We start from the raw sequence: 57,671 nt of genomic DNA, 5'->3' as shown, positions 1-57,671 counted from the left end.
AGTTTTTTTTCAATAATCTGATTATACAATTTAGCAAAAAATATTAATACAAAATCAGACTTATCATCATATTCCCAAGGGTTTATATCTATAATTATGTTTTTTTTATTAATACTTATTTTTTTGCTTAATAAATTCATGAACGTTGACTTTCCACTTCCCCACTTTCCATGAATTCCAAATACTATCGGTGGCACTATTATCCTATTATCGCTTTCTATTATATAATTAAATGCTTCTATATATGCTTCATATCCTAAATAATCTAAATCAGAATTATTATCATTTAAAATTCCTTCCATTAACTTCCCCACTTACATATAATACATTTCATATATTTCTGTTTATTCTACTTTTTACCATATTATACTATATAATAACCCATTTTTCCACAATATAGTATAAAAAAAGTTCTAAGTTCTATCAGATCTATACAGTAACTAATATCCAAAATATGAATTAAAACAAATCTATTAACTATCAATAGATTTGTTTTATGCTCTAAATTATATAAAAATAATGTCATACTCCTCTTTTATGTTTCATTTACCAATTCCCAAAAAGCCCTATCCTTCATAAACAAAGCTCTATCACTATCCCCCATCTTAACCAAGCTGTAATGTTTACTAAGACTCTTTATCTTACTATAAATATTCTCTTCTTCTCCCTTACTTTGAGTATTAAAAATATACTTAACATCCTTATTATTTAAATCAGCCACGTTGTGAACTACCCAAGTTAAAATATAATTAGCATACTCATTTTCACCTGTAGAAAAATGGCTTAACAATTGAGTTGAAAGAATTGTTCCAACACCAAATTCTCTTCCTTCTTTAAGTATTTTCTTTAATGAAGAGAAATTTTTACTCAAGAAGTTATCCGCTTCATCAACTAATACAATCTTATTTAATTGTCTTAAGTTGCCATCAATTTTACTGTGGCCATGCGCTTGCATTTGTGAATAAAATAAATCTAAAGTTATTGCTACAACAAGATTTTGAGTCCCAGGATCATAACTTGACAAATCAATAACAGTAACTCCATCTATTAATTCAAATAAAGCAATTGTTTTTAATGGATCAGCTTCAAATATTTTATATCTTATCAATTTCCTAAATGCAGCATATAAGCTATCATCTTTTTTTATATCTTCTCTTTCTTCATAAACACTATAAACATCTTGTAAAGTTGGAGCTGGCTTGTACCATGTCTCTGGGTCTTCAATCAAGATTCCTCGTCTTTCATATGCTTCTAAAATCAAATCTCCTAATAAAGCCTCTTGTTTCTTTCCGAGTCCAAAAGCTTGTATTATTGTTTCAGCAAATGTACTTGCTACATGCAATGGCAGCATTGGTAATGGATCATCTGCTAAACTTATTGAAAATGGATTAAATGGTAGATTATATAATTTATAGACTTTAGCATCAGTTGCATCTATAAAATCTTGTTTTGACTTATTATAATCCCCTTTATAATCAAATATTAATATTCCAACTTTATTTCCATCAACATTGTACTTTGATTCCTTATAAATTTGCGTAACCATAGATTTTGTAAATTGAGTTTTTCCTGTTCCCATTGTTCCAATGATTCCTGTATTAGTATGCATTAATTTATTTGTATCATTGGGACACCAATATATTTCTTTATTATTCTTTTGATTAACTCCAAATAAAATTTCCATGTTTCTATCATCTTTACTTTCGTATAACGATGGCGGATCTGCTACTGCTTCTGGTTGTCCACCTTCTGTTATAGGCTCATCATTAATAATTTCTGATGATGTTAACTCTATATTCTCTTCGGGCTGAGTTATGCTAACCTCTTTATCTTCTTTTGTTTCATCATTTATTCCAACATTAGAAACATTACCTGATGACTTATGATCATTAACACTCTCTTCATTACAAATATCTATTGTTCCAACTTTTTCTCTTATCTCCCCAACAGTCTTAGTAATAAATTCAAAGCCGTCATTTTCGGACATATCTATAACCATAACATTATCTTCAAGTCTTATATTTTCAAAATGATTTTCTTTCTTAAATGATATAACTGCTGCTTCACCTATAACTTCTTCAAAGGAATTAATTATTATATATTCTTCATTTAATAAAATTCTCCTTAAATCAGAGTCAATAACAGTATTCCAATTTTCTTCATCACAAACATTATAAAGATTGAGTTTTTCAGCACTTGTTATTACTAACTGCATCAAGAAGTTTCTATATACCTTTTGAGTACTTGTCAACTCTTTATCTTCTTTAGGTAATAATATCTCATTAAATATCTTTTTAGTTGATTTTGCTTGTTCTATGCCTTTTTGAACATACCAGTTAGGATTGTCCCCTATCTTCACTTCAATAGGATAATAATGAACAAAAGTTTTATCATTAATTTTTTCAATTCCAACTAAAAGAATATCATCACTTGTAGCTCCATTATTTTCAAAGCCTAGCTTCTTTGCAGATAAAAAGCCTTCGCTTTGTTTAAGTCCTGCTCCTCCTGAAACTCTTAATACTTCTTCCAGTGATATTGGAACCCAAATTACATTATCAATTTTAAATTTAGCCAATGCTAATTTTATTGCTGATAATATACTTATTTTCTCCTTAGGAAAATGTGATTTACTAGATAATAATCTAAGCAACCAATCTCCATTTATTGCATTAAACATATTAATTATACTTGGGGAATATTTATCAGCATTTTCTATTCCCTTTTTATATAAAAATTCTTCAATTACCTTTTGATATGGTCCGCTTTTTCTTGTTACAGTAATTGCATCATATCCACCAGCTGTAGTATATTGGTCACTATAATGAATTATTAATAAATCTTTAGCTTCTGGATCATTTTTAAAGAAATTCAAATCTACTTTAGGATCTATAAATGTAACCCAATGACTACTATTATATATATCATCTAAAGTCATTCTATTTTCATTAGAAACTGAAATTGCTACACATCTATTACTATCATAAGGCTCACCAAAACTTGCTACATTTATTGCATTTAACTTACTTGCAACAACCATTAAATCTGTTTTATTATTTGCATACTTTATCCCAAAACCAGTTCTATAATAATCCCCAGAAAATACTGATGGCACTCCTGATATTAGTCCATTTAATATTATTCCAGATGGAATATCATCCATTTTAGATATTATAGTTTGAGCCTCATTACTCATTTCAACAAAAGTTATATGTGCATATTCAATTCCATTTTCAACTTTCTTAGAATAAAAATGTACCTTTTCTCTATACAAATCTAATATATCTTCTTCTGACATATTGTTCAAATTTAAATCTAACCCATAAGCTTCTTTTAAATCTTTAATATTATCGTTAAACGCAACTTCCTCAAATGCATTTGTAATACCTTTATTTGAATATATAAATAAGTCAATTGGTAATACTTCTTTGTTATTCGATTTTAGCTGTCTTATATAATACTTAAATATTCCTTGTAATATTTCTTTACTGTCACCTGTGTTTATTAAATTAATTCTTAGCGGAGCATTATTTCCCATGCTAAATAAATATTTAAAGTGATCTATGAACTCTTCTATTTTTTCATTAACTAACTTAGATACAAAGTCTCTTGAACTCTTATATCTAGGAAGCTTATCATCAACATAATATTTCCACTCTGGTGAATGATTTTGTTCCATAGGAATATACAATGATTTATCTGACTGCTTTACATATGGCATTAAGTATGTTGAATTAATCTTTTTAATTATTTCATCTTCAATTTCTTCATTTTTCAATTGTTCATTTATATGAAGCTGATATGCAATATTCAATGGATGGAGTGGTGTAAGCATTAGCTCCATATCACCTATATTTCTTTTAAGGGTTCCTAATTTAAATAAGTCTTTTTGCTCTTTTGATAAATAATCAGCTTCTGGTAAATTATTAAGTTCTTTAATATAAACATCTATAAATGACTTATAAAGACTCTTAAGATCATCATTTAAATAAGAAAGACTTGGTAATTTATTATTTGATTTGAAGTAATTTAATATCTTTATAAAGTTATTCTTAACTTCAAAATTTAATTCTAAATCTACACATTCCAACCCTTCACTGTTTTCCTCAAAACACAAACCTTCCATTTCAATTATTTGCTTTTCTAATTGAAGTGTTTTTCTAAATTCATCTCTTGCAAAATTTTCTTTAGTACCAAATTGAAGTTTATTTTCACCTATAAGCTTAAAATCACTCTTTTTCTCTCGTTTTGATTTCCAAACTCTTAAACCTTCTATTGGTCCTATCTTATCGCTTGTTCCCATTATTCCAAAAGGTATTATGCTATTACATATATTTAATTTTAACTTAATTAAATCACTATCTTCTTCATAAACAAAATTTTCACCAATCTTTATTATAAGCTTTTCATTTTCTACAACAGGAACAGTCTCATAATTATCAGCTAGCTCATAAGTTTTTGAGTTTATTGAATATTCATTAAACACTATAGAAGAATCATTTGTATTTAATAAAATATAATTAGTTTTATTTTTCATAATTACAGAATAGTTTGTTTTTATACTTTCAAAATAGCTTTCGCTAAAACAAACAACTACAATTCTAAATTCAAATTTTACATTTTTATCATTATAAATAATTTTATAAAAATTATTATTTTCATCACAATAAGAAATTGTAGCTTTTATTCTTTTTCCGGAATTAACAGCTTCAACATCACCAACTACTGATAAAAAGCTTTTTGAAAGTGCTGCATCAAAAGAAAATTCCAGTTCAAGCTTTTCTTTTCTTTCTTCATTAAATATAATTATATTTCTTATTCTAGATTTTGCTTTTGATGCTCCTTCTTCCCTATCCCAGTCTACATTGCTTCCTAAATACCCCAGTATCGGTGTATTAATTCTGCCTTCTATATATTTTTCAACATCCTTAAAATCAGATTCTTTCCATTCTTCACCTTTTAATTCAGTTACACCTTTTGTATCATAATATCTTTCAAGCTGGACTTCTGGATTACCATATTTATGAATTTCATCAACCCTATTAAAGTTGTTAGCATTTTCATCAATTCTTTTCTTAATATCATTTTTATTGGTTTTATCTGATAATTTACTATCATAAAACAATCCAAAGTTTTTATACTGATTTCTTTCTATACATGTACCATTTATAATAGCTAGTAATTCTTTATACTCAAAAATTGAAATACTATCTCCAATTAGATCCTTGCTTTTTCTTTCTAAATCTAATTCAATTATTGCTTTATCAACTTCTGAAAAACTAGAATTTAAAAGTTCCTTCCGAATATCTTTTTCTATTGAATTAACATGAAATGGCATTCCCTCTTTAGAAAAAGATTCAGTTCCTCCAATAATACTATCTAGATTTGTATCATGTATAAATAGTATTGCTTTATCTATATACCCCTCTTCGACACCAACCATATTTCTAAGTCTTGTTAAAAAGTCAGGTTTTACAGTATCACTTGTTGCAGATACAATTAACTTTATATTAGGAAAGTTAAGCATATAAGCTGTATATATTACTTCGCCTTTAGAATCCTTATATTTAAATTCCTTGTATAATGTATTATTTTTAAGTTCTTCATATAATCCATTAACCTGTTCTAATTTTTCAAATTGAATATTGTATTTAGCACCGCTGCTTAAAGGATTAATATTAAAAAATTCTATTATTCTTTTTGATAAATAACTATAAAACTGATCTGACATATTGTGCATCCCCACTATCTGATTTCTTTTCTAATAAATTTAGTTTTTCAAATAATCCAATTATTTTAATTCTTGAATCCCTATCAAAGGAAATTCCTCGTTTTTCAAACTCGTTAAATAATACACTTAATTTTAATCTTCCTTGCTTTTTAATACATATCTTTGTTAATAAAATAATATCTTCTTCATTTAAGTTTAAACAATATCCAAGTGAACCTCTTCTTTTTCCAAAATTAGCTTCAACAAATTTTTTAAACCAATTATTATATGCATCATTAGCCCTTGTTCTTGTTGATGTCTTTCCTTGAAACTGATATCTTACTGCTTCAAATAATTTATATACCTTATCAAAGGCTTTATTCTCACTATTGCCTTTTTTTATTTCAAAGCCATCCCAATCAATTCCATCTTGCCTTCTTGCAATATATGATTCACACAGTTCTTCTAATTGTGATTCAATTTTTTCTTGATTTTCGTTGTTGAATATATTAAATAACTCAACATATCCTAGCTGTTCATCTATATTACTATGATTTAAAAACTCTAATGTTATAGCATGTGAAAATAAGTCATCTACATAACCTTTAAGAATTTCCCATCCAAACTGATATGCTGTTCGATTTTTAGATGTACTTTCAAAGCTTAAGGTATAATAAACACTATCAGCCTTGGTTAAATCTGCTCCATTAAATTTACTTAATTTTATTGCAAGTTGAGAAATATAGAACATATTATAATATTCTATAAAACGCTTTATTGAATTTTTATATAATTCTTCATTAGATAAAAGAAATATTAAATCTTCTTTAAAAAGTTCCTTAATAAAAGGTAAATAACATTTATATTCCTCTCCATCATGTACCTTCTCTTTTAAATCTGGTAAAGCCTTTAGTACTATTTTATATAAAATATTACTAACATCTTTATCATAATGATCTTTAACTAACTCTTTTAAATCTTCATCTATAAAAATTGAATTTAAGAATTTTGCTATTTTTTCATCAGCACTAGTTGATATTCTGTAATTTAATGTTTTTATATTGAAGTCCACTAAGTTATCTTTTTCTAAAAACATAGTTTCAATAATATTTCTAAATGCTTCTTCACTAGCATTTCCATCAAAATCTGCTATACTCTCTACTACATTATTAATAAACATTTCACTTTTAAAGTTATTTTCTATTTGCTTATCACATAAATTTCTTGAAAATGCACCTATAACTCCATCAAAATTTGAAACTAAAGTTTTTTCATTAGCTGCATATGGTAGAAGTTTAAATTCCTTGCACTGACTATGAGTCAAGCTATTTTCAGTAAACTTAAAATTATTTTCTATTTTTTCTAAATCTAATTCATAAATTTTTTGCTCTTCCATATTCTATATCTCCATAAATCTATAAGTTTCAAATTCTTCATCATAGGCGAGTTTATATTTTTTATTATTTTCTCTATTCTTTTCAGTAAATACTACTTCTTCATTTTTAGATCCTGTATCTTGAAGCTTGTTCATAAATTCAATAAACTTTATAAAATGATTTTTATCTTTTTTATTAGGTCTATATCCATTATTAACTTGTCTTAATAATTTGTATAAATTATAATCAATATCTAGTTCATAAGGATCTTTAGCATTATTACCTTTAAATTTTAGTTTTAAATTGCCAATAAATTTATTTATATCTGTTCTATCATTTATAGATAAATTTGTTGTATCTGCTTTCAATTCAATTTTTTCACTGATTTTATATTTAATTTGATTTTTTCCCATGAAAATATTTATATACTTTTCATCAGCTTCACCATTCCAATTCATAATTCCATCTTTAACATTATTATAAACATTTATTAACTTTAATTTATCGCCTTTATTCCAGTAATATAATGCATTCATATAATCATCAAAGACTTTATCTCTTAATGAAAATAATGAATCTGAACCACAAATATAATAACTTCTAATAAACAATTTTAATAAATCAAATCTTATTTTTTTATTCTCTATTTCATTTAAACCAATATTATTTAGCTTATCCAAATACCCTGCAGAATAATTAATATATTTATTGAAATAATCTACTGCATTTGATGTATTATTAAAATCTATAATAAAATCATCAACTTTTTCATTTCTCACATTCAATGGATCAATACTATTTAAAGCTTCAAAAATAAACGATAACTCTTTATGATCAAATATAATATTAGGCATTAGTGATTTTATATAATCTTGGTTATTAAGTTTTGAAATACTATTTTTAAAGGTTGGTGAATTAACATCAATATATGATCTTGGTATTATCAACTCATACATAAAGTTAAGTAAAGCTCTTGTAGAAATAATAATTTTATTTTTCACAATACATTGAACTAACAAATCTATAATAGACTTTTGTACATTCTCTTGTGATAATAACTCGTAATTAGATTTAATAGGGCAACAATCTTTATTTTCACATTGGTTGCAATGTTTCTTATAGGAGCCATAAAATATATTGTTTTCCACTGAATCTATTTCATAAGATTCTGTTATCTTCTTCATAATTGATTTAACATACTTTGAATATGCCATACCATCCATTAAGTTGAATATATGATAATCACTAAAGTTAACAAATTGAAAAGAACTATTTTCATCAAAACTACTATCTTCAATTGCATTTTCAAGTATTTTTTTATCAAATACAAATTGTTTTAATTTCGTAAATCTTTCACCATATTCAGAATCAATAAAATTATTTAAAGTCCCTAAATTAATTGCCAATATAAATTTTTGAGTACTATTCTCAATTTTTTCATCACTAAATTCGTCTAATACTTCATTTAATGTGTCCATTGAAGTTTTACTTGGCTCCAAACTTTCTGTAGCATCATTATGAATAGTAAAATTCTGCATAATTTCATTATTTTTATTATTAAAATATGAAATAATATGAGATTTACCATCACCAACACTACCACATACTAATATTAATTGAGCTTGATTAGATTCATTAGCCTTCTTTATCAACTTTTCTAAATCATCTTGTGCATCTCTTTCTATATGCATATATCTTTTAAATGGTGTAAATGTTCCAAGTCCTTCTACTGCCTCTTTTGAAGATTCTTTTAATTTTGCTAATTCTTGAACCAAGCATTTTTTATCTGGTTCCTCATTATTAAATATGTTTTCTAATAATAAGTCTGTATGTGCTTGCTCTATATCTTTATTATGTTCCTCTAATGTAGCAGAACTTTCATTTTGAGAAGTAATTTCTTCATTATTTTGTAAGATAGACTTATTTTGCATTAACATATCTTCCATTGTTTTTTGAATAACTTGTTTAATGGTTTCTGCATCAATAGTTGATGGTGTATCTAAACGTGGCATAGGATTTTTATAAGGGATCTCTTCATAATTAGGATCAATATACAGTTCAACAAACCAACATGTGATCTTATAAATATTTTTATGCATATTTAAAGCCGCTTCTAATTCACCCTCAATCGTATCATGAGCGGCTTTATTGCCTAATCTTCTTACATAATGAAAAAGCTTATCTATTTCCTCTGTAAAAATACCATCTTGTTCTAATACCTGTAATCTATCCATTTGCGATAAACTACTTAATAATCCATGATTCTCGATCTTAGCAATTTCTTGAGTCAAATTTTCCACAAAAGTTCGCCCTTTAATTATTGCTGTATGTGGCGCTGTGAATAAATATTCATTTATTTCATTAATGTACTTATTTAAATATCTGTACTCTTTATCTAGATAGCTGAAAACATCATTTTCCAATGGATTTTCTTCCTTCCTTTTTTAATTAAATATTTATATCAAATTCTTTTATTAGTTTCATTGATTATATGTAAATTTTATTTTTAACATATTTTGCCCATAAGTATGCATTCACGTTCTTCTACTTTACTCATCGCAAAAATTTTTAACTCTTCTGATGCAAATCTTTCTTTTGCAATTTTTCTATTATATTTAACTGACTCATTTTCAATAAGTTCAATTTCTTGATCTTCATATTTTTTCTTTCTATAATATGGATCAAATACATATACATTTTTTTCATCTATATTAGTTACTAATATATAATGGTATAGACTGTCCCCGTAATATACTCTAACTGCTACAACACCATTGTCTTCTATACAGTTACTAATGGTATCTAATTTAACTTCATCTTTTAGTAATAATTCACACTTTAACTGAAAATCAGATATTTGATTTAAAGAATTACTTATTAATTGTATTGAGTAAAGCGAGGTTCCTTTACCACCAACTTTTCCATTTTTATCTTTTGTATCTAAACTATATAAATTTATTATTTTTACTACTTCTGGATGTATCTCATTTCTATTAAATAAATATCTTATTCCATTGGTTATTGTAGTTGGAACACAATCAAGTTCTGTACATTGATACCCTAATGGTGTTTTCATACTTTTCTCCTCATTTTTCAATTTCTAACATTATATATGAATATTTTACCACATAAGCCATATTACTTCCATTCAAATTATGCGATTGAATACTTTTATTAACGTAAATAAGCACACTGATTGTAACTCTACAAATAGTATGCTTATAAAAAAATCAATCTCATCTTATTTTTTAATTACCTAACAGTCTTAATGACAATCCCATCCTTAAAGCCCCCACGTTCTTTAAGCTTTTTAGCTCTAGCTTTTAAAAGTTCTTCTTCACTATACCCTAAGCTTTCCGCAAGTCCAAACAATACTTCCATTACATCAGCTAATTCTTCTAAATTCTTATCTTCTAAAAATTCATTAACTTCTTCAACTAATTTAGCTTCTAAAAGCTTATACTTTTCATCTCCAGCTGCTATTAAAATATCGCATTGTCTCCCATCTGCTTTTATTATTTCTGGGATTTTATCTCTTACTAATTTATTATAGGTTTTTTCATTATTTTCATTTATTTTATTATGTTCATTTAATTTTCCATAAACCATCTGCATTTTCATTCCTCTTTTATCTTCCATAGGCAACTCAGATATTGTTTCAGATCCACTTTCTAATCCAATACCTCCTGTAATTGCTAAACATAATGCATCTATAACATCATGTATTTCACGGATTTTGCCACATATTACATAAGATAATGGACTTAGGCTTGCTCCTAAATTTGCTTTATTTTCTTCAATAGCTTTTGTGTGGTTTTCAGCATACACAGCTTGTCTGCATGGAGTATTAAATATACTTGAAGTTTTTCCTTCTGTCAAAAGCTAAATGCCAAAACAACCTCCTCATCTTTTCCTATTACCGGCTCCCCGTTAGTAATCTTCATCAGATCATTATTTTCTACTTCATCAACAACACTAATTTCATTAATCTTCTCTTTTTTCTTAGGCTTACTTTTATTTTTTACCTTTTTCTTCTCTAAGGTAGTTACTATCTCATTAGGTAAATGCTCTTTGCTTTTGTATTTTTCCATATTTAATTTCTGAGTGGCTTCATTATCTACTTCCGTTACATTTTTATTACAGCTGTTTAAATGTACACTTGTACTTGTTTCCATACAGCTTTTATTATCAGCAGTAGTGACATTTTTATTTGCAATATTATCTTTTATATCAATGACTTTATTATCCTTATGTTTATTCTCACTCTCCACATTAATATTCTCTATACAGCTGGTGCTTAGCTGTTTCTTCTCGTTAATTTCTACTTCTTCTGCCTTATGTTTATTTTGAACTTTTTCTTTTGTTTTAATATTTTGATGCTTTACAAAGTTTTTTACTTTATATATTTTATCTTGAGTGAGTTCAACCATTTCTAAGTCTATAAAAGTTTTTATAGCTAATTCTATTTCAGATACTTCTCTATTGAACTCTATAGCCAAAGTCTCTAGAGTATATGGTATATTTCTAGATAAAAATAATTCTCCTTCTAAATTGACCTTGCCTGCAAGAACCACAAGCCTAGTCCAAACATAATTTATAAGATCTCTTTTTTCCATTCTATCTATTATTTTGAACTTTGTATCCTCATACATATTCACATTAAATTTAACACATTTTCTTTCTCTCATTTTTAACACGCTCCTATATAAATAATTTATCTATATAGGATATATGCTTAAAAATGAAAGTTACTAATATAAATTAAAAATTATTTTATTCTTCCTGTAATTTAGCTTCTAAAAGCTTGTATTTTTCATTTTGACCTCTGAAATGAATTTTAAAATTATCAATTACTTTAATTATTCCAACCTTTGCAAACATCAATCCATTCATCATAACCAGAATACTTTTCTAATTCTTCTATGGTTACCCATTCACATCTTTTAATAATTCGAATCACTTCCTCTTCAACAAAATCGCAAACATTGCTGTATTTTTCACCGTCTTTTACATAAATCTAATCTTTATAAACACGTAAAAGTGTTAATTAATCTATATTATAAGTATATTTCACCATAAAATTAGAGCTTATTTCCATAAGCTCTAAAATGATACTTCTTTATTCTCCATAGACTTTCCTTGCGCCTCGTCTTCAAACTCACAAAACATATATTCATAATGATCATATATGTTAATCATCAATTTTTCTTTTCTCAATAAGTTTCTTCTGCGCCTCAATGCTTTGCTTAAGTTGCTGCACATATTCCTCATCTATTATGATACTCTCTTTACAGGAATCCACAATTCACAAAATAAACCAGGCTCCCCTTCATCGAGATAAATTTCATAGTCAGTGTCTTCTGTCTGTTCATAGTCAGACTGTGGTAAGAATTCTTTAAAAAATCTACGCCACATTTCACTGATACAATCACCGTTATTACCATAGCATTTAAAAACTACATAGGTTGCCGAATCAACTTCCCATATACGGTAACCTTTTTTGAGCATTGCTTCTTCATTATCTATATAAGTATCTTCATCAATAAGTACTCCAATTCCATAATCAAAAGTTGTTTCATTCTTTTTGGTAGGGCTGCATAGACCATATAAATCTTTTTTACCATCTGGCCTCATATTCCTAATTTCTTCTACTAAATGTTCTTTATGACATTCACCCCAAAAGTCAGGAATATCATGATTGCCAGCCTCATTCATAATTTCATTACTAAATGCTCGTACCTTTGCAATAAATTTTTGTTTGCCTGTTTCTTCAATCCTATAATTCATAGTGTTTCCGCCTTCCAATATAATTTTAATGGCCAAAGGGTTAAAGAGACAGAGTTGAGTTCCTTTTCTTTTAGCTAACTTTGGTGATACACCATGAAACCGAGAAAAAGCCTTTGCAAAGCTTTCTGGTGTTTCATAACCATACTTAAAGGCAACATCAATAATTTTACTGTCAGTTAGCTGTAATTCTTGTCCTGCTAGTGACAACTTTCTGTTACGAATGTACTCATTTGCTGTTATTCCAGCCATTAAGCTGAATATTCTATGAAAATTGTAACATGACATATGCACTTCTTTTGCTACATTTTCGTAATTGATCTTCTCTAGGAGGTGACTCTCCATATAATCAATTGCGCTTTGTAATGACTTTCCAAAACTCATCTATCCTCTCCCCTTTCACTATGTATTATAAAACTCCTTGTAAAAATATTCCTGTCCTAGTTTGCAGTATTTTGTCCTGTATGCTTTTTAATTACTCGTACCTACATTGATTAATATTTTAGTTAGTATCTACAGCTAATTTATAGAAAACTTTCATAACGTATGAATTTCCCTCTTTTTGCTTTGGATAAAAAATAAAAGTTTCCCAAAAATCTAAATTAATAATAAACTGATAAGCTCCAACTGATAAATCCTGCAAATATTCATCTTGCATAGCCATATTCATATCAATGGAACCTTCTACAACTTTGTTTCCATATAAAAGTCGTAATGCTTCCATCAATTTATTTATATCACCATGATTTGCGTTGTACTTTACAAGGGAAATCGTATCACTTCCTACAGCTTTATGTACTTCCCAGCCATTATTAGATTTTTTGCTTACTTTGTACACGCTTCTCACCTTACCTACAAATTACTATTTATAATCTTATTTTAAAACCAATATTTTTTAAACATATTATTCATCAATAGCTTTCAGTTTCTCTGCTGATATCTAATCATGAAAAATAGGCTAACATCTAATTTGATTCTATTATTTCAATTATTTAGTTATCATAAATACCATCAATCATAGAGTTTCATCCTCTTCAATCTTATAATTTAGTAAATCCACATATTCACATCTATAAAAATCCTCTTCATTTGCAATATTTTTCTGTATTTTATATGGAATTTCCTCATAATGACTAATATCTATTGATAAAGCATGTTTAAAGAGATTTTTTAAAGCTACCGAAGCACTACCAATAGTTTCTCTCAAAGGAATGTAGACTGTAATTTCTCCATTACTGCCACCATCTTCAATTTTTCCGCTGCTATTATGAATAAGTCTTATTATATCTTCTTTGTTATCCTTTGATTCAAACACTAATTTCAATATAGGTTCTAAAAATGTAAGTTCTATATCTTTTATGGCTTCTCTAATGGCTATATACCCTGCAATCTTAAAAGCCATTTGCCTTGAATATGTTTTATGATATGAACCATCATACAGTGTAACTTTTATATCAGTTAAAGAATAACCACAACACATTCCTAAGCTTATTGACTCTTGAATGCCTGAATTAATGCATTCAATAAATTCTTTAGGAATAACTTCATCATCATAAATTTTATTTATAAATTCATATCCTTTTCCTCGATCCTTAGGTTCAATTTCAATAAAACAATGCCCATAGCTCTCGACACCACTCTGTTTTATGTATCTACCTTCTGATTTTATAGTATTCTTAATAGTCTGCTTATATATAATTTGTGTATCGCCAGCCTTAAACTCAATATTAAATTCTTTTCGCAAAGCTTCAATAACAATTTGAAGTGTTTCCTCTTCTACTCCAGCAATAATAACATACTTAGTTTTGTCTTTAGTATAAATTTTGAAGCTAGGCTCTTTCTCATAAATTGACCTTAAAGCTTTAAAGATGTTAATATAATTTGCTTTTGTATTTGGTTCAATTACAATAAATATAACTGGCTCTTTTATTTTATTTTCGCTCATTACAATTTCCTCTCTATTCATGTAAACTCCATGAGATTACTACTGATCTATTTTATCAATCCCTATCCTGATTATCATTTGATTTTTTTAATATCTTAGTACCTAAATATGCCACTCCGATATTTATTATGTTACATATAACTACTAAAAACGAAAATGCATTCCAAAACAATCCAATTCTTTTTAATGGAGCTTCTGATAATGTTTTATATAGATATGCAGAACTAATTATTGATATAAAACAATAGATTATTGCAAAAATTGTGCTTATTTCAAGCACCCAAATATTTAGGTACTTTTTAGGCTTAAATTCTAAATTATGAATTATAACTAATATAGCTGATAATATTATTGATAAAAATGTCATTATTGCTTCGCTGCTAAATTCTTTATTGAAGTTTAATGAAACAACAACAAAAGCTATTGCTAGCGTTGAATCCCCTGCCTTAGTTAGTACGATATTTCTAAACAAAAAATCCCCCCAATATTCTCTTAAAATTTTATAATTATGAAACTTTTGGATTTCTTTTATCAATTACTTTCTTATCGATATCAACAGTAAAGAAACTACTTTTTACACTTTTAAGTTTTTCAAGCACTTCCCCAACAGATTGTGAATTAGCTTAACCATTCTTCTACTTCCTGATCTGTCAAACACTCTAAAATTTCAATTCGAGGAGATAACGCTTGATGACATTTAAATATAAAATAACTGTCCCAGCTTCTTCGTCCCTTAAGAGGATCTTCTTTGATAATAATAACAGGAAATCCTTTATACTTTGGAATATATTCTGGCGGCATTTCTCCAAATATCATATGTCTTATAGCCGAGTTATTTTCTTTGTCATTTATAGCTTGATAATTTTGATAAGAAGCATGTCCTACTATGTCATATGATCTCTTTGGATAATATGCACCTATAGCAGTATCATAAATTTCTTGACTAAAAGTATAATCTTTAATTTCATAATCAGTAAGCCATCCTTTTTTATACAGTTCTATTTCTAATAAAGTCATAAGATAAAAACAGTTATGAACATCAAAGACCTTCATCCAAAAGCCTTTTTTAGTATTAGGATTTAATACTAGTACTTTAAAATCATAACAAGCGTCATGGACAATTGGTACATATACCATAGATTTTATATACGGCTTCAGTAATTCTAATTTTTCATATAGTTTCTTTTTTCTTAGATAATAACGGCTTCCATGGCTTCTTGTTATAACCGCCATAACTGCAATCGTCAGCATTTCAGCACCATGGTAAGCCTTTACTTCATCTGGATAACTTTTTAATAAATCAGCCCAATCAACATTCTCTATATTTTCAAACCTATTTAAACACTCAGTACTTAAGTTAACAACTTTTTCAAATAAGTCTACCAAATTATCACCTATATCAAGTATGTTACTATGTTCAATCAACATACCGCAGTAATGAGCTGTAGCACAAGCTTTTGATATATCCATTTCATTTAAGGATATTCCTAATCCCTTTAATGTGCGTAATACATTATCATTATTTGAATTTTCTTTAACATATACATATAGTTCTTGAAATTCATCATTTCCAAATATCTTTAAAATATCTAGTGATTCATCTTCTCTGCAAGGCTCCTTTGACCACTTAATATATTCTTTTAGTATATTATTTAATTTATTATACTTAGCCTCTTCCTTCTTCTCATTTGTCACAATATCATCTCTATGTAACTGTGCTGAATCTATACCTAATTCATCTTGACATTTTAAATCTGGTTTATTACCAAATAACTTATTAAAAAACTTCATATATTTTTACTCCTGTTATTTTAAAATTAAATTTGTGAATTAGTATTTATGCTGGACAAGTAGGCTACTTCGCATATTTCTTTTGGTAATATTATAGTTTCTTGTGTCATATATGCTTTATCCATTCAATCTCACCCATTTTAATACAATCTATCTATATTCTAACATAAAAATAAGAGTTTACTCTACATAAACTCTCATTTAAATCCAATTATTTACTTAATAGTTTCAAGTCCAGTCGATTTCCTAAATCTCCTGCGTTCCTGTATCTTCTTGTCTCTATCCTTCAAAAGATCCTCTTCACTTTAACCTAAACTATATACAATCCTAAACAATACTTCCATAACATTAGCTAATTCTTCTAAATTAATTTTGTATAGCAAAAGCATTCATTTGTATGATCGTTAACCATTCCTACTGCTTGCATAAAGGAATAACAAATTGTACTTCCAACAAATTTAAAACCATCTTTTTTTAGTTGTTTGCTCATTTTATCACTTAATTCATTTGAAGCTGGAACTTCCTCTATGCTTTGCCATGAATTGATAATAGGCTTATTATCTACAAACTTCCATATATAATTAGAAAACGAGCCGCACTCTTCTCTAATCTTCAGAAATGCTTTTGCATTAGTCACAACACTTTCGATTTTTCTTCTATTACGAACAATGCCTTTATCTTGCATTAATTGTTCTAATTTTTCTTCGGTATATTTTACAATCTTTTCAGCCTCAAAATTATCAAAAGCTTCTTTATAGTTTTCTCTTTTTTTAAGAATAGTCCACCAGCTTAAGCCTGCTTGAGCTCCTTCTAAGCACAACATTTCAAATAGTTTTCTATCATCATATACTGGCACTCCCCATTCCTTATCATGATATTCAATATATAATTCTTCTTTTGTCACCCATTCACATCTTTTAATAATTTGAATCACTTCCTCATTAAACAAAATTCCAAACCTTGCTGTATTTTTCACTGTCTTTTGCATAAATCTAATATTTATAAACATGTAACAGTGTTAATTAATCTATATTATAAGTATATTTTACCATAAAATAAGAGCTTACATTACGTAAACTCTTATCATATATATCTTTATATTTTGCTGAACTCAAATCTTGGAAATAAAAATATTGGAATTGTAAAAGTCTTATTTGCAATTCCACCTTGCGTTACCCCTTTTAGATAAACTGCAAAATTAATTTTTCCATTAGCTAGTGATTTTGTTATGGTTTTACCTGGATTCTTACCAGCCTTAACTTCTATTCCGTAAACATACCCATTATTCCTATCTCTGTAGACAAAATCAAGCTCTCCATCCCCATAGATTGCAAACATAGGAACTGTGGATATCTTATCCAAAAGACAGTGGTAAACAAACGTTTCATTTAATAACCCGCTAGATTCCGATGCTAATAGGTTTGCCTTTTTCATTACATAATTTGCCATACCAACATCCGACAAAAAATATCTTTGTCTCTTTTTTATATTGGTAAATTCAAAATCTATAAGCTTATCACAGTCTTTAACAAATTTTGACGTGTAAAACCATTGAAGTACTCTATTACAATTTTCCTTGGTGATATTACTTGAATATTGTTTGGTTATTATTTGCTGTAATTCTTCCGTATAACTGCTTTCCTTAATGCCTTTTTTTCCTCTAGCTAGAATTTCAATTATTGCGCTTATGCAATCTTCAAACACTCTTGTAGTCAATATATCTCCATCAAAATATCTTGAAGATTCTTCACAAAATACTCTTAATAATTTTTCAAACAAATCATTAATATTTTCCTTGTGATTTCTTAAGTATTCACATACTATCTCTGGATAGCCGCCAACTTCTAAGTAATCTTTATACTTATCATAAAATAAATCATAATCCTTTTTATCGCCATCTCCATACAAATCTAATGACTCATAAGCTTGTGTTAAATTAAGCGCATTAACAAATTCAGTAAATGATAATGGCTTTATTTCAAGAAAATCTACATCACCCATTGGAGACCAAAACTCTTTCTGCATAACAACTCTTCCTAAATAACTTCCAGTCATAATAAAATGTGCATCAAATTCTCTTGCAAATTGCCTTATCATATTATAAATCTTATAAGATTCTTGTATTTCATCTATTATAATTATGCATTCTTCATTGTCTTCAAAATTGTTAGAGAATCTCTTAAACATCTCTTTTAATGTATTTGTTTTTTCCCTGTCTAGTTTTCCTGATAGACGTTCTTCTTTTATTATATTATAAATTGTAAGTAAGTCCTCTCCTGTTTCTTCTAACAGATTTATATATATTAAATGCTTATAATTTTCTCTTGCAAACTTTTTCACTAAATAAGTTTTTCCTACCTGTCTTGCACCTTCTACTAATAGTACCTTATTATTGTGGTTATTTTTCCACTCTAATAGCTTTTTGTATACATCTCTTTTAAGATCTATTATTTGTTTTTCCACGTTTCTCACTTCCTTACAATTCAAGCTATAATCTTGTTTAGTATATACTAAATTATATCCCAAAATTTATTTTTCAATAATAATTTTACCACTATTTAAATATACCAGCAATCATGTGCTCCTCACTTTTTCATAAGTGTATATTGTTAACTTTTTTTATTTGTAACTTCGTAAATTCTTTAATTTTTTACTTCTTAACTTTTTTCATAGTTAAATTCTTAAATTCCTAAATTCTTAACTTTTTTCATTTTTAACTTCTTTACTTCTTAAATTCCTAAATTCTTAAAAAGTTTTATTTGAAAACATAATTATTGTTAAAAAGGTTTATTGCTAGCTAAGAAAACTTGGTTATGAATGCACGGATAACTTTACCACATTGCCTATGGGTGGACATTTTAGTGTTTTTAATTATCTATCCTATACGGTACATTTTATATCTCATAATCGCCCATGATTTTTATATTTACTATATTTAAGTCTTACCATAGATTTTCTATAGCAAATTCAGTCTTTTTTCCTCCACAAATGTCTCTTGGAGTACTTCTGAGACATGAAGTGTTGAAGTTGTTATCATTTCTTTGAATAATATTCCAAATATTAAATAAATTTGTTATAATGTATATGTACAATAAATAAAATGTAAACTATGGGTAATTATAACATAAAAGATGTATTATTCTACTTAATTTAATAAAACGTTATATTTTTAATATTATACTTATCCATTATGTACAATTTTAAGTGAGCGAGGTGATCATAATAATAAAATCATACTACATGCCTTTAAATGACAATTGAGCACAGAGACCTAAACTATTAATGCATTTTTTATAAAACTTTAACTAACAATTATTTCAAGAATATTAGAATTTGGAGGGATAATTTATGTTCAAAAAAGCTTTAGTAATGGTTTCTATTTTAGTTTTTCTTTTTTGTCCAATATCTACACTTAGTGTTTCAGCAGCCGACTTTACAAACGGCGTAGATGTATCTGGAAATACTGCAACAATATGGTTTAAGCCACTAGCAAACACTAGTTGGGTTGATGTACATTATAAAATTAATTCAGGAGCACAACAAAATATCAGAACTACCTATAATAGCGCATCTGGAAGATATGAGCAAAATTTCACAGTATCTTCTGGAGATACCGTGAGCTATTCATTCACATATAATAACGGTACTCCTGCATATGACTCTCCTTGGTATAATTATACAGTAGGCTCTCCGTCTTCTCCTACGAAAGCTGTTACGTTCTATGAAGATATTAATTATGGTGGAGCTTCTGTATCACTACAACCTGGAAATTACACCTTATCACAATTAAATACAGCAAAAATTCCAAATGATTGGATGACATCACTTAAAGTTCCAAGCGGCTGGACAGTCGAAGTATATGAAAACGATAATTTTACAGGGACAAAGTGGACATATACTTCAGATACACCATGGGTCGGTAATGATGCTAATGATAAAATGACTTCTGTTAAAATTTATTCAACTACAAATACAGGTGGTGATACTACTACTCCACCACTTAAATCCGGATTTGTTACCTTACAAGTAAAAAATAATACAAACGGACAATATTCAAATGATCAAATCTACTGGGCTATTGTAGGAAAAGACCCAGCCACTAACCAATTTGTTCATGTTGATTTAAACGGGAACCTTATTCCTATGAAGATTTCAGATAATGATGCAGCTGGTCATTTAACTAAAACTACTCCCGATGGAACATTTAACTATTCAAATTATTTCTGCAAAGCCAGTCAACAAAGCTATGCTTATATTCCAAAAATCATAGGAGCAAGAATGTACATCAGTTATGGTGAACCTTTATATATTAAAGTAAATCAAGCAGCAGATGGATTAATTGGGTATGCTGGACCAAACCTTGCAAACACTTCTGACCCTAATACAGGCATCATGTTTGAATGGGCTGAGATGGCATGGACTAATGACGGATTATGGATAAATACAACAAGAGTAGACCAATTCTGTTATCCTTATAATATACAATTAGTAGGTAATAGCGGTTACAATAAAACTTATGGAGATACTGGAACACGTGCAGATTTAATGAATGCATATAAAAATTCTGTACCTGCTGAATTTAAGTCTTTAGTTCATTCTGATAGAATCTATGCCCCTGCTTCAGGGCTTGGAACTTTTACAGCATCACAAGCTAATGCTCACTATTTTGATAGTTATATCAATGACGTATATAACTATTACGCAACCCATGAATTAACCTTTACATGTGACAGAGGAACTTATAGTGGACATGTTGTAGGCAGTGATTTTGTCTTTAATAAAAATGGTGGTGCATATAATCTTTATATACATGGAAAACCAAGTACACAAGAAGTTTTATTAGGAAATGGAATCTTTGATGGTGGAAATGATGATGAAAAAGCCATCAAAGCACAGGTTTGTGCAGCCTTTAACAGACATGTTATGCTTGATCCTGCACACTGGAATAACTCAGCCTATTTCTATAAAGATGCTCCTGCAAATTACTTTGCAAAATTCTGGCATGATCATTCTTATGAAAACAAATCATATGGCTTCTGCTATGATGATGTTTTCGACTTCAGCAGCACATTGCATGTAGCTGACCCTAAGTATGCAATAATTAATGTAGGTTGGTAATAAATTAGACCATAAGATTTGTAAAAAGATGCTGTATCAAAATTTGATGCAGCATCTTTTTTATTTTCTTAACTACTTTCATAAAACTAAAATACTTTATATTACATGCAAATTCAAAAGAATGAGCCAAGATAATCTTAGCTCATTCTTTTACATAAAACTACAACGCCCTTTATCTATTATTGAATTTGCCATAAAGCTGGCACAGCACTTGGTTCCCAACCTACTAATGAAGTGTGAGCTTGAATACATTTATAAGTACCGCCATTGTAAGTTACAATATCTCCAACCTTGTATGCATGATTTGCAACCCATGCATTGTTAGATTCAGAATCTGGTACAGTTACTGTAACTTTGTTAGAGTTAACAGAATTTGTACTATCATATAGAACCACTGTATAATCATAGCTTCCCTTAGCCTTATTAGTAATAGCATAAGAAATGCTAACTTCGCCTACACCTGAAGTTAAAGCTCCCGTAGAAGCAACTGTTGTTCCTTCGTATATCTTGTAGCTTGTTGCAGTATTATTTTTTGGCACTACAGCGGTTAAAGTATATGCTCCATTATTTACTGCACTAGCAGATAATATTGCTGGTTGTAATGTGTTATCTCCTGCTTTTGGAACTGTTACAGTTATTTGATTTGAAGTAACTGTATTGCTTCCATCACTTAATTCAGCTTTGTAACTGTATGCCCCTGGAGCTTTTGATATGGCATTATAGTTAAGCGTCTTAGCAGGTTGTCCAGCTGTTAAATTTCCTGAAGCTACTACTGTTGTTCCCTCATAAATTTTATACGAAGTTGCAGTATTATAAGCTGGAACTACTGCAGATATAGAATAGCTTCCATTAATAACTTCTGAAGAGCTTAGTACTGCTGCATTAAGTTTATTTACAGGTGGAGTTAAATTATTAAAATAACCTCTAAAATAATTCGACCAATTAAAGTTTGTATATTGATCCCAATTTATTGACCAAGTCATAAGGCCTCTTAAATTAGGATATTTATTGTTAATCTTATAACTTCCAACTGTTCCACCATTGATTAATCCATCTAAAGCACTTTGTACCTCAGCATTTGAAACATACCCATTTCCAGCAGAATTACAGCATGGAACACCAATAACTACTTGATCTTGTCTTAATGCTGGGAAGAAATAATTAGAATCATTATTTACATTAAAACCTGTTAAAAGCATATCTGCTAAAGAAGCATAGAATTCTCCACTTCCCATTGATTGAGCTTTACCATTAATGTCATTTATTGAACCTGAATTATAATATTGCACTTGAAGCCAGTTCAACTCATTCCTAAGTCCATAGATTACTGGTAAAAATGCTCCAGATCTGTTATCAACATATGAATTTAATCCACCATAGTACGTATGTCCTAGTTGTACAAAGAATGTTTCAGGTGCCATAGTTAATACGAATCTACTACCATACTTAGCCTTTAATTGTTTTAAAGCACTAATTGTATTAACTATAACAGGTGTTGTTGGATTTTTAAAATCTTTGTCCCCTGCATTTAAATATAGCGAATGTCCTTCAAAATCTACATCTAATCCATCCAATCCATACTTATCAATAATAGTACTTACAGAATTAACAAAGGTATTAACAGATGTGGAACTTGTTAATTGAACCTCACCATTTTGTCCTCCAATAGATAACAATACTTTTTTTCCTTTGCTTTGAAGATATTGAACATCACTTTTAAACTCACTCTCTGTTTCATTATATGGGGTGAACTTTATATCCCCCGAAGTAACAGAGGTTGGTTCTCCAAATGAAAGGTTAATAACATCAAAGTTTGACGAAACGTCCTTGAGTTTAATATCTCCTGACCCATTATTAAAATTGTGCCAGTAGCCTACTAGTACATGATTGGGAATACTACTGCTTGTTACCGCTGATGCACTATTTGAATTACCTAATACCACTCCTGTAACCATAAGGCTTGCCATAGCCATGACTGAAACTATCTTTTTAAAAAATTTCTTTTTACTCAATACTTTTCTCTCCCTCACTTTAAGATTTTATTTATTTTGCCAAAAATATCAGTAAACTGGAACCCTTTTATAAAACATTTAATTTCCCTATTAATATGCATATTGCAATTAGAGCATATGAAGGAAGCATAATGATACATAATCTACTATAATACTAGCCATTCACAGTTAAATCTAAAAAAGATGACTCCTGTAAAGTGCAGAAATCATCTTCTAGAAGCTGCATAGCCCATTTTTATAGAGATCTATTTTAAGGTTTATGCTTTCTCTTTTATATACATTTAATCTATTAATATTTATCCATTACTATACGTAACTTAAAATATTAATCTACAGTATCTTTAAATGTAACAACTTGATTTCTATAACTATCAACCTTAGCCTTTACTTGATTAGTTGTAAGTGCTGTATCCTTTTCATGGAATACCAAGTCTACATATTCTGCATTTATATTAACACCCATAAAGCAGGAACATTTGATGGTTCCCATCCTACCAATGAAGTATGAGCTTGAATGCATTTATAATTCTTACCATTATAAGAAACTATATCTCCAACTTTATATGCAGTATTAGGAGCCCAGCTTCCAGTAGTAGGATTGCTTGAAGCCTTAGTAGTGGCACTGATAGAATTACTCCAACTGCTTGTTCCATTAGCATTCTTAGCTCTAACAGCATAAGTATGTGTTGAATTTTCAGTTAAACCACTATTAACATAAGGTGATGTTACATTACTAATAATGTTATTATCAACTTTTAAATCATAACCTGTTGCACCTGATGATGCGTTCCAAGACACATTAATACTAGATTGATTGCTAGCAGCTGCAGACAATCCACTTGGAACAGCTGGTGCTGCAGGTGCTGGTGTTGGATTATTATCCCCGTGCTGATATACACGAACATAATCTACATACATTTTAGCTGGGAATGGAGTTGATCCATCAGGATTACCTGGCCAATTTCCTCCAATTGCTAGATTAAATAATATAAAGAATGGTTTATGGAATTCTTCAGTACCATTAATATTATTTGCTATGTTAGCTTCTAAATATTGTGTTCCATCTACAAACCATTTTATTGATGAAGCGTCCCATTCAATTGAATATACATGATATTGAGTTACATCGATATTAGGTGAAGCAGCGCCATACTGTGCATGAGTGTTGTTATCAGTGCTATCCCAATGTATAGTTCCATGGATTGCACTTTCATTATTTATATGTTCCATAATGTCTATTTCACCACATTTTGGCCAACTAACTTGAGAAATGTTTTCTCCTAACATCCAAAATGCAGGCCATACACCTTGTCCAGCTGGTAACTTCATTCTTGCCTCTACTTTTCCATAAGTCCAGTTTTTTAATCCTTGGCTTTTTAAGCGAGCAGAAGTATAATTCATCCCACTATAATTTTCTTTTCTTGCTTCTATAACAAGATTTCCATTTTCAATTCTTGCATTTTCAGAACGATTGGTATAATATTCAAGTTCATTATTCCCCCAACCGTCTCCGCCAGTTTCATATTTCCAATTTGATGTATTTATACTTGTTCCATTAAATTCATCACTCCATGCAAGATTCCATCCTGTATCAGCTTTAGCTGTAACTGTTGGAATAAATGATGAAACCATAAGTGAAGAAATAACTAATGACATAATTAGTTGTTTTTTTCTTTTCATAAAAATTCCCCCTATACCTCTATTTATTATTATTATTAGTAGTAGTAGTTTACTCCCCCCTTATTTACATAAATATTTTATTAAACTTTGTTACCTTTTTGCTGAACTTTTTTCATATCACCTCCTAAATTAATTACTTTTAACGTACACTATATTATACGTAAAAAGATTCTATTTAAGTGGGATAAATTATAAATTAGAACAAATTATACATTTATTGTATAATCGAATGCATGAAAGATCATTATTCTTTCTGAGACACACTTGAATAAAATTGTTATTACTATAATTACCTATACATTAGATCCATTAAAAAAATCTTGTATATATTCCTTTGAATACGTAAATTCTGTTTTAAATATCAAGCTCACTACAATTATGAATTTCCTATTTCTCTCAATGGTTCTTTTATGTACCTGAACCATTGACACTAATTCCTTTAACGGAATGGATTTATTTCGAATCAATTTTCCATATAAGTAATCATTATCACATAATTCTTTTGCAATTTTTATACACATAATAATAGAGTCCCTGTGTTTTGGAATTTCTTCTCCAATATCATATATGCTTATATTAAACTCACTCAACTTTTTTTGAAAGAATTCCATCTCATCCTGTGTTTCTATATTCTCATATTGATTAAACGAATTAGAGCTTAAATATTTTTCCTCAAAATTAATTTCATCTTCATTTTCAAAATAAGTAAATGGATATGCTTTTTCTTCTTTTTCACTTTTTCTATAATAATCTATAATTCTACTTCTTATTATCATGTCACAGTAAGCGAAAAAGTTTTTTCCTTTATTTTCATCATAATTATCTAACGCCTCATTAAAAGCTATCATTCCTATACTAAATATATCGCTGTACCTTATATCTTCATATTTTTTTGATACTTTAGACACAGACTTACCTATAAATGGTAAATAGTCTTTTATTAATTTATCTTTTAATTTAACGTCACCGTTTCTAATTCTTTCTATGTATCCATATATTGATTTGTTATCTTTAGTATCATCATAAAATAGTTTACTATCTGACAATACTTTTCCCCCCTACATAATAAATACCTCTTTATACCAATTACCATAACGACCAAAATATACCATTCTCATATACTTAACTTTGCTCTAATATATAGGTTTTATAAATAATAAAATAAAATTTATTACACTCCTCTCTTATAAATATTTATATTTTACAATATAAGTAATTATATTACATTTTATTACATTTGTATATATTGTTGTGGTTAAATTTTAATGTTTTACTAAAAAAAGTTAATTCTGTCCCACACAAAAATTACACATTTCTCGTATTGAATATAGTACAGTCATATATTCTATAAATTTCCTACAGTATTACTTTTTTACAAAGTAATAGACAGTAAATATAGGCGTGAAATATTTTATTGTTTATTACGCAAGAGAAAATTCTCTATTACTGCTTTAAGGGGGTGAACAATTTATTATTAAAATTACTTTCCAAAAAATTTTAATGATTATATGAGAGGGGTTGATGTGTTTTGAAACACGTAACATTAAAAAAATTTCTTGCTTTTTTTGTAGTCTTTCTACTTACATTCACGCAAATAACACTAATGCCTAAAGCAGCAGAAAAATCTGATAAAAAAAATGTTGTAGTTTATTTTCCTAATTGGGGTACCTACAACGCAGCTCACAGCAGCATATCTGTTGATCAATTACCTTGGGACAAGGTCACTGTAATCAATCATGCATTCTTTGAAGTAGATTCAAGCTTTAAACTCAATTCTACTGATTCTTATGCAGATTTTGATAAATCTTTCCCACATTCTGAAGGTTGGGATGCAGATAAACTTAGAGGACACATGGGTGAATATAAGTATTACAAATCTCAATATCCAAATGTAAAGGTGCTTATATCAGTAGGTGGATGGACAAGGGGTGCTAATTTCCATTCAATGACTTCAAGTTCTAGTTCTCGTGCTGTGTTCATAAACAGTGTGGTAGATTTTCTAAAAAAATATCCATTCATAGATGGAATTGATATCGATTGGGAATTCCCTGGTATTGATAGAAAAGCCGATCCAAATGACCAATTTGATAAAGGTTGCCCAGGTGGACCAGAGGACAAACAGAACTTTACTTCACTTCTTCGTGAAATACGTAAAGCTTACAATGATAATGGATTGTCTAATAAAATGCTTACAATAGCAGCACCGTCTGGATATGATAAAGCACAATATACTGAACCTAACGTTTACGCTCAATACTTAGATTTTATAAACGTTATGACTTATGATATGCACGGAGCATGGGAAACAACTACTAATCATCATGCTGCAATATATCCAAATCCTAATGATCCATCAGGAACTTCTCCTGTAGATATAAAAAATAAATATAATACTGATTCAGCAATGAAATTGTACAGGGATACTTATAATATACCTGCAAGCAAACTAAATGTTGGAACACCATTCTATTCAAGAGGATGGAAAAATGTTGTGAACAATGGTGGAAGCCTACCTGGATTATTTGCTTCTGCAAATGGTGCACCAGTAGGTACATGGGATAATGCACAATCTCCAGGTGGACAAAACCCTTATTTCAAAATGAAGGAATTGGAAAAAACATCAGGTTACGTAAAATATAGAGATCCATATGCTAAAGTTCCTTATCTATATAATGCATCACAAGGAATTATGTACACATATGAAGATGAAGAATCTCTTACAGAAAGATGTAATTACGTATTAAATAACGGTTATGGCGGAATGATTGCTTGGGAAGTTTCAGGAGATGACCCAAATGGATTTCCTTTAACATCTTTAATGGCAAACAAACTTGCTGGTGGAAGTAATCCAACTACTCCATCAAACCCAACTAACCCAAGTAATCCAACTAACCCTACTACCCCAACGGATCCAGCAAACCCAAGTAATCCTGGTACTTCTTATCCTGCATGGGATAGTAGTAAAGCTTATGTAAATGGAGATATTGTTTCTTATAACAACAACAATTACAAAGCAAAATGGTGGACTCAAGGTGATAAACCCGGTGCTTCTGATGTTTGGGAATTAATTGGAGCCGCTACACCAAGTAATCCAAAATACTAATTAAATAATAACATTTAAGTGGGAACGTATAATTTATATACATTTCAAAAATATATATAAGGAGTTGATGTATTATGAAATACATGAAATTAAAAAAGTTATTTGCTTTCGCTGTAGTATTATCGTTTGCATTACCACAAATGTCAGTATTAGCAAAGGCAGCAACAACAACAAAGGCTTCCACAGTGATTGTCTCTGCATCTGTAGCTTATGCTAATTGGGATGCCAACAAAGCTTATGTAAGTGGAGATACTGTTAATTATGAAGGTAAAAATTATAAAGCTAAATGGTGGACACAAGGTGATAAGCCTGGTTCAGCTGATGTCTGGGAATTGATTGGAACAGCACCATCTAACCCTAGCAATAATACTTATGCTGCTTGGGACAGAAGTAAGGCTTATGTATCTGGTGATATTGTTTCTTATCAGAACAGTAATTACAAAGCTAAGTGGTGGACACAAGGTGATAAGCCTGGTTCAGCTGATGTTTGGGAATTGATTGGAGCAGGACCTACAAATCCTACAAATCCGACTAACCCTACAAATCCAACTACCCCATCAGTATCAAAGCCTGCTGAAGCTCCAAATGATATATGGGGATATGCACTTAATGCTGATAACAAATTTGGTAAAAATGGAGACTTTGCTTTATTAATATGTGCTGTTATTAAAAAAGAATGTAATTATGGAGCAGGTTTAGGTGGTAGTCCATCTTCTGGAGACGGATTAATGCAAGTAGAACCAAATACTAGAAATGCTTATTCAAGTGAGTTCAGTTCAACATATGGACATGCCTACAATCATAGTAATCTTCAAGACCAAGTATATATGGGATCAATGATCATAAATGATAATATTAAGCAATTTGGTAATATATACAATGGTCTATTGCATTACAATGGAGGACCAAACTGGTATCCAGGAGCTACAGATTCATATGGCCGTCCAATTCTAGCAGATCAATATGCAAATGCAGTGTATGCGACATATAAAAGCTATGGTGGAAAAAACTAGTAAGCAAAGTAAATGGACAAGTCCATTAGAATCAAAAGTATTTTAGAATTATATATAACAACTGAGCACAGAAAATACAGTTAACTTATAAATTCAAAGAAACACCCTCTTCGAAAAAAGGGTGTTTCTTTAAGTGTGTTATTTATTAGCTAATTTTTATTATTTGTACTTTTATATATATGAAATAAACCATCGTCAATTTGATTTATTAAGTTTTCTGCTATTTCTCTTTCTTTGCATCTATAATGTGTCAATTTAGAAAATATCATCATATCATTTTCTAAATAATGCAGTATTCTAATACTTATTAAATTCAGACTTTACTACATATTTGAAACTTTAGTCGCTCTTTAAGCATCAGACTTCCTTCCTCATCCCTATACCAATAAAAGCTCTTTTTCTTATATCCTTCTAGAGTCCCACTTCCATCATCATGCCTATCTACATAGAGTAACTATTGTAACACGACTTTTAGATACTGGTTTTACAAATCATAGATTTCATCATAAATGCAATAACTTACATTACATAAACTCTTAATCAAGCCTATAACTTTTGCATCTTTCATAATTAAAGGTAAAAAGATTAATTTTCATATATATTTTACCATTTATAGAAATTATACTAAAAATAAGTTTTTATGTAACATTTAAGTTAAGTATTAACATATAAGACCGATAATTATTTGTAATAATATTAAAATTTTATATATTATTACTTAAAAATGAATTTATGGGGAATACAGGAGGAATAACATGAAAAAATTAAAATTAACAAAATTATTAGCTGGTGCATTAGTAATGACTTCATTATTAGCATTAAATCCAATAGCTGCAAGTGCAGAATGGAAACAAAATAATACAGGTTGGTGGTATACTGAAGGAAATTCATGGGCCAGAGGTTGGAGAGTAATCGATGGAAGTTTATATTATTTTAAAGCAAACGGATATATGACAAATAATATAAGCAATATGTTTTTTGACAAAGAATATGGATTAAATAGTAGTGGACAATTTGCAAATGTTACAATAAATGGTGACTGGGCTTTTTGTAACTCAACAGGTAAAATTGTGGCATATTTAGGTTCTGAAAGCATCATAACTATCCCGGACAAAATTAATGGTATTACGGTAACAGGTATAGGATCTTTTGCATTTGCCTCTTCTAAAACAGCAAGTGTAACAATCCCAAGTACAGTAACATCTATAGGAAATGGTGCATTTGCTGGTTGTACCCTTTTAACAAACGTAACGATACCAAATAGTGTAAAAACCATTTCTGACCATGCATTTGCAGATTGCAGAAGCTTAACTAACATAACAATACCAGGTAGTGTAACAAAAATGAGTAATGCTATCTTTATGAACTGCTTAAATTTAACAAATGTCACAATACAAGATGGTGTCACATTTTTAGGTTATGATACATTTGCTGATTGTATTAAATTAACAAACATAACACTGCCAAATACTTTAACAAGTATAGGTGAAGGTACATTTGGAGGCTGCATGAGTTTAAAAAGTATAACAATCCCAAATAGTGTAACAAATATAGGTAGGAATGCCTTTTACTATTGCACTAATTTGACAAGCTTAACACTTCCTGAAGGAGTGACAAGCATAGGAATGGCTGCATTCAAAAATTGTACTAACTTGAATAGCATAACAATTCCAAGTAGTGTTCAAAAAATAGAGACTCATGAGAATGGTCCTCTTAATACTGTAATAGTAGGTACTTTATTTGAAGGCTGCGCAAATATTAAAATTTATGTAAAAAATGAAACAACAAAACAGCTTCTAGTTAGTTCTGGTGTAAGCGCAAGTCAAATCATAGTAGCTGCTTAATCATAAACATAAAAAAATGCCCCTAAGTGGATCTCAAATAAGGGAGCTTATATGTCCATCCAATCCACAAGACCTCGGGCTCTTGCATATGGACTTTCAGATTCATAAGTAGACTTGCTGCATGGATTATTGAAAAATTTCGTGGATGGAATGATTGCAATGGCGAGTTACCACAAAGAATGAGTTAAATACACTCTAAACATCACTCTCTTTACCACATTACTTATGGGTGGACATTTTATAGCCATGGAAGAATCAGAATTTCTAGCTGAAGAAATTCTGGCATTCTTTAGATTTTATAGACAAAAAGAGGGCAAAGTAGAAAATCCAATTCCTACTCTGCCCTATATATTTCATTTAAATTATTATTTTTTTAAATGGGCTCCATTTGTATCAATAACTTCTTTATACCAGTAAAAGCTCTTTTTCTTATATCTTTCTAGAGTTCCACTTCCATCATCATGCCTATCTACATAGATGAATCCGTATCTCTTTTTAAGTTCAGCTGTCGATGCACTTACTAAATCTATACATCCCCATGTAGTGTATCCCATAACTTCAACACCATCTTCAATAGCTTCTCCTACTTGAACTAAGTGATCATTTAAGTAGTTTATTCTATAATCATCATTTACTGTTTTATTTCCATTTTCATCAGTTATTAATTCATCCACGGCACCTAAGCCATTTTCAACTATAAACAATGGTTTTTGATATCTGTCATAGAATAAGTTAAGCATGTATCTTAAGCCTTCTGGATCTATTTGCCATCCCCAATCTGAAGCCTTTAAATATGGATTCGGTACTCCGCCAATGAGATTTCCTTTTCCTTTAACATTCTTTTCAGGATCTGCACTTGCACATGAGCTCATATAATAACTAAACGAAACAAAATCCACTGTATTCTTTAGTATTTCTTTATCACCAGGTTCCATTTTTATTTCTATATTGTTTTCCTTAAAAAATCTATTCATATATCTTGGATATTCTCCTCTTACATGAACATCTCCAAAGAAAAGATTCTCCCTATCTGCTTCCATTGCTTTAAGTACATCACTTGGTTTTGGCGTTAATGGATAGTTTGGTACTCCAAGAATCATACAACCAATTTTGAATTTTGGATTTATTTCATGACCAATTTTTACTGCAAGTGCACTCGCTACTAGTTCATGATGCATAGCCTGATATAAATCCTGCTTGTTTAATTGTTCTTTTGGTGTCCATATTCCAGCACTCATATAAGGGAAATGAGTTGCAGAATTTATTTCATTGAAAGTCAGCCAATATTTTACTTTATCTTTATATCTGTTAAATATAGTTCTTACATAGTTTTCGAAAAATCCTATTAGCTTTCTATTTACCCAGCCATCATAATTCTTAGCAAGTGCAAGTGGCGTTTCATAGTGGGAAATTGTAACTAGTGGCTCTATTCCATACTTAGCTAACTCATCAAATACATTATCGTAAAATTGTAATCCCTTTTCATTTGGCTCTTTATCATCACCATTTGGAAATATTCTTGACCAAGCAATAGATAGTCTGAAAACTTTAAAGCCCATTTCTGCAAATAGCTTAATATCTTCTTTATATCTATGATAAAAATCAATTCCTATAAGTTTCATATTATCTTCTGTTGGTTCATCTGTTAAAGCTCCCATCACACCTTTAGGTGCTATATCCTGAGTAGATAATCCTTTTCCGTCTTCATTGTATGCACCTTCAAATTGGTTAGCAGCTGTAGCTCCTCCCCATAAAAATCCTTCTGGAAATTTAATTGACATAACTTTACCTCCTGTGTTTTATAATTTATAATATTTATATTTTCCTATAAAATGTTTATATACTCTGTATTTAATATTAAATTTTCAAAATTTATTTTAATAATAATGCTAGCAAGCATATCCAAAAATATCTTAGCTAGCATAATTTATTAATATTATTTTATCCAGTAGCTAGCATACGTAACACTCTCGCTTATTTAATAGATAGATAACGGCTGCGCACTCTTAGACATTGTGCCCCTTGAGGGTATAAGTTCACCTAAGATTTAGATGAGGATCAAACCTCATCTAAATCAAGTTTCACTTTATTACTTTTATTAACTCATCTTTTTCTTTTACATCTTTATCTATTAATGATAATACATCCTTATAATCACTTGTATTAGTAACTAGAACTGGAGTTATTACTTCGTATCCTTCTTTTTTTATTGCCTCAATATCAAATTCAACTAATAAGTCTCCTATCTTTACTTTATCTCCACTCTTAATATGAGCTGTAAAGTGCTTTCCACCTAATTTTACTGTATCTAATCCTATATGTATCAAAATTTCTGTTCCGTCTTCAGCTGTAATTCCTATAGCATGTTTTGTTTCGAATAATGCTGAAATTACTCCATTAACTGGTGAAACTGCGATACCTTTACTTGGTATTATAGCTGCACCCTTTCCCATTATTTCTTCTGAGAATGTTATATCATTTACTTGACTTAGTGAAACTGATTTTCCTTCAATTGGAGCTAAGATTATTGCTTCGCTTTTAGCTTCAGCTTTATCTAAGGCAGCTTCTTTAACTTCCATTTTGTTTTCAATTAAGATCTCTTCAATTTCCTCATTTGCTGGATCATCAAATCCAATAATCCATGTTAATGCAAATGAACCTACAATTGCAATAGCTGCTGTTATTAAAGCATTAATAAAGTTTGAGCTACCATTTGGATCAATAAACTGAACTATTGATATAAGTGCTGGTGTTGCAAAAACATAAACTTTTAAAGCTACAATTCCTGCATATAGACCTGCTATACCACTTGCTATCATACTTGCTATTAAAGGTTTTTTATATTTTATAGTTACACCGTACATTGCTGGTTCTGTTACCCCTGCAAGTAAAGCTGAAATACTTGATGCACTTGCAACTTGTTTTAAGTCTTTATTTTTAGACTTTAGTGATACTGCGAGCGCTGATGCTCCTTGTGCTAAATTAGATGGAAGCATTGCTACTAATAATAATGTTTCGTACCCTGGGTTTGCTAAAGCTGTTAATGCCATAGGTACGAATGCCCAATGCATTCCTGTCATAACTATAAGTGGCATAAACGCCGCCATTAAAGGTAATGCAATCCAATTTGCCTTATCTTGAATTGTGTACATAACTGTTGATAAACCTTTACCTACTAAGAATCCAAGTGGTCCAATAACTATTATTGCAATCGGCATAGCTATAAGTAATATTAACATTGGTTTTAAAAAGTTCTTTGTAACTGCTGGTGTAATTTTATCTACAATTTCTTCTATATATTTCATTACCCAAGCCATTAGTATTACTGGAATAACTGAATATCCATAACTTGCTGTTGTAACTGGTAATCCTAAAAATGATACAGGTGAACCTGCACCAAGTAGTTTCACAAAATCAGGATATACCATAACACCTATTACTGCTGCAAAAGTGTATGGATTAATATTAAACTTTTTAGAAGTTGAAATTACAAGTATCATTGGCAAGAAATAAAACGTTGCATCTCCAAGTGCTGATAATATGGTATAAGCCTGGCTTGTATTCGATAAAAGTCCAATAGTTGTAAGTAACACTACTAGCACTTTTACCATACCCGCACCAATTATTGCTGGCATAGTAGCTGACATACTTCCTGATACTACATCTAACACTTTTGTAATTATATTTTGTTTTTCATTTGAACCTTCAGTATTATTAGCACTATCACTAAAATTACCAAGTTTCAATACTTCTTTATAGCATTTAGAAACTTCATTTCCTATAATTATTTGGTACTGACCGCCTTTTTTCATAACGCCCATTACACCTTTTATTTTTTTAACTTGTTCATCATTTACAATACTTTCATCTTTTAGGGTGAATCTAAGTCTTGTCATACAGTGTATAACACTACTTACATTATTTACTCCACCTATTTTTTCTATTATTTCTTTTGCAACTATTGAATAATCCATAGTATAATCCTCCATTTAAAATTAAGTTATTTTTAGATTAACTTATCCATGAGCGTGTAGCCGTTAACTTCACTTAAAAGTTAGAGTATTACAGATACTAGCTACCGGATAAATTTTTTGGAATTAATTTTAATGAAGTAAAGCCTGTAACACAGTTTTTCCGCTTACAGTAACTACCTTGCATTTTTATTTATTTTGTTTATAATTTTATAAAAAATATCTAAGAATCATAAAAGAGCGCTCATTTTACACTTCTCAGGTATAGATTGCATTGCAAATTAACAGTCCGTTTTTATTCAGTTTGCTTTGTAACTCTGTTAATATGAACTGCTAAATACATCATTTCTTCATCAGTAAGCTCAGAATTAAATTCACTCTTTACGTATTTTTTAATTTTCTCTGCACATTTATATGCTTCTTTATATTTTTCTCTCATTATTTTAGAAAGGCTTGTATCCTCATCTTCAATTTCATTTCCTCTAAATATTCTTTGTGAAAAGAATTTTAAATGAGTAATAAATCTTTCATAATGAAGTGAATATTCATCCAATTCTAACTTATAATGAAATTTTACTATGTTTAAAATATTTTGAATCATATTAGTCATGCTCATAGTATCATCTATATTACTAGAATTTAATTGAGCGTTTACAATATGTAATGCTATATTAGCAGCTTCGTCTTCTGGTAAATCAACATGTAATCTTTTTTCAATTATTTGAAGGGCCTCTTTACCAATTAAAAACTCATGATTATAAAATCTTTTTATCTCCCACAATAATGCATTTTTGAATTGTAATCCTTTATTAACTCTTTCCATTGCAAAGCTTATATGATCTGTTAATAGAATATAAATATTATCATTAAGCTTCTTACCTAGAGAGTATCTTGCATAAGATACTATTTCATTGGTTGTTTGTATGACTTCTAAAGGAATATCTGATAATAATTCTATTAACTTATTTGAATAGTTTTTGTCTTCAAGAGAATAAATCTTTTCCACTTTATCTTTATCAATAATTTCTCCAGCCTTTTTCTTAAATCCAAGTCCACATCCCATAACAAGAACTTCTTTATTGTTATTATCAAAAGATTGAACCAAATTGTTATTAATTACTTTCTCTATCTTCATAAATATTCCCCTTTGACATAAGTAAATTAATTTAAAAGACACACTAGCTATTAGTAAATTGTAATTTAAAGTGCTTTATCTAAAGTAGTTTTTATTATTATGACACAAAAAAAGACCGTACCACAACAAATAATACTAATAAATATTATCTATAAAATGGTAAAGCCTGCATAACCAGTAACATTCCTTTTAATTTATGTTAAGGATATCATAAGATTCTTAGCCTGTCAATCGTTTTCCATGAATTATCAATAACTTCTATGTCTATTTTATTTTTGATTATTAGAATTCTTCTAATTTAATATTATTTCCAAAAGCATATCTAGAAGAATCAGATACGCTTTTAATTGTTTAATATAATAACCCGCTCCAATAAGTGCCGCTGACCAGCCAGTAAATCCGAAAAAATACTCATTAAATGATTCATTGAATATAGCAATTTAACCAAATAATCATATTTATCCCGCTATTTGTTCTCGCTTTAGTAATTGCCACAACTGCTCCGCCATATATGCTGCTGGGTAAGGCATTGAATTTACAATCCACCATTCCATTACACCAACAGCGGCTGAAGCAACATATTGAGCCATTATCTCCTTGCTTATATTTTCATTACTTCCTGTCATGTCAAGATGTTCTTTCATACTTTTAAGAGCCATTGTTAAAATACGTTCCCTAAAAGCAGGCATAGCTTTGTTAGTGAGCATATTTGAATAGAAAATGGCATGCTTTTCTAGATATTGAAACGTCTGAAGTAGCGAAGCTTTGGAGTCAAAATTGCTGCCCTCTCCATCTGAAATGCAACTGTCACATAATTGATTTAAATGAGTATCTATACATTTATTCATCAAATCAAATTTGTCTTCATAATGCAGATATACAGTTCCACGGTTTACATTTGCCTCTTCTGCAATTTCGTTAATGGTTATCTTTTCAAAATCTTTTTCCGACATGAGTTTGATAAAAGCACCCATAATAGCCTGTTTTGATTTTTCAATACGTCTATCCATAAAAATATCTCCTTTATGTACCTAATGTACTTCCTTGTAAACTGATTTATCTTATAACAATCAACATTTATATGTGTTTTGTTCATTAATAAACAAATCTCATTGTTTTAACTATTGAATTGAATTAACTTAATTGATAAATTTATTATATTGAACAAGTGTTGAAAAATCAATATTCGTTGAAATAATGAAAGGCGGAATTAGTTTGAAAATATTTTATTTTACTGCTACAGGAAATAGTTTATATGTTGCAAAAAAGATTGGTGGAGAATTGTATTCAATACCTCAAATGATAAAAGAAGGTAAATATGAATTTGAGGATGATGCTATAGGATTTGTATTTCCTTGTCATGGATTCGGAATGGCGAAAATAATTAGTAACTTTATAAAAAAGTCAAAATTTAAAGCTGATTACTTCTTTTCAATTATGACATATGGTGGTAATGCATTCTCTGGGTTAAGGCATATGGAGCTTGTTGCCAAGGAATCTGGAATCAAGTTCAACTATACAAATGAAATACTTATGGTTGATAATTTTCTTTCAGCCTTTAAGATGGAGGATGAGATAATAAATAAGAATCCAGAAGTTATTGATGAAAAACTGAGTGAAATAATAGCTGATATTACAAATAGACGAAATTCTCTTGTGAAAAAAGGAATCGTATCAAATACTCTATCTAAATATGGCCGTGGCTTTGCAGATAAAATCAGCAATAATTTTGCAACTAAGAGATTTATTGTTACGGATAATTGTACTAGCTGTAAGGTATGCGAAAAGGTTTGCCCTGCAAATAATATTAAAGTTAATAACAAACCTGAGTTTTCCCATAAATGCGAAGTATGTCTAGCATGTATACATCATTGTCCTCAAAATGCAATTCATTTGAAATCTGAGAAAAGCAAAGCTAGATTCATAAATCAAAATGTACAGCTTAAAGAAATAATTGCTTCTAATAATCAGGCTAATTAAGAAAGCAGAAAATATAGTTAAAGCTGGTCAGATATTTATATGATGCCTTAAGAAGTCTATTAAGGCTAACCTTAGTTTAAAATGAAAATACATTGATATGCCTAACATTGAGGTGCTTTTGAATTATCTAAGCACCCCTAGTATTGAAAAACTATTATTAGAATAATAGTATCTATGTACAATTATGTTATTCGTAAAGTCCCCAACCTCCACTGTACTGATGAGGTGACTTTCCTTTTGATTCTATAATCATAGGTTTTAAAGGAACTGGTGCTTCTTCATTTATTTCGGTAAGCTCCACATTAAATTTCCATTCATCTCCAAAATCAAATAAGTATAGAAGTCTTTCTCCTTTATAAAGATTCAAACTTGCTATAGTCGTAGTTTCTGCTACAGGTCCTTCGTGATCTGCATATTCACAGTATATTCCTTTTCTTCTGTTGCCTCCTATAAAAAATGCATATAAATGATCATTATCAAATTCAAAGGCTTCTTGAATGGCATTATGTAAATCTCCAAAAGTATGCTTATATGCTAAATTTATTTTTCTCCATACAGTCTTTGATAAACTTACTTTAAAAATATACGTTCCACATTTATTTATCTTACTTTCTTCCTCTAATGTATTTTTAACAGTGTTCCCTTTAAAGATGGTTTTAAAAACGTCAAATGCTTTTTCGTTTTTGTTAGTTGTAACTTTTAAATTATAATACTCTAGTAATACTGGAACATCTTCTCTATTCCAATACAGAATAGCCTTTGTTAGAAGTAATATACTTGTTTTAATCCCAAATTCATTTGGAGAAAAACTTTTTATCGTATCTTCATACCTTGTTTTTGCACCATTAATTAATTCCAGTTCACCAAAACTAAAGAACTTTAAATGATGAAAAAATGCAGCCCCAGTTGAATACATTACATTTGAAATATCCATTTCATCTTTTACAATTATATCTCCTTGTTTAGCACTAGCTATCTCAGCTAAAATATTGTAAAAAGCTGCTATATTATGAGTTCTATCAAATTTTATTTCAAAATCATATTTAGTCCAATAAGTTTGGAGTAAGAAAATATATTTTTCATCTTCATTTAAATTTTGAAAGCTTTCTAACTTATCTGTTTTAAAGAGTCTTACTTTTCCCTTTTCATTGTTAGCCTTTATATAAAGCTTACTTGCAAGAACTAGTGAAAACATCAAGTCTATTGCAAAATATTTATCTTGATTATAACTAGGATTTATTACATCTTTTTTATTTTCAAGGATCATGTTTAGATTATAGCAATCCTTTCTGCCTAATACTTCCTGAGTCGCTGAGAGTATAGGCTTTTCATTTTCTATAAATTCTATAAATTTTTCAAAATCGTTTATTGAACTGTTAATATTACTCATTTTTATTGATCCATCCTCAGTTTTTATATTTATTTATGATTGAATTTTATTTATCAGGTTAAACTTCACAGCTTCCATCTTTTCTAAAAAAGAACATAGTATTTGCTTAATTTCATATTTCCCAAAATCTTCTTCAATATACATATTCATAAGTTCTTTTTCTGAAATCTTAAGAAAATCTGCGACTTTTTAGAATAAATCTTTTCCACTTTGTCTTTGTCAATAATTTCTATATAAAACTTATAAAGTAGTTGTCAAATGATAACTATATTGTTATAATATATCTTAATTAATAATAATTATCAAAGGAGTTTTCATATGACTAAAAAAGATAATAGAGAATTAATTTTAAATATGGTTAACTTTTATAGTTTATTTAATGTTGAGTTTATAGATCTAATTCCAGACCTAACTAATACAGAAATAACTCCCCTTCTTTCAAAAATACTGAATTTTATTCATTTTGAAGGTACTACTACAGCATCAAGAATAAGTAAAAAATTAAACATATCTGTACCAAATACAAGCAGAAGTATTAATGCTTTATATAATCTTGGTTACTTGATAAAAAAACAAGATGAAAAAGATAAAAGAATTGTTTATTTATCACTATCAAATAAATCATTAAATCTTATTTCATCTGTTGCTGCAGCTGGAGAGGATATTTTTTCAGAACGATTTAATGTTCTTTCTAATGAAGAAATAGCTGAGTTATCTCAATCACTATTAAAAGCTCAGAACTTGATTATAAAAATGCGAGATCTATATGAAGATAAGAAAACTATGAAATAAATATTAAGGAGATGATTAAATTATGTTTTTAAAAACTATAAAATCAAAATTAATTATTCTGATAAGTATATTACTCTTAGTTGTAAGCACTGGATTTGGAATTATTTCTTATATTAATGCATCTAACGCTTTAATATCAAATATTAAAAAGACATTACCAGAAATAGCTATCCAGGCTTCTAATACTGTTCAAGCTAATTTAGATAATCAATTAAATTCACTGGAAGTTACTGCTAAGACTGCTTCATTAAGCAATGATACTCCAGATAAATTAATGACTATTTTAAAAGCTGAAGCAAAAAGAAATGGCAGTATTAAAATGGGATACGCTGATATGAATGGAAACATTATATATACTACTGGTGAACAAACTAATATAAAAGATACTACTTATTTTAAAAAATCAATGTCTGGAGAAAATTTTATTAATGATCCTGAAGTTAATGAAGACAAAACTGCAATGACAATGGTATATTCAGTACCAATAAAAAATGATGACTCTATTATAGGCGTGTTAGTATCAGTTAGAGATGGAATGGAACTTAGTGAAATGATTAAGAAGATCTCTTTTGGTGAAACTGGAAGTGCCTATATGATTAACAGTCAAAGCAATAGCATTGCTTATAAGGATTCAAGTATGCCATTAAATCAATATAATTCTATAAAAGAAGCAGAAAAAGATCCTAGCCTAAAAGGTATCGCTGATATGCAAAAGAGAATGATAGCTGGCGAAACTGGTTTGAGTTTATATACTTTTGGTGGAAAAGAATCTTATGGAGGTTTTGCTCCAATCGAAAAAGAAAAATGGTCTGTAGTTGTTATTTTAGAGAAATCTGAACTTTTATCAGAACTAGACTCTTTAAAATTCTCAATAACCCTTACATCTATATTATTTTTGATTATTGGAATCCTTGTAATTTATATTATTTCCAATAGACTATCTAAAAGAATCAGATATGCTTCTAATTCCTTAAATATATTGGCTACTGGAAATTTTACTAATAAAACAAACGAAAAATATTTACACGTTAAAGATGAAATTGGTGATATAGCTAATTCTATGAATACTATGCAAAATTCAATTGGAGAGATGATTAAAATATCTAAGGATAGTTCTCTAATAATAGATGAAAACTCAAGCAATTTATCAACTATATCTCAAAACATGGTCTTATCTTCTAATAATGTGGCCAATTCAATGCAAGAGGTAGCAAGTGGAATTAATTCTCAAGCGAATAACCTAATGGAAATCACTACAACTTTAAATATCTTCAGTAGTAAACTTGAAGATATTGTAATTAACACTAAAGATATAGATAAAAATACAATAATAATGAATGAGCTTGCAAATAATAGCAGCTCAAGCATGAAGTTATTAATGGATACAGTAAGCAGTATAAGTTTATCCTTTAAAAATTTATCTAATAAAATTATTACTTTTAGCAGCAATATAAAAGAAATAAATAACATAGTACAAATTATTAATTCAATAGCTGATCAAACTAACTTGTTAGCATTAAATGCATCTATAGAAGCTGCAAATGCTGGTGAAGCCGGAAAGGGTTTTGGAGTGGTAGCAAATGAAGTGAAGGTCTTGGCAGAGCAAACAAAGTCTTCATCTCAAAATATTAGTAAATTAGTATCTGATATATCTAATGATACTACTGTAATAAAAGATGATACAAATAGCATGACCACAGATCTTAACAATCAAGTTAGCATTATAAATGAAACTATAAACTCATTTGAAAATATAATTGATGTTATTAAAACTGTAATTCCAAAAGTTCAAACTGTAAATGTAGCAACTATAGAAATAAATAAAGAAAAGGATGATATTCTTGATAAGATTGAAAGTACATCTGCTATAGCCGAAGAAATATCTGCTTCATCTGAAGAAATATCTGCTTCTACTGACGAAATGTACAAGCTATCTAATGAAGTTGCAAAAGCTTCTGCTACCTTAAATAATATGACAAAAAAATTAATAGCTGAGCAAAATAAATTTATAGTTTAGTTACATTAATTCTTAATGTAAGATAATCCTTGAAACCTATACATTTTAAGGATAATAGAATTAAATTTGTTATGACTAATTTGCTACAATAACCTTTAACAAAAATATTTGGAGGTGTTTATTATATGATTAAACCTTTATTTTTAGCTCATGGTTCACCTATGATGGCAATTGAGCAAAGCGTGTATACTAAATTTTTAAATGACCTTGGAAGATCTATTAATCCTAAAGCTATAGTTGTGTTCACAGCCCATTGGACAACTGAAACACTTACTATTTCTGCTTCTGATCATATATATGATACTGTATATGATTTTTATGGATTTCCAGAAGAACTCTATAAAATTAAATACCCTGCACGAGGTTCTAGCACTATTGCAACAAAAATTAAAAATAAATTAATAGATTCAGGTATTGATGTAAAAACAGATCTAACAAGAGGCTTGGATCACGGGGCATGGACTCTTTTAAAGCATCTTTATCCAAAAGCTAATATACCAGTTGTTCAAGTTTCTATAAATTATACTCTATCTATTGATAAGCAGATTAAAATAGGCAATGCACTAAAAGAACTTGGTGCTGAAGATATTTTGATTCTTGGAAGTGGAAATACAGTTCATAATCTAAGATTGGTTAATTTTGATAGTAAGGCAATTGATTCTTGGTCTAAAGAATTTGATGATTGGTTAATTGACAAGATAGGAAACAAGGACATGAATGCCCTTAATAACTATAAAAAATATGCTCCTCATGCTAACTTAGCAGTTCCAACTGCAGATCATCTTGTCCCACTATTTATAGCTTTAGGCAGCAGTTCAGAATTAACCCCTAGAGTTATATTTAGAGATTATCAATTAGGAAACTTAAGCTATCTTTGCTATGAATTTTAGACAGATTTGCCTTGAACCTCAGACTTTTCAGTTTAGATTCTAGTTCTTTTGATAAGAGGAATTATGATTTCATTTGTCATAATTCCTCTTATCTGTTTTGTTTATTCAATATATTTATATTTAATACGTACATTTAATCTTAATCCACATATACATAAGGTTATCAAAACTGAAATGGATCGTCTTCAATCTAATTCTTAAAAGAATGATGTTATTATTGAAACAAAGCATGTTGTTGAAGATTTAACTGGATATAACTATTCGCCTAATATTCATTTTTAAACGCCTAGTTTACCAAATTTTATTAAAAAGAGTATATTAGATTTATTTCTTTTCTAAGTCCGCAATCAATGTTGATCCTTCAGCCTTCCACCCTAACCACTTTTGTGTAAGCACATTTGACGTTGGATTATCAGTTATTGCGAACTGTGCAAGCCATCCGAAATGCTTATCTATATCTTCTTTAGAAATACTTTTTACTGGTAAGTTCAGGCGGCTTCCAATTGCTTCAGCAATATCTCTAAAAGGTATGCTTTCTTCACCAACACCGTGCAAGCATGAACCAGCAGAGGCAGATTCCAATGCCATTCTAAATAACCTTGCCACATCTAACCTATGTATAGCTGGCCAGCGGTTAAGTCCATCGCCAACATAAGCTGAAATTCCTTTTTCACGAGCAATATATGCCAAAGCTGTAGCAAAACCTTGACGATTTTCGTCATGCACACATGGCGCAAGCCTCACAACTGAAACACGTACACCTTGATCAGCAAATGAAAGTGCAACTTCCTCCGAAGCAATACGTGGTGCTCCTACAGAATTTGGATCAGCTTCATCTTTTTCTGTTCCAATACGCCCTGACTTAAGAAGCGTAATAACTGAAGTAGTAACTAAAGGTTTATTTGATCCTTTTAAAGCTTCACATAGTGTTTTTATGGCAAGACAATCTTTTTTTCCTGCATCAGCCAAGTTTGAAAAATCATTGCTAAATCCTAAGTGAATAACACCATCAGCAGCAGATGCTCCACTTCGCAAACTATCAAGATCCTCAAGTGAACCACGATGTACCTCAGCACCTGCAGCTAAAAGTGCTTCAGCTGCCTTATCAGAACGTGCAAGTCCAACAACCTGATGTCCCGCACCAATCAATTCCTTAACAACAGCAGAACCAATGAACCCTGTTGCTCCTGTAACAAAAACACGCATTATAAATTCCTCCTAAATCCTATTAATTTAGAGTCACATCATCCTTATATAAAATTCATTAAAATAAGTAGTATTTAACTTAGTCAGATGAACTACTCTGGATTTATTATAGAATAAGTACTCAAAAAATTGTTGCCACTTCCTCTCAACTTATTGCCTGATTCTCTTGCCGTAAATATACTTCTCCTATTCAGTATCTTTTGATTCATCAGATTTTTTAAGCTGATTATATAATATATCAATATCTTTTCTTGGCGGATTTCCAAAATAACTGCTATAATCCCGACTGAATTGTGATGCACTTGCATACCCTACCAACTGACATGCAGTCGCTGCATCCATTTTCCTAGATAACATAAGATGTCTAGCTTCCTGTAAGCGCAGTATCTTTTGATATTGCAATGGACTCATAGATGTTGCCTCTTTAAAATGCTTGTGAAAAACAGAAACGCTCATATTTGAAATCATTGCTAAATCCGAAACCTTCATTGGCATTGAGAAGTTACTTAACAGCCATTGAATAGCTTTCGCAATATGCCGAACCTTAGAATCTGCAAAGCCTATTTCAGCAATTTGAATGCCAATTGAGCTGCGTAAAAGACGCACCAAGATTTCATCCTTAATAATTGGCGCAAGTAATTCTGTATCACTAGAATTTTCCAAACATTCAAAAAGTCTAGTAACTGAATTTATGATACCTTCATCTGCATCTGTTGTATATCCAACATTCCTCGTCTTAACAGATGGCAAACCATTTGGATAAACTTTTTGAACAAATTCTGCTATTTTTTCCGGTTCGAGAGTTAATCCAATTCCTAGAAAAGGCTTTTCATAACTTGCTTGTATAGTCTTTAGCGCAACAGGTACCCCAACTGGAAGCATGAGCATACATCCTTTGTCTATCTGAAAAGTTTCCTTTCCTATCCTAACAGCCTTTACTCCCTGTGCAACAATTATCACAGAAGGAGCGTAAAATGATTTTTCCCAATCTTTGCTTATTTTCGAGTAGCGCCTGGTATGCAAGCCAGGAATACTGTGACTAAAAGTACCATTCTTTGGAGAATGGTTGTATATTAATTGAATCAACCTATTTATTTCTGTTTTATTTAATGCTTGCTCTTTAATTATCAATTGTTCTTCAGAATATTTATCTAACATTACTAAATCGCCCTTCCTAAATACCAATCATCTATCTAAATTTATTTAAATATAAGTAATATTTATTATAGTAACAGATACAAGATTATATTTCATAAAAAATGAGAGCTTACTTTTACAAAAACTCTCACAAATAATAATATCTTTTGCTTAAATTCTTTCATTTTTACATTGTTAACTCTTTATTTCTTGACTTTTTCAAAGGCTCTCCATAAAATTCTTTATATTTCTTATAAAAATGACTTTTATTTAACCACCCTACTTCATAAATAATTTCATCAATAGTTAAATCTGTACTTTCAATAAGCAGTTTTGCCCTTTCTAAGCGTTCTTTGGTCTGAATTTCTTTAAAGGATTTACCTGTTTTATTTTTTATCAAATTGCTAAGGTAATTTTCGTTATAGTTAAACTCTTTTGCAAGCTTACTTAGCGTAATTGTTCTAAATTCTTCATGTATCATCCTAAGAATTTTAAATATAAGATTATTCTCCTTCTGCTGATATGTATTCTTATGGATTTCAAAAGGAACGTTTTCAATAAGTTCCATAAATAAAATCGAAATATCTAATCTTATAATCTCATTAGCAAAGTGGCTATTTGAGTAATATTTATCAATAATCTGATCTAACAAATGCTTTATGGCATCATGTTTTGAGCTTCTAAAAATGATATAAGCAGAATCTTTTTTATTTGTCATATTCTCAAGTAAAAAGTTAAAAACGTAATTGTTTTTATGCATAATGCTCTCTAAACTTTCAAAATCAATGTTTTCAACTGGAAACATCAAATTTATAAGAAGATCTGACGCTCCTGGGGCACTTACAAAATGAACAGCATTTTTAGACATTAAAAGAATATCCCCTGTATGTAATATTTCTTCATTGCCATTAATAATCTGCTTAACTGACCCTGACAGCATATAATTTAGCTCTAAAAAATTATGACTGTGCTCAGGGAAATCCGCAAAGCGTGAGTGTTTGCTTATATATACTTTACGATTTTTTAAAAAGTACTCATCCTTTATAATCATTTTACGTTCGATATTTGTATAAGTCTCTTTCTTAACTTTTGTTACTTTTCTAAAGTTTTTAATATTGTCAAGTTCGTCTAAACTCATATTATACAACAGTTCTTCAACATTTTTCTGCATAAATAAAACCACCTGTAATTTTGTTACCATCATTGTAACATAACGTCATTGAAAACGCTATCGTATTTTTATAGAATTTAACCAAAAGGAGGAATAATTATTATGATAAAAGTTATTGCAAGTGATTTCGAAAGCATTCAGTCAGCTATCGATTTCCTAAGTAAAAAGGATGGGAAAAAGGAACTTATAATTCCTAAAGGTGTAACAGAAACTGGACCTATAAACTTAATTTCTGACTTAACATTAAACTTAGAGGAAGGTGCTGTTCTAAAATTTATTGATGACCCAAACATTTACGAACCTATTTGGACACGCTGGGAAGGAGTTGAATGTTATGCAATGCATCCCCTTCTATATGCAGCTGAATGTGAGAATATTATAATCACAGGTTCAGGTACAATCGATGGGAACGGTAAATCCTGGTGGGAGAAATTCTCCAATATCGAAAAAGAGGACAGGCTTGAACCTAGAGAAAACTATGAATTACGCTTAGCAAAGCTTAATCCTGATTATAAAAATCGTACAGGCGGCGGTGCAAGACCTTCTACACAGTTTCTCCGTCCACCTCTCATTCAGTTTTGGAAATGTAAAAATATTAAAGCTCAGAAATTTACTCTTAAGAATTCACCGTTCTGGACTTTACATACTGTCTACAGTGAAAATATAATTATACAGAACATGATCATAAAAAATCCTGCTGATGCTATTAACACAGACGCAATTGATATTGATTCATGTAAAAATGTTATTATTGAAGATTGTCTCTTTGATGTAGGTGATGATGCAGTTACTTTAAAATCAGGTAGTGGCATAGATGGATTGAGAGTAAATATTCCAACTGAAAAAGTCAAAGTGCGTAATTGCAAGATCTTAGCCAGCCATGGAGGAATTGCTATTGGAAGTGAAACTGCAGGAGGCATTAAAGATGTTGATGTGAAAAATTGTGAATTCATTGGAACCCAACGTGGAATTCGCCTAAAAAGCAGACGTGGACGTGGAGGCACTATTGAAAATATAAATCTTGAAAATCTTAAAATGGACGGATGCTGGTGCCCTATTGTTTTAGGAATGTATTTTGCACCCGGAGTTCTTTCACATGAGGAAGAATATATTTTAAGTGTTAATAATCAGCCTGTAGTATCTACTACACCTCATATTAAAAACATTAAAATAAAAAATATAGATGCGGTAAATATCAGATCAACAGCAGCTTTTATAGTAGGTCTTCCAGAAAGCCCTATTGAGCATGTTGAAATTGATAATTTTAACTGGAACCTTGCATCTAATGAAAATCTGCTTGAAACTTGGAATAGTGAGCCTACAAAAGGTTTATTTCATGATGAAAATCGAGGGATTAAAACAATAAATGTAAAAAACTTATTAATTAACGGGGAGGAAATATAATTATGGAATCAAAAAAACAACCGTGGGTTTATACTCCTAAAAAAATCACCTTTTTTAGAAGCCTAGGTTATGGAATGAACGATTTAAATGGATCTGCATGGGGAACTTTAGTTGGATCATACTTAATGATATTTTTAACAACTTATGCAAATTTAAATGCAGGTGTAGTTGGAACAATGCTACTTATATTAAAACTTCTTGATATGGTAATATGCGGTGTCCTTGGTGGAATAAGCGACCATTTATTTTCAACTGCCATTGGACGAAAGCTTGGCCGTCGACATACTTTATTCTTATTTGGCGCAATTTTAACCGCTATATGTTTCCCACTTTTATTTACAATTCATCCTGGATCTTATGTTTGGTATTTTCTAGTTCTCTTATTTCTTGAAATCGCTCAAGATTTTGATAACATAGCTTATGAAACCCTCGCAACTGAAATGACTGCAAAAGCTGAAGAGCGTGTTAAACTTTCTTCTGTAAGAATGTTTGTTTCAGCCTTTGGAACCTTTGCCGTAACAGGTCTTCCTGCTATTCTTTTAAAAGTTTTAGGGGATAATAATGGAAGTGCTTATACTATTTCTGGTATTATATTTGGAATAGCCCTTTCTATTGGAACTTTAATAACATATTTTTCAACATGGGAATTCTCTCCTGAACACGTTGAAAATTTTGAGTCAGTAAATAGGAAAAAAGAGAAAAAAGGCTTTTTTGAAGTAATAAATGATTATCGTCAAGTATTAAAAACAAAGGCTTGCAGACGAACTTGTATTATTTACTTTATATCTTATTTTGGAAAAGACTGCTTTAATACAGCTTTCTTCTTCTATACAATGTTTCTTATTGGAATCAGCCAATCAGATGCCCAAGCTGCTTCAAGTCTGTCTATACTAGGGATGATTGTTGTACCTATTGCAACCGTTTTTATGTATAAAAAAGGACCTAGATTCCTTTGGACTTCAGCATTTTCAATACAGATTTTTGTTCTTTTGATATATCTTATATTATATTTTTCAGGAATACACTTAGATGCTAAGATCATGTTTGTCTTAATTTTTATATTATCAGCACTTTGGCAGGTTGGCCGTCAAACTGCAGAATACACCGTTTGGAATGTTATACCTTTAGTACCGGATGTAGATACAATTGTATCTACTAAGTTAAGAGCAGGAACTTTTGCAGCTGTTCAAACTTTTACACGTAAAATAACAGGTGCTATAGGTTCAGCAATGATAGGATGGATTTTAGATTTCAGTGGCTTTGACAAACATCTAAGTACACAAACTGATCCTGCTAAAATTGGAATTATGATTTCATTTGCCATCATTCCTCTTATTTGCTTTATTTATTCAATGTATTTAATACGCACCTTTAATCTTAATCCACATACACATAAAATTATCAAAGATGAAATGGACCGTCTTCAATCAGGTGGTTCAAAGAATGACGTTGCTATTGAAACAAAGCGTGTTGTTGAAGATTTAACTGGATATAAGTACGAAAAGATATGGAATGTCTCTAATTAAACTTTCAAAGAAAACGTTATAAATATTTTTTTATGGCTGAAGAAATTGCTTATCTTCAGCCTTTAATAGTTTTATAGTTAAAAATGATACAAGACTATTAGCAGACACATTATTCAATTTCCAAGGATCAATTCAGTTTATCTAACATTAATTCATGATGCATTTATCCAACTAAATTTTCCCCATCTTTAAATGCGCTTAAAGATAACTCATTAAACCTGAGATACAGGAAATGGCATTCTTATTTACCGCTAATGCTTTAATCGGTACTATTGATTGGTGGTTAAAGTCAAACTGTACTCCTGATTCAGAAAAAATGTCTTATTTGTTTAGATCTTATTTTAAGAATGGCTATGTAGGAATGTTGAATAAAAATTAATGTTGCGACTCAAATTTTGCATTTATAAAATTATGTCGTTAGTTTAATGATTGAAACATGTAAAATAATTTAAACCACTACAAAATGTAGTGGTTTAAATTTATATTTAATTTGAATAGCCTCAAATTAAGGCTATTACTCTTTAATTTTTATTAATAAATAATTAGTTTGAGAATTCTTGTGTTCCCATGTATTTGCTGTTTCCGTAGATTACACCTATACCAACCTTAGTATATTTTTCATTCATCATATTTGCTCTATGACCTGGTGAGTTCCACCATTGATTAAATAATTCAACTGGGTCAGAAGTGTTATATGCAATATTCTCTCCCGCTGTAGTATAAGTATAGCCTATTGTGTGCAACCAGTTTGTCCACTTTGTTCCGTCTGGATTTGTGTGATCAAAGAAATTATTTTGAATCATGTCGTCACTCTTATATCGTGCAACTTGCACTAATGTATTATCTATAGTTAATGGCTGAAGACCCGCTTCTTTTCTTTTTTCATTCATTAATTGAAGAATTTTATCCTCAGCAGAATTTTGCATGCTGATTGAATAATTTGTCGGCAGATTAGGTAACCCCTGTACATTTACTGATGCTGCATTTGTGCTGCTTTTTGAAACTGCATCTGTATTACCAACGTTATTTCCATTAGAAGTATTCATAAATGAATTAGTATTTAATAAATTATTTATATTTACATTATTACAATCGTTAACACTTGAATTTATTGTAGCTGCAGATACTCCTAATGATGAGAAACTCCCTATTGTTGTAGCTGCAATAACTGTAGTTACTATTCTTCTTAAACCATTCTTTCTCATTAGTTTTTCTCCTTTTATATGTTTTATTTGTCCTTATGATTTTTATTTAAACAAAAAGTGTTTTTTAAGTTTTTGTTGCTTTCGAGTAAGGACATGTCTCTATCTTATCATCTTTTCGACAATATTCAACATGAATTCTTCTCGATTTATTGATTTAAATGATATTGTCTTTAACTTGCTTTACTATGTTCTTGTATACGTCTTTATGCACCATAAGGCATATGAAAATAAATAAAAAATCCAAAGTTGCTATGATTATTTTTCATCAGGCAAGGATGACAATTGCCCTCATAGCGAGCCTATTAGCGCAATTTGCAGACGAAGCATGATGAAAAATAGGCTGGCAAATAGACTTGTTATTTTTTGAATGTGCCTAATATTATTTAATATCTCAAAGCGCCAATGATACTCCCCTATATTTTTTTAATAATAAAAAAAGAAGAAGATATGATGAGCTATATATTCTATATCTTCTTCTAAATCTATCTTCTAATATCTATTTTAATAAAGAAACCACTTGTTCACTTGTTCTAATCTTGCCTATTCTAGGGAATATATATTTACAAACATATTCATGTTCTTCTTTACTTATTGCTGTCATTGCATCTTCTACGAAAATTTGATTATAGCCATGTTGGAAAGCTTCTCTTGCTGTAGTATCAACTCCAATGTTAGTTGAAATTCCTCCTAACACAATTGTATCAATTCCTCTACGTCTTAACTGTAAATCTAAATCTGTACCATAAAATGCTCCCCATTGCCTCTTTGTAACAATATGAGCATTCTTAGCTCCTGATATTTCAGGTATAAGCTCATCCCAGCCTTCTGGATATTTCATTCCACTAGAAGCCAAATCTGTTTTTGGCTTAACCATATCTTTTCCATCTATAGTTGAAACTCTTACTAAAACTATAAATGCCCCTTTCTCACTAAACTCCTTAACTAGTTTACTAGCGTTTTGAATTACCTGATCAACTGGATTAGGTGAACCTGAAATCCCTCCAGCTGCAATTCCTTTTTGTAAATCTATAAGCACAAGAGCGCTAGTTTTAGCATTAATAAGTTCCTTTTCGTTTAATTTTAAATCTTCCATCTTTCTTTTCTCCTTTTCATTCATTTTATTTATGTTATGATTATTGATTTAAACTAAGTTTTTTATAAACTTTGAAATATACCCAAACTGCATTTATTAGTAATAATGCACTTGTAATGAAAAATACGTATTTCATTCCCAAATTTCCTGCTACTTGTCCGCCTAGAACTGCACCTCCAAATGCCCCTAAATATCCTGCCGACATGTTAAAACCAAATACTCTGCCTGTAAGAGACGCTGGAGTTATTTTCTTTAGTACGATATTTACAGATGGATTAAGTCCAGCAGATGCTATTCCTAATAAAAATCTAAGGCCCATTAACTGCCAAGTGTCTTTTACAAAAGCTTGTGGTATAAAAATTATTCCTGCACCTATAGTACATGCTAGTATTATTTTATGAGCCCCTACTTTATCTGAAAGTTTACCTAGTCTTGGTGCAGCAATTATATTTGCAAGGCCTGAAGCTGAAAATGTTAGTCCAGCTAAAAGCACAATATGACTACTATTATTGGATAACTGCTTAACATATACTGTTACAATAGGTTCAACTGAATATAATGCAACAGCTAATACAAAGAAAGTTACAAACATTGTAATAGTAAGGTTTTTTTCCGGAATTACCTTCCATACATCCTTAATGCTTAGAACCTCTTTATCTTCACGAGTAAAAGATTCTTTTACAAATAAAACAGTTGTAATAAATGAGATTAAAAGTAATGCTGCTGTTATGAAAAATACGCTTTGTAAACCAAAGACCTCATCTATGAAACCACCAATTGTTGGACCAATTAACGAACCTGCAATATTTGCTGTTGAAAGTGTACCTAAAGCATATCCTGCATTTTCTTTATCTGTCTGAGTTGCAATAAGTGCTGTGCATGCTGTGCTATACCCTGTGATTACCCCTTGAAGTAATCTTAACCCTATTAGAACATATACATTTGGTGCAAATCCCATACACCCTATAGTTATGGCCATACCAAGGCTTGCTCTAAGAATCATTGGCTTTCGTCCATATTTATCAGCGGCACTACCCCAAATTGGTGAAAAAATAGCTGAAATTACATAAGTAATTCCAAATACAATTCCTGAAATTTTTGTAATTGATGCTGTATCTTGAACTCCAAGATGCTGTATGTAGATTGGCAATACTGGAGCGATTTGACTCATCCCTATGGCGGCAACAAATATCCCAAACCAACACACTATTAAATTTTTTCTCCATATTTCCATAAGCATACTCCTTTCTATTTGTATAAATTAAGAACAAAATTACATGTAACCTCATCTGAATAGCCTTTTATATAAATTATCCTCAAATTTAACCACATTACAATTTGCTAAAGAATAAAAAAATCGCAGGCGACTGTGGTTAAGTTCCGTATTGTGCTTCGCACTCTTTTCATATGTGTAGATTTTTTTCACGCATCTGCCTTTTCGAACCATGTGAGAAAAATTTGGCAGGCGAATAAGATTTCTTTTTTATTCTTTTAAAAATACCCAAACTATCCAATCAACCTTTTTTAATTTATCCACAGATTTTACTGGAATATAAATTCCTAAAGAATAAAAAATATTAGTAATTACTAATATCTTGATAAAGTTTCTATTACTTCCCCCTTAATTTTTCTGTTCATTATCTTCAATTTGATTATAAACTATATTTTATAGTTTGTAAATTATAAAATATAGTTTATAATTATATTATATAATCCAAAATGTTTTTATAATTATATATTGCAATTAAGTTTCAACATCATGCTCTTGATTAACATTTGCTTTATTAGAGTTTTAAATGTAAATTTACTATAGCAACATATATATTTTTTTAAACATTAAACTATTTTTTTAAGATTATAGGAGTGAAAAGTGTATGCACAAAAGAAATCTAACCAGAGAAAAGATTATTCAAGTTTCTTTTTGTCTAGCAGATGAAATTGGTATTAATCAACTTAATTTTCAAAAGATCGCTGAAAAATTGGATGTAAAATATCCTTCTTTGTATAATCACTTTAATAATATGGATGAACTTAAAATTGAAATGACAGTATATATGTTAAATGAGATGAATCAGAAATTGATTCATAGGCTGATTGGCAAGAGTGGTTATGGTGCCATAAGAGAATATGCTGTTGTTTATAAAGAATTTGCCTTTGAAAATAAGACAGCTTATAAACTTTTTATCAATATTCCTAGCACTAAAAATAATGAATTGTTTAATTTGATGAGAAAAAGCACTCATATTATTCATGAAATTCTAAAGTCTTACATTGCGGATGAAATTCTTTTGGTTCATAAAAGCCGAACTTTAAGAAGTCTCTTACATGGTTTTATTTCATTATATTCCTTTGGATATTTTCAAGGTGATGTGGATTTAGAAGATACCTTTAAATCTATGATAGATGACTTTATCTCGTCACTTAACAAATAACCCTTGTGAAAGGTAAGAAAATATAATATGAGTATACTTAACAAAACAAAGTGATTAAGCCACCTCCCCCTTTGTTATAGGATTTTAAGATTCTTGTATGACCAATATGCATTAACTATTTAAATAACTTGATTTTCAAGATCCAAATTTGTATATTTTTCTTAACATAAAAAGAGAGCTTACTTTGTGTAAACTCTCTTTAGTAAAATCATATATGGCTTTTAGTTAGAATTTTTTACGCCCATCTTTTTAAACATGCGAAAATAACCTAGAAAGCCAACATATTCTGTCATTTACCTCTATTGCTGTTGTATTTTCACAACAAGATCATTTTGTACTTTTAAGGACAATCCCTTCCTTAAATCCCCCACGTTCTTCTCTTTTCTTATCTCTAGCTTTAATAAGTTCTTCTTCACTAAACCCTAGGCTGTCAGCAAGTCCAAACAAAACTTCCATAACATCAGCTAATTCTTCTAGATTCTTATCTTCTAAAAATTCATTAACTTCTTCTTTTAGTTTTGCTTCTAAAAGCTTATACTTTTCTTCTTTTGTTACTACTTCTATATCACATTCTCTTACATCAGCTTTTATTATTTCTGGAATTTTATCTCTTACTAATTTATTATATACTTTCATTAATTCTCACTCTTTTCACAATTATCCACATTCCCGTATTTTAATATTTTTATTAAAAATCGTATTATCTAAATGAACTTTTCATCTATCTCTTTATATTTGTAGTATCAAATATTACGTCACATTTATTCTCAATGTCTAGTTCTGTAAAGTAATGTTCTTCCAGTGGAATCCATTTGTTTATGAAATCCTGAAGTTTTTCTTCACCATTACGTTTTAGAATTCGTTCATGCTGCACTTTGGAATCAATAGTTATAAAAATTTTATAATTATAATAATCTCTTAGTGTAGGATGCAGACTATAACTTCCTTCAACTATAGTTAAATTCTTAGGTTCTACTTTTATAGGCTGACTTAGCTCCCCTTTATTGCATAAATATTTTCTATATATAGCAGGCTCATCGTTTTTTAGTGGCTTTAAGATTTCTTCCTCAAATCTTTCGTAGTGAACATTTCCACCAGGTTCTGCTAGTCGTTCTTTTGTTTTCATTCTTGGAGGAAGGAAGAAATCATCCATATGAAAAAGGCTGCAATCAAACTCTTCTGTAAGCATCGCTCCTAAGGAACTCTTCCCTCCGCCACATCTTCCATCAATGGCTATTACTAATTTTTTATTATCTTTTAGTAAATTCTTAATTTCATCAAATACATATTTATATTCATTATAAATATGTGGTTTACGTTCTTTATTCATTATTTCCTCCAATATTTAAAGGCTTACTTTACATAAACTCCTACTAAAAACAGTGCTTTCTTCATTACTATACATGTTCTTGTAGCTTTAATATTATTTTATTACTATAATATATTTGTTCACCATTTATGATTGATATTCCTCTAAATTTGTATCTTTTCTATAGATATTAATATATCTTATATTTTTCTAGCTTTCAATCTAATGCGCACATAATCTGCATACCATACTCCATTCTGATATAAAATAGGTTTTAAGCTTTTTACCACCTCATCAATGATTGTATTTTTTAATGAGTCATCTAAGCCTTTAAAAGGTTGTATAACAAACATTTCAATCCAATTCTTCATTCCATCTTCACCTATAAGTGCGGTTTTACGATCAAATAATGCTGCATATACTGTTTGTAGTCCATGCTTTTTAAGAATAGGAGTATATTCATCAATAGTTGGAAAATAGAATGTTCTCTTATAGTCTAATCCCCTTGCTTCAAAAGCCTTTTGCAAAGTTGAATGAATTGTTTCTGTGCATCCGTATCCACCAAATTCACATACTAAGTTTCCATTTATTTTTAATCCATTATAAACACTCTCTAGCAATCCATCTTGATTATCAATCCAATGAAAAACTGCATTAGAAAATATCGCATCAACTTGTTCATTTAAAGTAAATTTCACTGCATCATCCTGTATAAATGTTATTTCAGGATAATTTCTTCTTGCAATTTCTAGCATTTCTCCTGATGCATCCATACCAATTACATCTGCACCCATCTCCGAAATCTTTTTCGTTAATGCTCCATTACCGCATCCAAGATCTAAGACTTTCATTCCCTTCTCAATATCTAGCAAATTTAAAACATCTTCACCATATTGATGTACAAACTGAAAATCTTTTGTATACCCTTTAGCATTCCACTTAATATTCATAAAAACACCTCCATTTTAAATATACCTGACATTAAAAATAGTATATCAAAACAGATACCATAATTGAAATGCATATTAATTATACTTTATATAACTATGATTTATATAGGTAACCAAACTAAAATTTGAAGTCATGGATATAGCTCACCGAAATAAGGATTATGCTGTTGTTCCAGTTTCTAAGGAAATTTTATGATGGATGATTCTAAGATCACAAGTTGCACCAAAGATGCTAGCCTCAAAGACGAGCACTCACAGAGAAAGTTCGAAGAACGAAATATAAAATTTCGATTCTCACTTTTTGAACAAGCATACTTGGAACAACTTTTAATCTAAGAATCAGAGCCATCAAATTCCTAATGAAACATTTCATATTATGACCCTTGTGGTTACAAAAGCATAATTCTTATTTCTAATTAGAATATATTTCATAACATAAATTTAACTTATGATTAATTTATCTATATAAAATTGTTGTACTACTCGTTATTTTCAAAAATTCTCCTACTTATATAATATAAACTTTAAAAATAATTCTTCATTATAATTCTAAAAATATTGCAAAAATTTTAGTCGTAATTGTGAATTGCACATTGGAAATTATAACATTTATATATAAATTACCTAAGCAGAATTTTACATAAGGCTTTTAGGTTTTAATTTCCATCTATGATACATATATTTATTATA

The 57,671-nt window shown here is 29.7% G+C and carries 44 protein-coding genes and 3 pseudogenes (1 of these 47 only partly in view); 13 read left to right on the top strand and 34 right to left on the bottom strand.

What is annotated here, in order from left to right:
* From L1S46_RS01710 to L1S46_RS01645, 16 genes and pseudogenes are all read right to left on the bottom strand, one after another.
* Window positions 1-302, bottom strand: the 5' portion of a protein-coding gene (locus L1S46_RS01710) for a P-loop NTPase fold protein (RefSeq protein ID WP_171788222.1). 1,354 nt of this gene lie to the left of the window's left edge; the window shows 302 of its 1,656 coding nt (coding positions 1-302); its start codon is at window positions 300-302; its stop codon lies beyond the left edge, outside the window.
* Window positions 303-535: 233 nt separating this feature from the next.
* On the bottom strand, window positions 536-5,728 hold the full coding sequence (dptH, locus tag L1S46_RS01705) for a DNA phosphorothioation-dependent restriction protein DptH (RefSeq protein ID WP_171788221.1): 5,193 nt from the start codon (window positions 5,726-5,728) through the stop codon (window positions 536-538).
* Window positions 5,709-7,103, bottom strand: a complete 1,395-nt coding sequence (gene dptG, locus L1S46_RS01700; protein ID WP_171788220.1) for a DNA phosphorothioation-dependent restriction protein DptG — start codon at window positions 7,101-7,103, stop codon at window positions 5,709-5,711. Before dptG ends, dptH begins: the two co-directional genes overlap by 20 nt.
* A 3-nt stretch (window positions 7,104-7,106) precedes the next feature.
* Window positions 7,107-9,506, bottom strand: coding sequence for a DNA phosphorothioation-dependent restriction protein DptF (gene dptF, locus L1S46_RS01695; RefSeq protein WP_171788219.1), 2,400 nt, complete (start codon window positions 9,504-9,506; stop codon window positions 7,107-7,109).
* Window positions 9,507-9,589: 83 nt separating this feature from the next.
* On the bottom strand, window positions 9,590-10,159 hold the full coding sequence (locus L1S46_RS01690; RefSeq protein ID WP_171788218.1) for a hypothetical protein: 570 nt from the start codon (window positions 10,157-10,159) through the stop codon (window positions 9,590-9,592).
* A gap of 176 nt (window positions 10,160-10,335) precedes the next feature.
* Window positions 10,336-10,692, bottom strand: a complete 357-nt coding sequence (locus L1S46_RS01685) for a nucleoside triphosphate pyrophosphohydrolase (RefSeq protein ID WP_171788848.1) — start codon at window positions 10,690-10,692, stop codon at window positions 10,336-10,338.
* A gap of 111 nt (window positions 10,693-10,803) precedes the next feature.
* Window positions 10,804-10,962 (bottom strand): annotated as a pseudogene (locus L1S46_RS26495) (DUF429 domain-containing protein); the annotation flags it as partial.
* Complete coding sequence (locus L1S46_RS01680) at window positions 10,959-11,771, bottom strand: phage replisome organizer N-terminal domain-containing protein (protein ID WP_171788217.1); 813 nt, start codon at window positions 11,769-11,771, stop codon at window positions 10,959-10,961. The pseudogene L1S46_RS26495 and the gene L1S46_RS01680, both read right to left, overlap by 4 nt.
* A gap of 85 nt (window positions 11,772-11,856) precedes the next feature.
* A complete protein-coding gene (locus L1S46_RS26260; protein WP_275298947.1) occupies window positions 11,857-11,979 on the bottom strand; it encodes a hypothetical protein in 123 nt (40 codons plus the stop codon).
* A 378-nt stretch (window positions 11,980-12,357) separates the two neighbouring features.
* A complete protein-coding gene (locus tag L1S46_RS01675) occupies window positions 12,358-13,251 on the bottom strand; it encodes an AraC family transcriptional regulator (protein ID WP_171788216.1) in 894 nt (297 codons plus the stop codon).
* A gap of 118 nt (window positions 13,252-13,369) precedes the next feature.
* Window positions 13,370-13,705, bottom strand: coding sequence for a hypothetical protein (locus L1S46_RS01670; RefSeq protein ID WP_171788215.1), 336 nt, complete (start codon window positions 13,703-13,705; stop codon window positions 13,370-13,372).
* 177 nt (window positions 13,706-13,882) lie between these two features.
* A complete protein-coding gene (locus L1S46_RS01665; protein WP_171788214.1) occupies window positions 13,883-14,812 on the bottom strand; it encodes a hypothetical protein in 930 nt (309 codons plus the stop codon).
* Between the two features lie 55 nt (window positions 14,813-14,867).
* Entirely contained in the window at window positions 14,868-15,284 is a 417-nt protein-coding gene (locus L1S46_RS01660) for a hypothetical protein (RefSeq protein WP_171788213.1), read from the bottom strand.
* 146 nt (window positions 15,285-15,430) lie between these two features.
* Window positions 15,431-16,603: a hypothetical protein gene (locus tag L1S46_RS01655; RefSeq protein WP_238898978.1), complete on the bottom strand. Its 1,173-nt coding sequence runs from the start codon at window positions 16,601-16,603 to the stop codon at window positions 15,431-15,433.
* Between the two features lie 361 nt (window positions 16,604-16,964).
* The gene (locus L1S46_RS01650) at window positions 16,965-17,537 is read right to left on the bottom strand and encodes a DNA-3-methyladenine glycosylase I (protein ID WP_171788847.1); all 573 of its coding nucleotides are present in this window, start codon (window positions 17,535-17,537) and stop codon (window positions 16,965-16,967) included.
* Window positions 17,538-17,698: 161 nt separating this feature from the next.
* On the bottom strand, window positions 17,699-19,066 hold the full coding sequence (locus L1S46_RS01645; RefSeq protein ID WP_171788211.1) for an AAA family ATPase: 1,368 nt from the start codon (window positions 19,064-19,066) through the stop codon (window positions 17,699-17,701).
* Between the two features lie 885 nt (window positions 19,067-19,951).
* On the opposite strand from L1S46_RS01645, the gene L1S46_RS01640 reads away from it, so the two are divergent.
* On the top strand, window positions 19,952-21,721 hold the full coding sequence (locus L1S46_RS01640) for a beta-1,3-glucanase family protein (RefSeq protein ID WP_171788210.1): 1,770 nt from the start codon (window positions 19,952-19,954) through the stop codon (window positions 21,719-21,721).
* 179 nt (window positions 21,722-21,900) lie between these two features.
* On the opposite strand, the gene L1S46_RS01635 is transcribed toward L1S46_RS01640, so the two are convergent.
* Complete coding sequence (locus L1S46_RS01635) at window positions 21,901-23,733, bottom strand: glycosyl hydrolase family 18 protein (protein ID WP_238898976.1); 1,833 nt, start codon at window positions 23,731-23,733, stop codon at window positions 21,901-21,903.
* 111 nt (window positions 23,734-23,844) lie between these two features.
* Here L1S46_RS01635 and L1S46_RS26490 point away from each other — a divergent pair.
* Window positions 23,845-23,961: pseudogene (locus L1S46_RS26490) on the top strand (IS3 family transposase); the annotation flags it as partial.
* Window positions 23,962-24,058: 97 nt separating this feature from the next.
* On the opposite strand, the gene L1S46_RS01630 reads toward L1S46_RS26490, so the two are convergent.
* The 3 genes from L1S46_RS01630 to sigI form a co-directional block, all read right to left on the bottom strand.
* Entirely contained in the window at window positions 24,059-24,196 is a 138-nt protein-coding gene (locus tag L1S46_RS01630) for a hypothetical protein (protein ID WP_238898974.1), read from the bottom strand.
* Window positions 24,181-25,413 (bottom strand): family 16 glycosylhydrolase, encoded by a 1,233-nt coding sequence (locus L1S46_RS01625; RefSeq protein ID WP_238898972.1) that lies wholly within the window; start codon window positions 25,411-25,413, stop codon window positions 24,181-24,183. The genes L1S46_RS01630 and L1S46_RS01625 overlap by 16 nt, the downstream gene beginning before the upstream one ends.
* A gap of 293 nt (window positions 25,414-25,706) precedes the next feature.
* A complete protein-coding gene (gene sigI, locus L1S46_RS01620; protein WP_238898969.1) occupies window positions 25,707-26,459 on the bottom strand; it encodes an RNA polymerase sigma-I factor in 753 nt (250 codons plus the stop codon).
* Window positions 26,460-26,941: 482 nt separating this feature from the next.
* Here sigI and L1S46_RS01615 point away from each other — a divergent pair, with 482 nt between their 5' ends.
* The 4 genes and pseudogenes from L1S46_RS01615 to L1S46_RS01590 all read left to right on the top strand — a co-directional run.
* Window positions 26,942-28,516 carry a glycosyl hydrolase family 18 protein gene (locus L1S46_RS01615; protein ID WP_275298946.1) on the top strand — a complete coding sequence of 525 codons (1,575 nt, stop codon included), beginning with the start codon at window positions 26,942-26,944 and terminating at the stop codon, window positions 28,514-28,516.
* A gap of 74 nt (window positions 28,517-28,590) precedes the next feature.
* The gene (locus L1S46_RS26255) at window positions 28,591-29,529 is read left to right on the top strand and encodes a carbohydrate-binding protein (RefSeq protein WP_275298945.1); all 939 of its coding nucleotides are present in this window, start codon (window positions 28,591-28,593) and stop codon (window positions 29,527-29,529) included.
* A 755-nt stretch (window positions 29,530-30,284) separates the two neighbouring features.
* Complete coding sequence (locus tag L1S46_RS01595; protein ID WP_238898967.1) at window positions 30,285-31,373, top strand: leucine-rich repeat domain-containing protein; 1,089 nt, start codon at window positions 30,285-30,287, stop codon at window positions 31,371-31,373.
* A 12-nt stretch (window positions 31,374-31,385) separates the two neighbouring features.
* Window positions 31,386-31,676, top strand: a pseudogene (locus L1S46_RS01590) (epoxide hydrolase); the annotation flags it as partial.
* Window positions 31,677-31,738: 62 nt separating this feature from the next.
* Here the strand turns inward: L1S46_RS01590 and L1S46_RS01585 are convergent.
* From L1S46_RS01585 to L1S46_RS01570, 4 genes are all read right to left on the bottom strand, one after another.
* Window positions 31,739-33,154, bottom strand: a complete 1,416-nt coding sequence (locus tag L1S46_RS01585) for a glycoside hydrolase family 1 protein (protein WP_238898965.1) — start codon at window positions 33,152-33,154, stop codon at window positions 31,739-31,741.
* Window positions 33,155-33,454: 300 nt separating this feature from the next.
* Complete coding sequence (locus L1S46_RS01580; protein ID WP_238898963.1) at window positions 33,455-35,347, bottom strand: beta-glucoside-specific PTS transporter subunit IIABC; 1,893 nt, start codon at window positions 35,345-35,347, stop codon at window positions 33,455-33,457.
* Window positions 35,348-35,639: 292 nt separating this feature from the next.
* Window positions 35,640-36,479: a PRD domain-containing protein gene (locus L1S46_RS01575; protein ID WP_077831141.1), complete on the bottom strand. Its 840-nt coding sequence runs from the start codon at window positions 36,477-36,479 to the stop codon at window positions 35,640-35,642.
* Window positions 36,480-36,937: 458 nt separating this feature from the next.
* Complete coding sequence (locus L1S46_RS01570) at window positions 36,938-37,489, bottom strand: TetR/AcrR family transcriptional regulator (RefSeq protein WP_236897715.1); 552 nt, start codon at window positions 37,487-37,489, stop codon at window positions 36,938-36,940.
* A gap of 205 nt (window positions 37,490-37,694) precedes the next feature.
* On the opposite strand from L1S46_RS01570, the gene L1S46_RS01565 reads away from it, so the two are divergent.
* On the top strand, window positions 37,695-38,459 hold the full coding sequence (locus tag L1S46_RS01565; protein ID WP_236897713.1) for an EFR1 family ferrodoxin: 765 nt from the start codon (window positions 37,695-37,697) through the stop codon (window positions 38,457-38,459).
* Between the two features lie 187 nt (window positions 38,460-38,646).
* Here L1S46_RS01565 and L1S46_RS01560 read toward each other — a convergent pair whose 3' ends face one another.
* Window positions 38,647-39,849, bottom strand: a complete 1,203-nt coding sequence (locus tag L1S46_RS01560; protein WP_236897711.1) for a plasmid pRiA4b ORF-3 family protein — start codon at window positions 39,847-39,849, stop codon at window positions 38,647-38,649.
* Between the two features lie 318 nt (window positions 39,850-40,167).
* Between L1S46_RS01560 and L1S46_RS01555 the strand changes: the two genes are divergently transcribed.
* The 3 genes from L1S46_RS01555 to L1S46_RS01545 all read left to right on the top strand — a co-directional run bounded on the left by L1S46_RS01555 (window position 40,168) and on the right by L1S46_RS01545 (window position 43,548).
* A complete protein-coding gene (locus tag L1S46_RS01555) occupies window positions 40,168-40,641 on the top strand; it encodes a winged helix DNA-binding protein (protein ID WP_017210098.1) in 474 nt (157 codons plus the stop codon).
* 22 nt (window positions 40,642-40,663) lie between these two features.
* Complete coding sequence (locus L1S46_RS01550) at window positions 40,664-42,658, top strand: methyl-accepting chemotaxis protein (RefSeq protein ID WP_236897709.1); 1,995 nt, start codon at window positions 40,664-40,666, stop codon at window positions 42,656-42,658.
* Window positions 42,659-42,783: 125 nt separating this feature from the next.
* The gene (locus tag L1S46_RS01545) at window positions 42,784-43,548 is read left to right on the top strand and encodes a class III extradiol ring-cleavage dioxygenase (protein ID WP_017210100.1); all 765 of its coding nucleotides are present in this window, start codon (window positions 42,784-42,786) and stop codon (window positions 43,546-43,548) included.
* A 324-nt stretch (window positions 43,549-43,872) separates the two neighbouring features.
* On the opposite strand, the gene L1S46_RS01540 is transcribed toward L1S46_RS01545, so the two are convergent.
* The 3 genes from L1S46_RS01540 to L1S46_RS01530 all read right to left on the bottom strand — a co-directional run bounded on the left by L1S46_RS01540 (window position 43,873) and on the right by L1S46_RS01530 (window position 47,062).
* Window positions 43,873-44,754 carry an SDR family oxidoreductase gene (locus L1S46_RS01540; RefSeq protein ID WP_171788200.1) on the bottom strand — a complete coding sequence of 294 codons (882 nt, stop codon included), beginning with the start codon at window positions 44,752-44,754 and terminating at the stop codon, window positions 43,873-43,875.
* Window positions 44,755-44,940: 186 nt separating this feature from the next.
* Complete coding sequence (locus L1S46_RS01535; protein WP_238860231.1) at window positions 44,941-45,912, bottom strand: AraC family transcriptional regulator; 972 nt, start codon at window positions 45,910-45,912, stop codon at window positions 44,941-44,943.
* 166 nt (window positions 45,913-46,078) lie between these two features.
* Window positions 46,079-47,062, bottom strand: coding sequence for a helix-turn-helix transcriptional regulator (locus tag L1S46_RS01530; protein WP_171788198.1), 984 nt, complete (start codon window positions 47,060-47,062; stop codon window positions 46,079-46,081).
* A gap of 102 nt (window positions 47,063-47,164) precedes the next feature.
* Here L1S46_RS01530 and L1S46_RS01525 point away from each other — a divergent pair, with 102 nt between their 5' ends.
* Window positions 47,165-48,466: a glycoside hydrolase family 28 protein gene (locus L1S46_RS01525; RefSeq protein WP_236897707.1), complete on the top strand. Its 1,302-nt coding sequence runs from the start codon at window positions 47,165-47,167 to the stop codon at window positions 48,464-48,466.
* 74 nt (window positions 48,467-48,540) lie between these two features.
* Window positions 48,541-49,992: an MFS transporter gene (locus L1S46_RS01520; protein WP_238898961.1), complete on the top strand. Its 1,452-nt coding sequence runs from the start codon at window positions 48,541-48,543 to the stop codon at window positions 49,990-49,992.
* A 542-nt stretch (window positions 49,993-50,534) separates the two neighbouring features.
* Here L1S46_RS01520 and L1S46_RS01515 read toward each other — a convergent pair.
* The 3 genes from L1S46_RS01515 to L1S46_RS01505 all read right to left on the bottom strand — a co-directional run bounded on the left by L1S46_RS01515 (window position 50,535) and on the right by L1S46_RS01505 (window position 53,524).
* On the bottom strand, window positions 50,535-51,197 hold the full coding sequence (locus L1S46_RS01515) for a CAP domain-containing protein (RefSeq protein ID WP_238898959.1): 663 nt from the start codon (window positions 51,195-51,197) through the stop codon (window positions 50,535-50,537).
* Between the two features lie 496 nt (window positions 51,198-51,693).
* Entirely contained in the window at window positions 51,694-52,290 is a 597-nt protein-coding gene (locus tag L1S46_RS01510) for an isochorismatase family protein (protein ID WP_077831678.1), read from the bottom strand.
* 40 nt (window positions 52,291-52,330) lie between these two features.
* On the bottom strand, window positions 52,331-53,524 hold the full coding sequence (locus tag L1S46_RS01505) for a multidrug efflux MFS transporter (RefSeq protein WP_238898957.1): 1,194 nt from the start codon (window positions 53,522-53,524) through the stop codon (window positions 52,331-52,333).
* A 640-nt stretch (window positions 53,525-54,164) separates the two neighbouring features.
* Here L1S46_RS01505 and L1S46_RS01500 point away from each other — a divergent pair.
* Window positions 54,165-54,722 (top strand): TetR/AcrR family transcriptional regulator, encoded by a 558-nt coding sequence (locus L1S46_RS01500; protein WP_236897696.1) that lies wholly within the window; start codon window positions 54,165-54,167, stop codon window positions 54,720-54,722.
* 327 nt (window positions 54,723-55,049) lie between these two features.
* On the opposite strand, the gene L1S46_RS01495 is transcribed toward L1S46_RS01500, so the two are convergent.
* From L1S46_RS01495 to L1S46_RS01485, 3 genes are all read right to left on the bottom strand, one after another.
* Complete coding sequence (locus L1S46_RS01495; protein WP_238898955.1) at window positions 55,050-55,358, bottom strand: nucleoside triphosphate pyrophosphohydrolase; 309 nt, start codon at window positions 55,356-55,358, stop codon at window positions 55,050-55,052.
* 85 nt (window positions 55,359-55,443) lie between these two features.
* Window positions 55,444-56,052 (bottom strand): uridine kinase, encoded by a 609-nt coding sequence (locus L1S46_RS01490; RefSeq protein ID WP_238898953.1) that lies wholly within the window; start codon window positions 56,050-56,052, stop codon window positions 55,444-55,446.
* A gap of 179 nt (window positions 56,053-56,231) precedes the next feature.
* Window positions 56,232-56,981 carry a class I SAM-dependent methyltransferase gene (locus L1S46_RS01485; RefSeq protein ID WP_236897690.1) on the bottom strand — a complete coding sequence of 250 codons (750 nt, stop codon included), beginning with the start codon at window positions 56,979-56,981 and terminating at the stop codon, window positions 56,232-56,234.
* Between the last annotated feature and the right edge of the window lie 690 nt (window positions 56,982-57,671).

The organism is Clostridium sp. YIM B02500 (genome assembly GCF_022324665.1).
Taxonomy (GTDB): domain Bacteria; phylum Bacillota; class Clostridia; order Clostridiales; family Clostridiaceae; genus Clostridium; species Clostridium beijerinckii.
The sequence above is the reverse complement of the archived record's forward strand: the minus strand, read 5'-3'. Positions and strand labels throughout refer to the sequence as shown.

Bases quoted from the DNA above. Each gene is read 5' to 3' on its own strand.
- dptH (WP_171788221.1), bottom strand. From the start codon at position 5,728: ATGTCAGATCAGTTTTATAGTTATTTATCAAAAAGAATAATAGAATTT.
- dptG (WP_171788220.1), bottom strand. From the start codon at position 7,103: ATGGAAGAGCAAAAAATTTATGAATTAGATTTAGAAAAAATAGAAAAT.
- L1S46_RS01690 (WP_171788218.1), bottom strand. From the start codon at position 10,159: ATGAAAACACCATTAGGGTATCAATGTACAGAACTTGATTGTGTTCCA.
- L1S46_RS01685 (WP_171788848.1), bottom strand. From the start codon at position 10,692: ATGGTTTATGGAAAATTAAATGAACATAATAAAATAAATGAAAATAAT.
- L1S46_RS01680 (WP_171788217.1), bottom strand. From the start codon at position 11,771: ATGAGAGAAAGAAAATGTGTTAAATTTAATGTGAATATGTATGAGGAT.
- L1S46_RS26260 (WP_275298947.1), bottom strand. From the start codon at position 11,979: ATGATGAATGGATTGATGTTTGCAAAGGTTGGAATAATTAAAGTAATT.
- L1S46_RS01675 (WP_171788216.1), bottom strand. From the start codon at position 13,251: ATGAGTTTTGGAAAGTCATTACAAAGCGCAATTGATTATATGGAGAGT.
- L1S46_RS01665 (WP_171788214.1), bottom strand. From the start codon at position 14,812: ATGAGCGAAAATAAAATAAAAGAGCCAGTTATATTTATTGTAATTGAA.
- L1S46_RS01655 (WP_238898978.1), bottom strand. From the start codon at position 16,603: ATGAAGTTTTTTAATAAGTTATTTGGTAATAAACCAGATTTAAAATGT.
- L1S46_RS01640 (WP_171788210.1), top strand. From the start codon at position 19,952: ATGTTCAAAAAAGCTTTAGTAATGGTTTCTATTTTAGTTTTTCTTTTT.
- L1S46_RS01630 (WP_238898974.1), bottom strand. From the start codon at position 24,196: ATGGGTGTTAATATAAATGCAGAATATGTAGACTTGGTATTCCATGAA.
- L1S46_RS01625 (WP_238898972.1), bottom strand. From the start codon at position 25,413: ATGAAAAGAAAAAAACAACTAATTATGTCATTAGTTATTTCTTCACTT.
- L1S46_RS26255 (WP_275298945.1), top strand. From the start codon at position 28,591: ATGAAATACATGAAATTAAAAAAGTTATTTGCTTTCGCTGTAGTATTA.
- L1S46_RS01595 (WP_238898967.1), top strand. From the start codon at position 30,285: ATGAAAAAATTAAAATTAACAAAATTATTAGCTGGTGCATTAGTAATG.
- L1S46_RS01585 (WP_238898965.1), bottom strand. From the start codon at position 33,154: ATGTCAATTAAATTTCCAGAAGGATTTTTATGGGGAGGAGCTACAGCT.
- L1S46_RS01580 (WP_238898963.1), bottom strand. From the start codon at position 35,347: ATGGATTATTCAATAGTTGCAAAAGAAATAATAGAAAAAATAGGTGGA.
- L1S46_RS01575 (WP_077831141.1), bottom strand. From the start codon at position 36,479: ATGAAGATAGAGAAAGTAATTAATAACAATTTGGTTCAATCTTTTGAT.
- L1S46_RS01570 (WP_236897715.1), bottom strand. From the start codon at position 37,489: ATGGATAGACGTATTGAAAAATCAAAACAGGCTATTATGGGTGCTTTT.
- L1S46_RS01560 (WP_236897711.1), bottom strand. From the start codon at position 39,849: ATGAGTAATATTAACAGTTCAATAAACGATTTTGAAAAATTTATAGAA.
- L1S46_RS01555 (WP_017210098.1), top strand. From the start codon at position 40,168: ATGACTAAAAAAGATAATAGAGAATTAATTTTAAATATGGTTAACTTT.
- L1S46_RS01550 (WP_236897709.1), top strand. From the start codon at position 40,664: ATGTTTTTAAAAACTATAAAATCAAAATTAATTATTCTGATAAGTATA.
- L1S46_RS01545 (WP_017210100.1), top strand. From the start codon at position 42,784: ATGATTAAACCTTTATTTTTAGCTCATGGTTCACCTATGATGGCAATT.
- L1S46_RS01540 (WP_171788200.1), bottom strand. From the start codon at position 44,754: ATGCGTGTTTTTGTTACAGGAGCAACAGGGTTCATTGGTTCTGCTGTT.
- L1S46_RS01535 (WP_238860231.1), bottom strand. From the start codon at position 45,912: ATGTTAGATAAATATTCTGAAGAACAATTGATAATTAAAGAGCAAGCA.
- L1S46_RS01530 (WP_171788198.1), bottom strand. From the start codon at position 47,062: ATGCAGAAAAATGTTGAAGAACTGTTGTATAATATGAGTTTAGACGAA.
- L1S46_RS01525 (WP_236897707.1), top strand. From the start codon at position 47,165: ATGATAAAAGTTATTGCAAGTGATTTCGAAAGCATTCAGTCAGCTATC.
- L1S46_RS01520 (WP_238898961.1), top strand. From the start codon at position 48,541: ATGAACGATTTAAATGGATCTGCATGGGGAACTTTAGTTGGATCATAC.
- L1S46_RS01515 (WP_238898959.1), bottom strand. From the start codon at position 51,197: ATGAGAAAGAATGGTTTAAGAAGAATAGTAACTACAGTTATTGCAGCT.
- L1S46_RS01510 (WP_077831678.1), bottom strand. From the start codon at position 52,290: ATGGAAGATTTAAAATTAAACGAAAAGGAACTTATTAATGCTAAAACT.
- L1S46_RS01505 (WP_238898957.1), bottom strand. From the start codon at position 53,524: ATGGAAATATGGAGAAAAAATTTAATAGTGTGTTGGTTTGGGATATTT.
- L1S46_RS01500 (WP_236897696.1), top strand. From the start codon at position 54,165: ATGCACAAAAGAAATCTAACCAGAGAAAAGATTATTCAAGTTTCTTTT.
- L1S46_RS01495 (WP_238898955.1), bottom strand. From the start codon at position 55,358: ATGAAAGTATATAATAAATTAGTAAGAGATAAAATTCCAGAAATAATA.
- L1S46_RS01490 (WP_238898953.1), bottom strand. From the start codon at position 56,052: ATGAATAAAGAACGTAAACCACATATTTATAATGAATATAAATATGTA.
- L1S46_RS01485 (WP_236897690.1), bottom strand. From the start codon at position 56,981: ATGAATATTAAGTGGAATGCTAAAGGGTATACAAAAGATTTTCAGTTT.